The sequence below is a fragment of the Pseudoflavonifractor sp. 60 genome (assembly GCF_009911645.1).
Lineage (GTDB): Bacteria > Bacillota > Clostridia > Oscillospirales > Oscillospiraceae > Lawsonibacter.
In genome coordinates, this window is record NZ_QWKI01000001.1 from 1 (window position 1) to 55,554 (window position 55,554).

General features: G+C 56.6%; 63 protein-coding genes and 1 other annotated feature (1 of these 64 only partly in view). Of the genes, 36 read left to right on the forward strand and 27 right to left on the reverse strand.

Going from position 1 to position 55,554, the window contains the following annotated elements; all coding sequences use genetic code 11:
* Window positions 1–443: 443 nt before the first annotated feature.
* Complete coding sequence (locus D1646_RS00005; RefSeq protein ID WP_160634591.1) at window positions 444–1,535, forward strand: sodium ion-translocating decarboxylase subunit beta; 1,092 nt, start codon at window positions 444–446, stop codon at window positions 1,533–1,535.
* Between the two features lie 13 nt (window positions 1,536–1,548).
* Entirely contained in the window at window positions 1,549–1,674 is a 126-nt protein-coding gene (locus D1646_RS00010; RefSeq protein WP_160634438.1) for a sodium pump decarboxylase gamma subunit, read from the forward strand.
* 30 nt (window positions 1,675–1,704) lie between these two features.
* Here the strand turns inward: D1646_RS00010 and D1646_RS00015 are convergent, their stop codons facing one another.
* A complete protein-coding gene (locus D1646_RS00015) occupies window positions 1,705–1,971 on the reverse strand; it encodes a DUF6514 family protein (protein ID WP_160634440.1) in 267 nt (88 codons plus the stop codon).
* A gap of 147 nt (window positions 1,972–2,118) precedes the next feature.
* Here D1646_RS00015 and D1646_RS00020 point away from each other — a divergent pair, with 147 nt between their 5' ends.
* On the forward strand, window positions 2,119–2,292 hold the full coding sequence (locus tag D1646_RS00020; RefSeq protein WP_160634442.1) for a hypothetical protein: 174 nt from the start codon (window positions 2,119–2,121) through the stop codon (window positions 2,290–2,292).
* Between the two features lie 241 nt (window positions 2,293–2,533).
* On the opposite strand, the gene D1646_RS00025 is transcribed toward D1646_RS00020, so the two are convergent.
* Window positions 2,534–3,715 carry a nucleoside recognition domain-containing protein gene (locus D1646_RS00025; protein ID WP_160634444.1) on the reverse strand — a complete coding sequence of 394 codons (1,182 nt, stop codon included), beginning with the start codon at window positions 3,713–3,715 and terminating at the stop codon, window positions 2,534–2,536.
* 157 nt (window positions 3,716–3,872) lie between these two features.
* Between D1646_RS00025 and D1646_RS00030 the strand changes: the two genes are divergently transcribed.
* The 6 genes from D1646_RS00030 to D1646_RS00055 are packed head-to-tail and all read left to right on the forward strand — an operon-like array spanning window position 3,873 to window position 9,745.
* Window positions 3,873–4,907, forward strand: coding sequence for a DUF2804 domain-containing protein (locus D1646_RS00030; protein ID WP_160634445.1), 1,035 nt, complete (start codon window positions 3,873–3,875; stop codon window positions 4,905–4,907).
* The gene (locus tag D1646_RS00035) at window positions 4,901–5,485 is read left to right on the forward strand and encodes a YgjP-like metallopeptidase domain-containing protein (protein WP_160634447.1); all 585 of its coding nucleotides are present in this window, start codon (window positions 4,901–4,903) and stop codon (window positions 5,483–5,485) included. Before D1646_RS00030 ends, D1646_RS00035 begins: the two co-directional genes overlap by 7 nt.
* Window positions 5,486–5,502: 17 nt before the next feature.
* Window positions 5,503–6,147: a DUF6198 family protein gene (locus tag D1646_RS00040; RefSeq protein ID WP_160634449.1), complete on the forward strand. Its 645-nt coding sequence runs from the start codon at window positions 5,503–5,505 to the stop codon at window positions 6,145–6,147.
* 20 nt (window positions 6,148–6,167) lie between these two features.
* Window positions 6,168–7,679, forward strand: a complete 1,512-nt coding sequence (locus D1646_RS23855) for an endonuclease NucS domain-containing protein (RefSeq protein ID WP_160634451.1) — start codon at window positions 6,168–6,170, stop codon at window positions 7,677–7,679.
* A gap of 17 nt (window positions 7,680–7,696) precedes the next feature.
* Entirely contained in the window at window positions 7,697–8,962 is a 1,266-nt protein-coding gene (locus D1646_RS00050; protein WP_160634453.1) for a replication-associated recombination protein A, read from the forward strand.
* 9 nt (window positions 8,963–8,971) lie between these two features.
* Complete coding sequence (locus D1646_RS00055; RefSeq protein WP_160634454.1) at window positions 8,972–9,745, forward strand: TSUP family transporter; 774 nt, start codon at window positions 8,972–8,974, stop codon at window positions 9,743–9,745.
* A 26-nt stretch (window positions 9,746–9,771) separates the two neighbouring features.
* Here D1646_RS00055 and D1646_RS00060 read toward each other — a convergent pair whose 3' ends face one another.
* Window positions 9,772–10,863 carry a DUF3810 domain-containing protein gene (locus D1646_RS00060; RefSeq protein ID WP_160634455.1) on the reverse strand — a complete coding sequence of 364 codons (1,092 nt, stop codon included), beginning with the start codon at window positions 10,861–10,863 and terminating at the stop codon, window positions 9,772–9,774.
* 23 nt (window positions 10,864–10,886) lie between these two features.
* Window positions 10,887–12,062 carry a nucleotidyltransferase family protein gene (locus tag D1646_RS00065; RefSeq protein ID WP_160634456.1) on the reverse strand — a complete coding sequence of 392 codons (1,176 nt, stop codon included), beginning with the start codon at window positions 12,060–12,062 and terminating at the stop codon, window positions 10,887–10,889.
* Window positions 12,063–12,252: 190 nt separating this feature from the next.
* On the opposite strand from D1646_RS00065, the gene D1646_RS00070 reads away from it, so the two are divergent.
* The 7 genes from D1646_RS00070 to D1646_RS00100 all read left to right on the forward strand — a co-directional run bounded on the left by D1646_RS00070 (window position 12,253) and on the right by D1646_RS00100 (window position 17,712).
* Window positions 12,253–13,446 (forward strand): acetate kinase, encoded by a 1,194-nt coding sequence (locus D1646_RS00070; protein WP_160634457.1) that lies wholly within the window; start codon window positions 12,253–12,255, stop codon window positions 13,444–13,446.
* Window positions 13,447–13,514: 68 nt separating this feature from the next.
* Window positions 13,515–14,426: a hypothetical protein gene (locus D1646_RS00075; protein WP_160634458.1), complete on the forward strand. Its 912-nt coding sequence runs from the start codon at window positions 13,515–13,517 to the stop codon at window positions 14,424–14,426.
* Window positions 14,427–14,495: 69 nt separating this feature from the next.
* Entirely contained in the window at window positions 14,496–14,843 is a 348-nt protein-coding gene (locus tag D1646_RS00080) for a TIGR04076 family protein (RefSeq protein WP_160634459.1), read from the forward strand.
* Between the two features lie 22 nt (window positions 14,844–14,865).
* On the forward strand, window positions 14,866–15,261 hold the full coding sequence (locus tag D1646_RS00085; RefSeq protein WP_160634460.1) for a TIGR04076 family protein: 396 nt from the start codon (window positions 14,866–14,868) through the stop codon (window positions 15,259–15,261).
* Window positions 15,262–15,276: 15 nt separating this feature from the next.
* A complete protein-coding gene (locus tag D1646_RS00090) occupies window positions 15,277–15,477 on the forward strand; it encodes a DUF951 domain-containing protein (RefSeq protein WP_160634461.1) in 201 nt (66 codons plus the stop codon).
* A gap of 31 nt (window positions 15,478–15,508) precedes the next feature.
* The gene (locus tag D1646_RS00095; protein WP_160634462.1) at window positions 15,509–16,396 is read left to right on the forward strand and encodes a radical SAM protein; all 888 of its coding nucleotides are present in this window, start codon (window positions 15,509–15,511) and stop codon (window positions 16,394–16,396) included.
* A gap of 260 nt (window positions 16,397–16,656) precedes the next feature.
* A complete protein-coding gene (locus D1646_RS00100; protein WP_160634463.1) occupies window positions 16,657–17,712 on the forward strand; it encodes a cell wall hydrolase in 1,056 nt (351 codons plus the stop codon).
* A 55-nt stretch (window positions 17,713–17,767) separates the two neighbouring features.
* Here D1646_RS00100 and D1646_RS00105 read toward each other — a convergent pair whose 3' ends face one another.
* The 3 genes from D1646_RS00105 to D1646_RS00115 form a co-directional block, all read right to left on the reverse strand.
* Window positions 17,768–18,331 carry a hypothetical protein gene (locus D1646_RS00105; protein WP_160634464.1) on the reverse strand — a complete coding sequence of 188 codons (564 nt, stop codon included), beginning with the start codon at window positions 18,329–18,331 and terminating at the stop codon, window positions 17,768–17,770.
* Window positions 18,332–18,604: 273 nt separating this feature from the next.
* Window positions 18,605–19,036, reverse strand: coding sequence for a hypothetical protein (locus D1646_RS00110; RefSeq protein ID WP_160634465.1), 432 nt, complete (start codon window positions 19,034–19,036; stop codon window positions 18,605–18,607).
* A gap of 12 nt (window positions 19,037–19,048) precedes the next feature.
* Entirely contained in the window at window positions 19,049–19,570 is a 522-nt protein-coding gene (locus D1646_RS00115) for a helix-turn-helix transcriptional regulator (protein WP_160634466.1), read from the reverse strand.
* 229 nt (window positions 19,571–19,799) lie between these two features.
* Between D1646_RS00115 and nusB the strand changes: the two genes are divergently transcribed.
* The 11 genes from nusB (at window position 19,800) to D1646_RS00170 (ending at window position 29,886) form a co-directional block, all read left to right on the forward strand.
* The gene (nusB, locus tag D1646_RS00120) at window positions 19,800–20,300 is read left to right on the forward strand and encodes a transcription antitermination factor NusB (RefSeq protein ID WP_160634467.1); all 501 of its coding nucleotides are present in this window, start codon (window positions 19,800–19,802) and stop codon (window positions 20,298–20,300) included.
* Entirely contained in the window at window positions 20,300–21,229 is a 930-nt protein-coding gene (locus tag D1646_RS00125; RefSeq protein WP_160634468.1) for a DNA-binding protein, read from the forward strand. The genes nusB and D1646_RS00125 overlap by 1 nt, the downstream gene beginning before the upstream one ends.
* Window positions 21,226–22,485, forward strand: coding sequence for an exodeoxyribonuclease VII large subunit (gene xseA / locus D1646_RS00130; protein ID WP_160634469.1), 1,260 nt, complete (start codon window positions 21,226–21,228; stop codon window positions 22,483–22,485). The genes D1646_RS00125 and xseA overlap by 4 nt, the downstream gene beginning before the upstream one ends.
* Window positions 22,486–22,501: 16 nt before the next feature.
* Complete coding sequence (locus D1646_RS00135; RefSeq protein WP_160634470.1) at window positions 22,502–22,738, forward strand: exodeoxyribonuclease VII small subunit; 237 nt, start codon at window positions 22,502–22,504, stop codon at window positions 22,736–22,738.
* Window positions 22,731–23,618 carry a polyprenyl synthetase family protein gene (locus tag D1646_RS00140; RefSeq protein ID WP_243153958.1) on the forward strand — a complete coding sequence of 296 codons (888 nt, stop codon included), beginning with the start codon at window positions 22,731–22,733 and terminating at the stop codon, window positions 23,616–23,618. The genes D1646_RS00135 and D1646_RS00140 overlap by 8 nt, the downstream gene beginning before the upstream one ends.
* A gap of 26 nt (window positions 23,619–23,644) precedes the next feature.
* Window positions 23,645–25,513, forward strand: a complete 1,869-nt coding sequence (dxs, locus tag D1646_RS00145; RefSeq protein ID WP_160634471.1) for a 1-deoxy-D-xylulose-5-phosphate synthase — start codon at window positions 23,645–23,647, stop codon at window positions 25,511–25,513.
* On the forward strand, window positions 25,494–26,288 hold the full coding sequence (locus tag D1646_RS00150; RefSeq protein ID WP_160634472.1) for a TlyA family RNA methyltransferase: 795 nt from the start codon (window positions 25,494–25,496) through the stop codon (window positions 26,286–26,288). The genes dxs and D1646_RS00150 overlap by 20 nt, the downstream gene beginning before the upstream one ends.
* Before the next feature lie 14 nt (window positions 26,289–26,302).
* Window positions 26,303–27,175 (forward strand): NAD(+)/NADH kinase, encoded by an 873-nt coding sequence (locus D1646_RS00155; RefSeq protein WP_160634473.1) that lies wholly within the window; start codon window positions 26,303–26,305, stop codon window positions 27,173–27,175.
* A complete protein-coding gene (locus D1646_RS00160) occupies window positions 27,172–27,624 on the forward strand; it encodes an arginine repressor (RefSeq protein ID WP_160634474.1) in 453 nt (150 codons plus the stop codon). The genes D1646_RS00155 and D1646_RS00160 overlap by 4 nt, the downstream gene beginning before the upstream one ends.
* A gap of 64 nt (window positions 27,625–27,688) precedes the next feature.
* A complete protein-coding gene (gene recN / locus D1646_RS00165; RefSeq protein WP_160634475.1) occupies window positions 27,689–29,377 on the forward strand; it encodes a DNA repair protein RecN in 1,689 nt (562 codons plus the stop codon).
* Between the two features lie 14 nt (window positions 29,378–29,391).
* Window positions 29,392–29,886, forward strand: coding sequence for a pyridoxamine 5'-phosphate oxidase family protein (locus D1646_RS00170; protein WP_160634476.1), 495 nt, complete (start codon window positions 29,392–29,394; stop codon window positions 29,884–29,886).
* A 46-nt stretch (window positions 29,887–29,932) separates the two neighbouring features.
* Here D1646_RS00170 and D1646_RS00175 read toward each other — a convergent pair whose 3' ends face one another.
* Window positions 29,933–31,357, reverse strand: coding sequence for a sodium-dependent transporter (locus D1646_RS00175; protein WP_201754492.1), 1,425 nt, complete (start codon window positions 31,355–31,357; stop codon window positions 29,933–29,935).
* Window positions 31,358–31,574: 217 nt separating this feature from the next.
* Here D1646_RS00175 and D1646_RS00180 point away from each other — a divergent pair, with 217 nt between their 5' ends.
* From D1646_RS00180 to D1646_RS00220, 9 genes are all read left to right on the forward strand, one after another.
* On the forward strand, window positions 31,575–32,747 hold the full coding sequence (locus D1646_RS00180) for a malic enzyme-like NAD(P)-binding protein (protein ID WP_160634477.1): 1,173 nt from the start codon (window positions 31,575–31,577) through the stop codon (window positions 32,745–32,747).
* Between the two features lie 9 nt (window positions 32,748–32,756).
* A complete protein-coding gene (locus D1646_RS00185) occupies window positions 32,757–33,272 on the forward strand; it encodes a dihydrofolate reductase family protein (RefSeq protein WP_160634478.1) in 516 nt (171 codons plus the stop codon).
* Window positions 33,273–33,364: 92 nt separating this feature from the next.
* Window positions 33,365–33,883: a GNAT family N-acetyltransferase gene (locus D1646_RS00190; RefSeq protein WP_160634479.1), complete on the forward strand. Its 519-nt coding sequence runs from the start codon at window positions 33,365–33,367 to the stop codon at window positions 33,881–33,883.
* Between the two features lie 145 nt (window positions 33,884–34,028).
* Window positions 34,029–34,277, forward strand: a binding site (T-box leader).
* Between the two features lie 42 nt (window positions 34,278–34,319).
* A complete protein-coding gene (locus tag D1646_RS00195) occupies window positions 34,320–35,180 on the forward strand; it encodes an EamA family transporter (RefSeq protein WP_160634480.1) in 861 nt (286 codons plus the stop codon).
* On the forward strand, window positions 35,177–35,620 hold the full coding sequence (locus D1646_RS00200; RefSeq protein ID WP_160634481.1) for a DUF4240 domain-containing protein: 444 nt from the start codon (window positions 35,177–35,179) through the stop codon (window positions 35,618–35,620). Before D1646_RS00195 ends, D1646_RS00200 begins: the two co-directional genes overlap by 4 nt.
* 19 nt (window positions 35,621–35,639) lie before the next feature.
* Complete coding sequence (tyrS, locus tag D1646_RS00205) at window positions 35,640–36,863, forward strand: tyrosine--tRNA ligase (RefSeq protein ID WP_160634482.1); 1,224 nt, start codon at window positions 35,640–35,642, stop codon at window positions 36,861–36,863.
* Window positions 36,864–36,923: 60 nt separating this feature from the next.
* Window positions 36,924–37,424, forward strand: a complete 501-nt coding sequence (locus tag D1646_RS00210) for an adenylate kinase (RefSeq protein WP_160634483.1) — start codon at window positions 36,924–36,926, stop codon at window positions 37,422–37,424.
* 167 nt (window positions 37,425–37,591) lie between these two features.
* Complete coding sequence (locus D1646_RS00215) at window positions 37,592–38,602, forward strand: tyrosine recombinase XerC (protein ID WP_201754493.1); 1,011 nt, start codon at window positions 37,592–37,594, stop codon at window positions 38,600–38,602.
* A gap of 40 nt (window positions 38,603–38,642) precedes the next feature.
* Window positions 38,643–39,008: an SdpI family protein gene (locus D1646_RS00220; RefSeq protein ID WP_160634484.1), complete on the forward strand. Its 366-nt coding sequence runs from the start codon at window positions 38,643–38,645 to the stop codon at window positions 39,006–39,008.
* On the opposite strand, the gene D1646_RS00225 is transcribed toward D1646_RS00220, so the two are convergent.
* From D1646_RS00225 to queA, 19 genes are all read right to left on the reverse strand, one after another.
* Entirely contained in the window at window positions 38,971–39,717 is a 747-nt protein-coding gene (locus D1646_RS00225; RefSeq protein ID WP_160634485.1) for an SUKH-3 domain-containing protein, read from the reverse strand. The two genes, D1646_RS00220 and D1646_RS00225, sit on opposite strands and share 38 nt — an antisense overlap.
* Window positions 39,718–39,744: 27 nt before the next feature.
* Window positions 39,745–40,875: a DUF362 domain-containing protein gene (locus D1646_RS00230; RefSeq protein ID WP_160634486.1), complete on the reverse strand. Its 1,131-nt coding sequence runs from the start codon at window positions 40,873–40,875 to the stop codon at window positions 39,745–39,747.
* Between the two features lie 71 nt (window positions 40,876–40,946).
* Window positions 40,947–41,888, reverse strand: a complete 942-nt coding sequence (locus D1646_RS23860) for a DMT family transporter (RefSeq protein WP_347565097.1) — start codon at window positions 41,886–41,888, stop codon at window positions 40,947–40,949.
* A gap of 24 nt (window positions 41,889–41,912) precedes the next feature.
* Window positions 41,913–43,886 carry an NAD-dependent DNA ligase LigA gene (gene ligA, locus D1646_RS00240; protein ID WP_160634487.1) on the reverse strand — a complete coding sequence of 658 codons (1,974 nt, stop codon included), beginning with the start codon at window positions 43,884–43,886 and terminating at the stop codon, window positions 41,913–41,915.
* Window positions 43,879–44,541, reverse strand: a complete 663-nt coding sequence (locus D1646_RS00245) for a VanZ family protein (RefSeq protein ID WP_160634488.1) — start codon at window positions 44,539–44,541, stop codon at window positions 43,879–43,881. Before D1646_RS00245 ends, ligA begins: the two co-directional genes overlap by 8 nt.
* Window positions 44,542–44,557: 16 nt before the next feature.
* On the reverse strand, window positions 44,558–45,247 hold the full coding sequence (gene yunB / locus D1646_RS00250) for a sporulation protein YunB (RefSeq protein WP_160634489.1): 690 nt from the start codon (window positions 45,245–45,247) through the stop codon (window positions 44,558–44,560).
* Window positions 45,248–45,291: 44 nt separating this feature from the next.
* Complete coding sequence (locus D1646_RS00255) at window positions 45,292–46,539, reverse strand: methionine gamma-lyase family protein (RefSeq protein ID WP_160634490.1); 1,248 nt, start codon at window positions 46,537–46,539, stop codon at window positions 45,292–45,294.
* 23 nt (window positions 46,540–46,562) lie between these two features.
* Window positions 46,563–47,951: a UDP-N-acetylmuramoyl-L-alanine--D-glutamate ligase gene (gene murD, locus D1646_RS00260; protein WP_160634491.1), complete on the reverse strand. Its 1,389-nt coding sequence runs from the start codon at window positions 47,949–47,951 to the stop codon at window positions 46,563–46,565.
* A gap of 129 nt (window positions 47,952–48,080) precedes the next feature.
* Window positions 48,081–48,479: a hypothetical protein gene (locus D1646_RS00265; protein ID WP_160634492.1), complete on the reverse strand. Its 399-nt coding sequence runs from the start codon at window positions 48,477–48,479 to the stop codon at window positions 48,081–48,083.
* A gap of 20 nt (window positions 48,480–48,499) precedes the next feature.
* Window positions 48,500–49,381 (reverse strand): site-specific tyrosine recombinase XerD, encoded by an 882-nt coding sequence (gene xerD / locus D1646_RS00270; protein WP_160634493.1) that lies wholly within the window; start codon window positions 49,379–49,381, stop codon window positions 48,500–48,502.
* A gap of 24 nt (window positions 49,382–49,405) precedes the next feature.
* On the reverse strand, window positions 49,406–49,960 hold the full coding sequence (locus D1646_RS00275; RefSeq protein ID WP_160634494.1) for a hypothetical protein: 555 nt from the start codon (window positions 49,958–49,960) through the stop codon (window positions 49,406–49,408).
* Between the two features lie 336 nt (window positions 49,961–50,296).
* Window positions 50,297–51,718 (reverse strand): thioether cross-link-forming SCIFF peptide maturase, encoded by a 1,422-nt coding sequence (scfB, locus tag D1646_RS00280; protein WP_160634495.1) that lies wholly within the window; start codon window positions 51,716–51,718, stop codon window positions 50,297–50,299.
* A gap of 22 nt (window positions 51,719–51,740) precedes the next feature.
* Complete coding sequence (locus D1646_RS00285) at window positions 51,741–52,256, reverse strand: hypothetical protein (protein ID WP_160634496.1); 516 nt, start codon at window positions 52,254–52,256, stop codon at window positions 51,741–51,743.
* A 67-nt stretch (window positions 52,257–52,323) separates the two neighbouring features.
* Window positions 52,324–52,464, reverse strand: coding sequence for a six-cysteine ranthipeptide SCIFF (gene scfA / locus D1646_RS00290; RefSeq protein ID WP_087393998.1), 141 nt, complete (start codon window positions 52,462–52,464; stop codon window positions 52,324–52,326).
* 82 nt (window positions 52,465–52,546) lie between these two features.
* A complete protein-coding gene (locus tag D1646_RS00295) occupies window positions 52,547–52,969 on the reverse strand; it encodes a TIGR04086 family membrane protein (protein ID WP_160634497.1) in 423 nt (140 codons plus the stop codon).
* A gap of 65 nt (window positions 52,970–53,034) precedes the next feature.
* Entirely contained in the window at window positions 53,035–53,313 is a 279-nt protein-coding gene (yajC, locus tag D1646_RS00300) for a preprotein translocase subunit YajC (RefSeq protein ID WP_160634498.1), read from the reverse strand.
* Between the two features lie 84 nt (window positions 53,314–53,397).
* On the reverse strand, window positions 53,398–54,567 hold the full coding sequence (tgt, locus tag D1646_RS00305; protein ID WP_160634499.1) for a tRNA guanosine(34) transglycosylase Tgt: 1,170 nt from the start codon (window positions 54,565–54,567) through the stop codon (window positions 53,398–53,400).
* A 25-nt stretch (window positions 54,568–54,592) separates the two neighbouring features.
* Window positions 54,593–54,850: a TfoX/Sxy family protein gene (locus D1646_RS00310; RefSeq protein ID WP_160634500.1), complete on the reverse strand. Its 258-nt coding sequence runs from the start codon at window positions 54,848–54,850 to the stop codon at window positions 54,593–54,595.
* Between the two features lie 13 nt (window positions 54,851–54,863).
* On the reverse strand, window positions 54,864–55,554 hold the 3' portion of the coding sequence (gene queA, locus D1646_RS00315; protein ID WP_160634501.1) for a tRNA preQ1(34) S-adenosylmethionine ribosyltransferase-isomerase QueA. Its footprint extends 341 nt past the window's final position; the window shows 691 of its 1,032 coding nt (coding positions 342–1,032); the start codon falls outside the window, past its right edge; it ends in the stop codon at window positions 54,864–54,866.

The following is a 55,554-nucleotide window of genomic DNA, read 5'->3' on the forward strand; positions in this document are numbered from 1 at the left end:
TTTACACGAAGTTTCCCTTGTTGTCCTCCCTTTTTTCTTGTGTTGCACTTCATATGATAATCTTTCGAGCCCCTTTGCCAAAGGGGCCTGGCCCTGCTTCGCAGGGCCGTAAAGCGGCAGGCTAGGGTCGTCCCTTCCTACAAAAGATACTTTACGAATTAAAGTTTATGCGGAAGACACCTTGACAAAGGAAATCTCTTATGGTAATATGCTCCATACAAAGGGGAGTAGTCGGCACGTCCAATGGGCGTGCGGCACCAGTCAACAAGCATGGGCGGCAATAAGGCCGCTCTGGCTGTGCCTGAAATGACCAGACCTGCGTTCCAACGATTTGGAGCGCAGGTCTTTTTATATAGATAGCTAAAAACAAGAAGGAGTGGATCAACGTGGATTTTTCTTTTCTGTGGCAGGGCCTTGTATCTATCACCTGGCAGCAGCTTGTCATGTATGCCATTGGGGGCCTGTTAATCTGGCTGGCTATTGAAAAGGAGCTGGAACCAGCCCTGCTCATGCCTATGGGCTTTGGAGCAATCCTGGTCAACCTGCCTCTGTCCGGTGTAGTCAATCAGTTCAGTCAGGGGATGGGGGAGACCCGTGGAATTATTCAATGGCTCTTTGAAGTGGGAATTGAGGCCAGTGAGGCAATGCCGATCCTGCTCTTTATCGGCATTGGAGCTATGATTGATTTCGGACCGCTGTTGGCAAATCCCAGGCTGTTTCTGTGCGGTGCGGCGGCTCAGGCAGGCATTTTTCTCACCATTATCATAGCGGCGTTCATGGGCTTTGATATCAGGGATGCGGCCTCCATCGGCATCATCGGTGCGGCTGACGGACCGACCGCTATATTGGTGTCTCAGGTGCTTCATTCCAAATATGTGGGGGCCATCGCTGTGGCGGCCTACTCCTATATGGCGTTGGTACCAATCATACAGCCTCTGGCCATTAAAATGGTAACAAGCAAAGAGGAGCGGGCTATACCTATGACCTACACCGCGCAGGGCGTCAGCAGAAGAACGCGGATTATGTTTCCAATATGGGTCAGCGTCATTTCCGGTCTGGTTGCGCCTGCCTCGGTGGCACTGGTAGGTTTTCTCATGTTCGGCAATCTGATTCGGGAGTGCGGTGTGCTGGCCGCCCTGTCCCGCACTGCCCAATGTGAACTGGCTAATTTAATCACGCTGCTGCTGGGCATTACCATCTCCTTTTCTATGAAAGCGGACCAGTTCATTCAGCCGGAAACCCTGATGATTATGGGGCTGGGTCTGGTGGCCTTTGTGCTGGATTCTGTGGTGGGGGTTCTGTTTGTCAAGGTACTGAACCTGTTTGCCCCTGGCAGCAGGATCAACCCCATGATTGGGGCGGCGGGAATCTCCGCGTTCCCTATGTCTGCCCGGGTCATTGAGAAGCTGGGCCTGGAGGCAGACCCCCAGAATCATCTGCTGATGTACGCCATCGCCGCCAATGTGTCTGGCCAGATTGCCTCCGTGGTGGCCGGAGGTGTGGTACTGCAATACTTTGCCAACATGGCTTCATAAAGGAGGGAAGAGTATGAATCAGAATGTAATTTATGCTTTGGAGATGCTGGGGCAGGGGATGTTGGGAATTTTCGTCGTACTGGGCTTGATTGCACTGGGAGTTTTCCTGCTTCAAAAGCTGGATGGCAAGAAGAAATGAGAGAACACAATGCTGTATAGCTGTTTCACCTTACAGCCAATCCGCAATGATATCCTCCAATCCAGCAGGGCCTACGGTGTTGTCCACCAGCAGCGTCAGGAGCTCATCGATACGGGAGGCGCTGGTAGTAATTGCGGGGATTTTACGGTCTTCGCCGCCCTCCTCCGCAATATGGACCCCATAGTTTTCGCAGAAAAGGCGAGAGGCTTCTTCCTGATCAATTGTGAGATAGTAGTGAAAGCGACGGGCGCATCCTCCCTGATCCCAGCATTGACGTGTTGCAATCTTCATTTCCATGATATTGTGTCTCCTTCCAAAAAAACGATTCATTAGACACATTATATAGCGCTTTCCGCGTTTGGGAAAGGAAAACATATCGCAGAAAAACCAAGACTGCGACCTCCTTCGTCACCGAACACAGCGAGAGGTGTTGGATGCCGTCGCATGAAGAGGATTTATCAGGAAACTTTCTTTTCACTCAAAGGAACACCTGTAAAGGAAAAATACTTTAAAATATATTTTAAGGGAAAATACTTCCTTTGGAGTGTCAGCAAAGAAAAGTCCCTTGTAAGGCCATTCGGCTTTACAGGGGACTTTGAGATAAGTATTAGAGTTTAAAATCCTCGTCCCGCAAGCTGGAGGCGGACAGTTTGACAGGGCGAGGCGGGACCCGTTTTAGTGGGTCATACTTGAAGGAGCTGCAGTGGGAGCCGGCGGACATGACCCCCCTTTTGGAGCAGACAACCTGTCCCGCCTCCAGCTCCCGGCTTCTGGCACAGTAGGCACAGCGGGGTTCTATGGACGTTTGAAACAGCTTTATAATGGCTCACCTCTCTCCGCAAAATTGATTCTGCCTCCATTATACTACACTACGCTGCTTTTTTCCACTGTTTTTTTGTACCACATAGACGGTGAGGGCCAGGAAGAACAGCCACATTCCCCAGGCTGCGGCGGCGGAGAGGGTAAGGGCCTGCTGAAAATCCAGCTGGGCGATTGCCTGGGTCTGCTCCGCCAGATAGAAGCTGGCGGGACTGCTCAGGGGACAGACGCGCAGCAGCAGGGAGGTCAGAGCGGCGGAGAGGACCCCGTGGAGCAGTTTTCCTGTTACGTAGGTGCGCACAGACAGACCGCTGTCCCCCAGAAAGGCCAGTACTTGACAGTGTACAGAAACACCTGCCCAGCCCAGCATAAAGGCGGCCATAGACAGCCGTCCGGGCAGGGAGCCGTCCGTCAGGGAGGACACGCCGGAGGACACCTCCACCAGGCCAGTGAGCAATCGCTCTGCCCAGGTCTGGTCCATTCCCAGCGGGGCCAGCAGAAGGGAGAGCAGGTGACCCAAGGTGTCCAGAATTCCAGAATGGGCTAAAATACGCAAAAATACGGAAAAGAACAGGATAAATGCACAGATATTTAGGGTTGATTGGAGGGACCCGGTCACTGAGCTGGTAAACGCTTTGGAAAAGCTGACTGCCTGAAACTGAGGAGTGCCTGCCCTGCTGCGCTGGGGACGATCCTGAGCCTTATAAAAGCGAAACAGGACCCCAACGCATAGGGAGGCCAGCAGGTGGGTGAGGTAGAGGAGCAGCCCCGCCGCCCCACTGCCGAAAATACCCGCTCCCACCACACCCAGGATGAATGCGGGGCCGCAGTTGTTGCAGAAGGCCAGCATCCGCTCCGCTTCAGTACGGGTACACTGACCGTTCTCATAGATCTGGATGGCAGTCCGAGCCCCCACAGGGTACCCCCCCACAAAGCCCAGAGCCAGAGCGGCGGCGCAGTTCCCATTGACACAGAACAGGGGAGCCATGACCGGTTCCAGCAGTCTGCCCAGATAGCGGGACATTCCCAGCTCCACCACCAGAGACGAAAGCACGAAGAAAGGGAACAGGGAGGGCAAAATCACATTGCCGCACAGCTTGATCCCGTCCCGCATAGCTCCCATGGACTGCTCCGGCCACAGGACCAGCGCCAGCGCAGCCCACATCAGTCCGGCGCCCAGCAAAATATCCCGATACTGTGCCTTTCCTATAATTCGTCCCATCCTGGTCGCCCCTTTTCTGGAAAAATACACGTCTAAAGGTATGCGGGAAAAAGATATTTCTTGCCTGTCCCAGAAAAGAATTGCGGAATGGGAGGATTTACAGTATAATGGAGTGAAATTGGCGGGATGCATAAAACCCGCAAAAGGGGAACGATTCATGGAACAGCACGAAATCACGGCGGCGGGGCCGCTGTTGGATGAACAGGGAAATCTGCGGGAGGCGGGCTACGCCAAGCAGCTGCTGCCAGTGTACGACAGGAAGCGGATCAAGGCGAACCCTCTGCGTATCAAGGAATGGGACTACTATTTGGTGATGAATGGCCAGTTTGGGCTGGCCCTGACCATTGCGGACAACAGCTACATGGGACTGGATTCCTTTTCTCTGCTGAATTTCTGGGAACAGACGCAGATCACCAGGAGTATTGTCCGGTTGATGCCCATGGGGAGCACCGGGATGCCCTCCTCCTCAGCGGTGGGGGACTGCGCCTCCGGGCGAAAGGGACACTCTCTGCTGTTCCGGAAGGAGGAGGACCGGCGGCTCCTGTACGCCCACATGGAGCACTTCCGGGGGCGGGATCCGCTGGACGCCTACATTGAGCTGACCCAGGAGCCGGAGGAGTCCATGGTCATCTGTACCCCCTTTGACAAACCAGGTCACTTCTACCTCAACCAAAAGATCAACTGTCTGCGGGCCTCCGGCAAGGTGACAGTGGGGGAGGACGAGTATATGCTGGACCCCGCCGACTCCTTCGGGGTTTTGGATTGGGGCCGGGGCGTCTGGACCTACCACAATACCTGGTGTTGGGCCTCCGCCTCCGGACTGGTGGACGGGATCCCCTTCGGCTTCAATCTGGGCTACGGTTTTGGGGACACCTCTGCCGCCACAGAAAATATGCTCTTCTACAACGGAAAGGCCCACAAGCTGTCCAAGGTGCGCTTTAAAATTCCAGGCCGGCGCCGGAACCGGCGCTATATGGAGCAGTGGGAGTTTACCAGCGACGATGGCCGGTTTGAAATGCGTTTTGACCCCATTTTGGACCGCTCCGCCTGCTCCAGCGCGGCGGGGGTCATTAAGTCCGACCAGCACCAGATTTTTGGGAAATTTACTGGTCTGGCCCTGCTGGACGACGGCAAGGAAATCTTTGTCAAGGATTTTTTGGGGTTTGCGGAGGAAGTGGAGAACAAATGGTAACACCGGCGCTTCCGCAGCTGCGTTTAGTGGACACCCCTCAGGGACCGCTCACCTATACCCTGACCCGAAAATCCGTGAAGAATCTCAACCTGCGCATTGGCGCCAGCGGGGAGATCTGCGTCTCCATCCCCCTGCGCTGTTCTGTCAAGCAGGCGGACGATTTTGTCCGGGAAAAGGGCGGCTGGATTTTAGAGGCGCTCAACCGCCAGACACAGCGCCGAGTGGAGCCCCTGCCGCCGGTGTCCCGTGCGGAGTGCGCCAGGCTTCTGAGCGAGGCCCTGAAGCGGGTCTATCCCCTTGTGGAGCCGCTGGGGGTCGCCTTTCCACCCTTGAGGCTGCGTGCACTGAAAAGTCAGTGGGGCAACTGCCACTGGGCTCAGGGCTATATCACCCTGAATACCGCACTAGCCCGGTGTCCGGAGGAGCTGCGGGACTATGTGGCCCTCCACGAGCTGGTCCACTTTCTACACCACGACCATGGACCGGGATTTTATGCCCGGATGGATACCCTGATGCCTGACTGGAGGCAGCGGCGCAGGGCACTGAAGGGCTATAGCGGAGCCCTGGAACATCATTGAGAAGGACGCGAGGCAATTTGAAAAATCCATATCGCTGGCTGATCTATGGCCTGGGCATGGTAGTGCTGGCCCTGGGGATCGCCTTGAACACCAAAGCGGGGCTGGGGGTGTCGCCCATTATCTCGGTGGCCTACTCTGTATCCCGGATTTATTCTCTGAATTTTGGAGACATGACCTTTTTGCTCTACGTGCTGTTTGTCATCGTCCAGCTTTTTCTGCGGAGCAGAGAGGAGCGGGCGGCGACCCTGCTTCAGATTGTTGTCAGCCTGATTTTCAGCCGTATGCTGAACCTATTTGATGCCTTGATCCCATATAGCTCTGGACAACACAGTTTGGCTGTCAATCTCATGTTGCTGGCCGTGGCGATTTTCTTGACTGGGCTGGGCATCGCTATGACAGTGAACATGCGGCTGGTCCCCAACCCCGGAGACGGCATTGTCCAGGCCATTGCGGAAAAAATCGGTCGGGACCAGGGCTTCACCAAAAATATCTTTGATATAGGCTGTGTTTGTACCACCGTGGCGGTGGGACTGATTTGTTCCGGTCAGGTGGTGGGGATTGGCATCGGTACCATCGCCGCCATGATTGGAGTGGGCCGGGCCATCGCGCTGGTGAATCATATTGGGAGAGATAAAATGCTGTCCGCTGCCGGAATGGCTTAGCTGGAAAGGGGAGGGCTGCTGTGGAGAACCGGGATCTTCAGCAAGAATTTAGCCAATTGTTTGGCACAGGGCAGACATGGCGGGAAATGTCTGACAAATTGGATACTCTGCTTCAGGGGCATTCGGATCCGGAGGAGTACAGGGAGCTTTTCTGTTACCGGCTGCTGCACGATCTTTCAACGGGATATTGTACTTACGGTGACCTGAAAGAGGTCAGAAAGAGGGAGCTGGTCTCCTTGTTAATCGAAAACATCTCAAAATTGCCCGAAGAGAAGTACTATTATCATGGGGTGTCGGCGTTTTTCTGCGGAGAATATGAACGGTGCATCGCCCAATTGAAGCTGAACTATTCTGACAGTGTATTAAAAGAGAGGGACAGCAAATATCAGGAGACAGATATTTTTGATGAATTGATTGAGCCATTTAAAAATGCCTTTCCGGGTTTCTGGTCCCAGGTACAAAAGCTGATTTATCCTCTGTGCAGGCAGGATGGCACGGAATATTTATGTCAACTGATGGCTGATTATTATGCCTGCAGGACAGACGAGGAGGCGGTGGACATTTTGACGGCATATATTCAAACATATCCCCATTCTACTCTGGCCAGAGAATACTTAGCCTGTACTTACTACGACCTCAAAATGTGGAACAACACAATTGCATACCTTCAGACGGTTGGGCGGCCAATACTCTTTATGTTTACCAGATATCAAATCTATTTTATGATGGCCTGGTCATATGGAAAGATACGCAATTTCAAACGAGAGGAATCATGTTACCGGGCATGTCTGAGATTTTATCCGCAGGCAGAAAATGCTCTGAACAATCTGGGCTATTGTCTCTACAAGCAGAGGCGGTATCAACAGGCTAAGGAGGTCTTTGAACAGTGCCTGAAAGAGGGGCGTGATTTGCCATACGCCGCAAACAACTATGTCCAGGTCCTGATTGCGCTGGGCCAGTACACGCAGGCGCGGAAATTCGCGGCCACAACAGGTGTTAAGCTGTCTAAGGGGCTCAGGGAGCGAATCAACAAGCTGCCTGAGAAGAATATGGAACAGCCCCAGGTATATGTGAGGGAACCGGACGAGGATGTCGGCGATACAGCAGCAGAGAAGACTATCGACATGGGCGGAAAGCGGGAGCAGTTTAGCAGCGAAAAGCTCCTGGAAGACGAACTGACGCTCAGAATCGAGTCCGGCCAGCCTGTGTTCGGGATGAAGCTGACAATATACAAGCGGCCTGGCGAGTATGGGCGGCAGTATATCATTCCAATTGGCCGTTTGGACCTCCTCTGTGAGGATAAGGCCGGAAATCTCTATATTATTGAGTTGAAAAAAGATAGCGGCTATGACGATGTATACCGGCAGATTACCGATTATTTAGATTGGTTTGAGCAATCACCGCAGTTTAGGAATCGGAGCATTTATGGAATCATCTGTCTGAACAACCCAACACAAAAACTGATCTCTCAGGTACATAGCGATTCAAGGCTTCGGCTGTTTGAATATGGGATATCCTATCAGGAAATTTAAAATTAGGAAGTGTTTTTATGGCATACCGTCCCTTGGCGGACGAGATACGGCCCACCAGTCTGGACGAGGTGGTGGGGCAGACCCACATTTTGGGCAATAACGGCCTGCTCCGCCGCATTGTAGAGGGGGGCAGCGTGCCCAACCTGATTTTCTACGGTCCATCAGGTACAGGCAAGACCACGGTGGCCAACATCATCGCCCAGCGAACCAACCGGCCTCTCCACCGCCTCAACGCCACCACCGCCTCCATCTCCGATATCAAGGACATTATGGCGGATATCGGCACGCTGCTGGCCCCGGAGGGGGTACTGCTCTACCTGGACGAGATCCAGTACTTCAACAAGAAACAGCAGCAATCTCTGCTGGAATTTATGGAGGACGGGCGGATCACCCTCATTGCCTCCACCACGGAGAATCCCTTCTTCGCGGTGTTTGGGGCGGTGCTGTCCCGGGCCAGCGTCTTTGAGTTCAAACAGATTACCGCTCAGGACGTGCTCCCCGCCATTGACCGGGGGATCTCCATTATGAGCCAGCGGCTGGAGGCGGAGGTGGTCTGTGAGGAGGGGGTCCGGGAGCATATCGCCTCTGCCTGCGGGGGAGACGTACGCAAGGCGATGAACGCCATCGAGCTGCTGCTCAACGCCGCCAACAGGGAGCAAGGGAAACTCCTTGTCACTCTTGACGACGCCCAAACCGCCGCCCAGAAGTCGGCTATGCGGTACGACCGGGAGGGAGACGCCCACTATGACATCGCGTCCGCCCTGATGAAGTCTCTGCGGGGCTCCGACCCAGATGCCGCCCTCCACTACCTGGCCCGCCTGCTGGAGGCCGGAGACCTGATTACCGCCATCCGCCGGATTCTCTGCTCCGCCAGCGAGGACATTGGACTGGCCTATCCCATGGCGGTGCCCATTGTGAAGGCCTGTGTGGACAACGCCCTTCAGCTGGGTCTCCCTGAGGCCAAACTGCCCCTGGCGGAGGCGGTGATTCTGCTGGCCACCGCCCCCAAGTCCAATACCGCCTGCATGGCCATCGACACCGCTCTGGCCGACGTCCGGGCAGGACGAACCGGGAGTATTCCCCGTGAGCTGCAAAACGTCCACGCCGACTCCGCCGGTCAGGAGCGGGACCAGGGATACCAGTACCCCCACAGCTTTCCCCGGCACTGGGTACAGCAGCAATATCTGCCTAATGAGCTGGTGGGCACACAGTACTACCAGTACGGCGACAACAAGACCGAGCAGGCCGCCAGGCGGTACTGGGAGGAAATTAAGGGAAAGTAGGAAAGAGAAATGGAGTTTTCAGAGCTGGCACATATTTGGATAATCGTCTGTCCGCTGGTGTTTCTGGGCGGATTGATTGACGCAGTAGCTGGAGGGGGCGGTCTGATCACCCTGCCCGCCTATCTGCTGGCGGGGCTGCCTGCCCACATCGCCTCAGGAACCAACAAATGCGGCAATGCCTTTGGTACTGTTCTGTCCACCGGCCGTTTTTTGAAGCGGGGGGATGTCCATATCTCCAGTGCTGTGGCCGGAGCGGTTGGGGCTCTGATTGGAGCCTGGGCAGGGGCGCGCCTCAACCTGATTATGCCTGAGCAGATGCTCTACTACATCATGCTGGCGGTGGTGCCCGTTATGGCGGTGTTTCTGCTGCTGAAGCGGGACTTCGGCCAGGAGGACCGCTCCGGGGAGCTGAGCCGGGGACAGCTGCTGGCAATGGCGCTGGGGATCGGCTTGGTCATCGGCGGCTATGACGGCTTCTTCGGACCGGGGGCGGGGACCTTCCTTATGCTGGCCTTTACCGGGCTGTGCCGGTTTGATCTGCTCACCGCCTCCGGGAATACCAAGGTCGCCAACTCTGCCAGTAATCTGGCGTCACTGGTCACCTTTGCCCTGGCGGGAAAAGTGATGTGGAGCGTGGGCATCCCCGCCGCTCTGTGCGGGATTGTTGGAAACTATGTGGGTTCCAGTCTGGCCTTGAAGGGTGGAGCCAAGGTAATTCGGCCCATGTTCTTTGTGGTGCTGGCCCTGCTGCTGGCAAGGCTGATCTATGGTTTGCTCTCATAAAAAAGACGCCCCACGGGCGGCTTTTTCTATCCATAGTAGCTGACCAGCAGGTCCACGCAGGCGCCATAGGAGCGGATGCCCAGCTCCTGGTCGTTGCTCTTGAGAAATGTATCGTATACATCGCCAGCGGCATCCTCCACGGGGGAATCCAGTGCGGCCCAGTAGGCGTTGTTGCCGTTCCAGTCGGTGGAGAGCTCCGGAGTAAAGGTCCGTTCTGCAATGTCGTACCAGAGCTCGGGGGAGACTGGATACAGAGCGTTGCACAGCTGGATCAGGCCCATCAGGTACCCGGAGTACTGAAACACCACATCGTCACAGGATGTACAGGCGGCAATACCCACAAAGTTGGCTTCCAGTTCCGAGGCAACCATCCGCTGGTGGGCCATTTCGTGGGCAACAGTGGCGGGAATTAGACAGGCGGGAGCGTCTACGTTTATGTTTGCCTCCCCGGTGAAGGGGAAATAGATGCCGGTAAAGCCAAGAATGCTTTGCAATCTGGAGAACAGCAAGGGCTTTGCCTTTACGGGCTTTATATTCAGTGAGGGAAATTCTTCGGCAATATTTAAGTAGATTTCCGGCCCTCTGGGGAAGAAATCAGCGGGCGTTTCTTCGAAGTTTCCAGCCTCGTCCCGGGGGACCTGGGGGGCCAGGGCGGCGGCCTGCCGGGCAAAGTACTCGGTGACGGCGGCCAGCTCCTCTAACGAGCAGGGGGCGCTCTCCAGTCCCTCCCGCTGGGCGAAGGAGGGGACATAGTAGGCGGCGTTCCACATCCAGCACAGTCCTGCCCATAGCCAGAGCCAGGCGGCCCCCAGTGCCCAGAGGCGGCGCAGAAAGGGGAGAGCCGCCCTCTTCCGCCAGAGCAGAACGACGGCCCGCGCCAGAAAAATCACATTTCCCACTAAAAACAGGGCAGTAAGGGCCTCTGCTGCGGAACATGGGACGAGAGACCACAGCCGCCCCAAAAACCGTTCCACCGGGGCCATGATACGGAATACCCAGACGGTCATCAGGGGTTGATTTTCCTTCACCGCTTCGAACAGGATTATCAGCGCCGCAGGCAGGGTGATTGCCCCCAGCCAGAGCCAGGTTGGATTCATTGGATGATTTCTTGTTTTCATAGACTCTCCTTTGTGTGCGGGGCTCAGTTTTTGTGCTTCCTGATGACAACGGGATTTCTGGTCCATTCCAGTCCACCGGGGCGCGGTGTGGGAAAGCAGAGACCGAACAAGTCGGTAAAACGCTCCTCCAGGGCAAAAAGGGCCTGGGCCTGTGGCGAGAGGCGGCGGTTGTGGGCGGGTTTGACGAAAAAGGGGAGGGACGCCCTGGTATTCATCTCTCTTAGCAGTTCCTGCCCCCGCTCGTTGAAGCCCAGGACCCGGATGTAGGGCGGCGCAGCGGGGACATCCTCCTTATGGATCCCCAGCAGGGCGCACAGGGCCAGCCGCCGTACCCGGGCGTGGGCATAGGTCCGGGTTTTGGTCAAGGAATACAGCTCCTCCAGCTTAGCCGTCTGCCGGGCGGCGCACAGGAGCCGGGCAGCCAGGCCGTCACCACCGCCAGGGAGAGCCTCCGCCTCCTCCAGCGTCATGGTGCGTAGCCGGGCAATGAGGGCCCGCTCACACCACGCCATATCTGCCGCTTCTCCCTTCCAGGGCAAGGACTGAAAGGGGAAAGCCCTTGACACCTCTCCCGCCCGGAGCCACCGCCGCAGCAGGGAGGCGGAGGCGTGGGTTCCCGCCGTTTCCCCATCGTGGACTGCTCCCTGTCGGGCTATGGTGACCGCCTCCATCCCATTTGGCAGGAAGCGCAGGTACTCAACTCCTAAATTGTTGTTGGGAGTATCCAACAGGGCAGCCCGGCCTGGCCCCAGAAGCCGCTCCACCGCACTTCGGCGGCACTGGGCAAAGGATTTTTTGGGTCCCAGCTCCTGGCGGAGGACCAGGGAGAACACCGGACTGTTGAGACATCGGGCCAGTTCCAGCAGGGGGGTGATTTCTCCTGTTTCACTGCCAAAGGAGAGGACATCCACCACGCCTGCCGCCTCCAGAATGGCCATTGTCCCTCGGGCAAATCCCTCCGCAGAGGCGACAGCCCACACGGTGGGGAGCTCCAATACCAGGTCCACGCCCCCCCTCAGCGCCATCTCAGTCCGAGTCCACTTGTCGGTAATCGCGCACTCTCCCCGCTGGACCCAGTTGCCGCTCATCACTGCCACAATGGCGGTCTCCTCCTGAAACAGCCAGCGGCTGGCCTGAATGTGATATGCGTGTCCAGAGTGGAAGGGATTGTATTCTGCGACGATTCCGATGGTCTTCATAGGCGGTCCTCCTGGTCAATTGACTGATTCTATGAAATGCGGCAAAAAAATATATGGAAGAAATGTGAAAAAGTGGTTGTCGTATTGGAAAAAAAGCGTTAAAATAGAAGTATCAGCCGGGCTGTCTCTATTGTAGTACATTCCCCGTCTGGAGGCAACCCAAATTTGATTTGAGAAGGAGACGATTCCCATGAATATTTTGGTAATCAATGCCGGCAGTTCCTCCCTGAAGTATCAGCTGCTGAACCCTGAAACCCAGCAGGTGCTGGCCAAGGGCCTGTGTGAGCGTATCGGCATTGACGGTAAGTTTACCTACAAGCCCGAGGGCAAGCAGGCAGTCAAAGAGGCCGACGTGGCTATGCCAACCCACAACGAGGCCATCAAGGCGGTGCTGGACGCTCTAGTGGACCCCCAAAACGGCGTCATCGGCTCCATGAAGGAGATCGACGCGGTGGGTCACCGGGTTGTCCACGGCGGCGAGAAGTTTGCCAAGTCTGTCCTGATTACCGACGAGGTCATGGCTGCCATTGAGGAGTGCAACCCCCTGGCCCCCCTCCACAATCCCGCCAACATCATCGGCATCAAGGCCTGTCAGGCTCTCATGCCCGGGACCCCCATGGTGGCCGTGTTCGACACCGCTTTCCATCAGACCATGCCCCCTGTGGCCTACACCTACGCTCTGCCCTATGAGTACTACGAGAAGGACAAGGTCCGCCGCTATGGCTTCCACGGCACCTCCCACAAGTATGTCACTCAGCGGGCTGCCGCTATGCTGGGCAAGCCCATTGAGGAGCTGAAGCTGGTCTCCTGCCACCTGGGCAACGGCTCCTCCGTCACCGCTGTGGACGGCGGCAAGAGCGTGGACACCTCCATGGGCTTTACCCCTCTGGCCGGCCTGCCTATGGGGACCCGCACCGGCGACATTGATGCGGGCATCCTTGAGTATCTGATGGGCAAATACAACATGGATATCAAGGAAATGCTGAACATTATGAATAAGAAGTCGGGTGTGCTGGGCGTGTCCGGTGTATCCTCTGATTTCCGTGACCTGGAGGCCGCCGGGAAGGAGGGCAACACCCGCGCCGCCCTGGCTGTTGAAGTTTTCGAGTACGGCGTGAAGAAGCTGATTGGCTCTTACGCTGCCGCCATGGGCGGTGTGGACGCCGTCATCTTCACCGCCGGTGTGGGCGAGAACGGCGGGAACAACCGCGCCAGCATTGTCTCCGGTCTGGAGTTCATGGGCATCAAGATTGACCCCGAGAAGAACAAGGTCCGGGGCGAGGAGATCGACATCTCCGCCGAGGGCGCCACCGTCCGCACGCTGGTCATCCCCACCAACGAGGAGTTGATGATCGCCATTGACACCGCCGCGCTGGCTAAGTAAATCTGAAGTTTGATTGAGAGCGCCGGACGCCATCGGGGGTCCGGCGCTTTTTAATAAGAGGTACCGGTATGGAGCTTTGCAAGCAATGGACCGTGCGGATGAAAAACAACATCAGCGGCGGGGGAGTTATGGCGCCGGTTTCAGACCCCTTTGACCCATCGGCCTTTTACGTCTCCGACGGCTGGGGGTCCTGCTACGCCTCGATGCGTCTGCGCAAGCTGTCCCTTGAGACAGGGGAGGAGCTGGCCAGCGTTCCGACCAGGGACAGCACAAGATGTATCCAGGTGGAGGAGGACCGGCTGTTTGCGGTTTTGAACAAGCGAATCCTGGAGCTGAACCGGAGCGATTTAAGCCTGAGGAGGGCCTACAGGAAGGGAGTGCCTCAGTATTCGGATTACGTCGGATTTAACGGCCGGGATAAGCTGCTGCTGATGAACTGGATGGGCGGCTTCTTGAGCGTATTTGATCTCAATACGGAGACGGCTCGAAAGAAGAAGGTGGACACCTGCTGCGGGATCTGGAAGGAGGACGAAAACTCTTTTCTGCTCCTGAATGGGGACGCCATCCTGCGCTATGACCTGGCGGGGAACAAGCTGAAAAAACTGGCGGATACCGAGCCCTGCGTACAGTGCGCGCTGGGGCCGTCCGGTCAGATGTACCTGCTGTGCAAGGGCCCGATTGAGGGTAGCACTATATCCTCTAAAATCGTAGTACTCCCTGCCGCCCTTGGCGGAACGCCTCAGGAGTTCGTACCAGGGGAGCTGATTCAGCATTTCGCCCTGTCTCAAGACGAGACCAAGCTGTTTTTGAGCCGGGATAACTGCATATGGCTCTATTCCATCCCGGAGAGAAGAGTCGTATTCCGGCATAAGTTTGAGGGAGAATTTGCGTTTGAGGACGGCCTTCATATATTCCATGAGAGGATTCTTACCTACCGCTGGAGTGAACAAGAGCTGACCTGCTGGCGAATGGAGGAGTGATGTGGTTGACAAGGGCATGAATCCTATTTTATAATAGGGTTCAATCTGCCGGGAAAGGGGAAAAACGGTATGAAAAAGTGGTATGATGAGGAGTACGAGTTTGAGGTGGAGGTCATCGGCTTCCTCCGCGGCGACCACACCGAGCGGTACTGCCGCAACGGCGAGGAGGTTGGAGACAAGTACACCTGCACCTACGGCTGTCCGGTCAACGCCCAGGGCTGCGGCATCTGCTCCAAGACCATGATGATGCTCTTCCCTTTGATGGAGGCGGTCCGCAGCGGCGGCGACCTGACCAAGGTGGGCGGAGATGACAAGTACAGCAAGGTGGTGGTCTGCCCGGACGGCTGCGTCATGTTCCGTCTCACGGCGAGACCCCTGGGGAACGAGAACTTTTTCACCGGGAAATTCTTCGACTGACGTGGATTCTGGAGGCGGTGGCATGAAGTGTCAGGTAAAAGTAACTGTGATTGATAAAAAGCTGTATCCGGAATTGCAGAGAGCGTATTGTGCTGACCCGGACGCCGGCATGTGTCCCTGTTACAACATTGGCGATGAATTTATATTTGAGCGGGATGAACACCAGGACCATTTCTGGCATGGCGGCTTGAATACCCTGGTCAGGACGGACGCCGACCCCGACACCGTTGCGGGCGGCCCCAATATGCCGCACTGTTCGGAGGCGTGGGACGCGATTGCCCGCTACATCTATACCGGATTGCAGGGCGGTTCTATTATGAGAGGCTGGATGAAGGAAGAACATACCATGATTGCCTGCTGCTCAGACGGCACCAGGCCGGTCATATTCAAAATTGAGCGAATTGATGTGGACGAATAGCTGGAGGGAATTGATATGGACATCCATGTCAACGATATACTAAGGATGAAGAAGCCCCACCCCTGCGGCAGCGGGGAGTGGCTGGTGCTGCGGGTTGGGATGGACTTTAAAATGCGCTGCCAGGGCTGCGGCCACGAGGTCATGCTGCCAAGGAGCAAGGCGGAGAAGAACATTCGGAAGGTGTTCCGGGACGGCCAGCCTGTAGAAGCACCATAATAAGAGACGTCACAGGAGAGGAGTATGTGATATGCGATATGACAGCGATTTGCTGTACCGGCCGCCAGGGGAGTGGAAGAGCTACCTGCTCCAGTGTACCATTGGCTGCTCCAACAACAAGTGTACCTTCTGCGGAATGTACAAGGAGAAGAAATTCCGCATCCGTCCGGTGGCGGAGATTTTAGAGGACATCGACATGGCCCGGGTGTACTACGGCCCGGACCTGGAGCGGGTGTTCCTCATGGACGGCGACGCCATCATTATGAAGACGGAGGAACTGCTTCAGATTCTGGATAAGCTCTATAAGACCTTCCACCGCCTGGAGAAGGTGACCCTCTACGCCGGGCCCAAGAGCACCCTGTCCAAGACACCGGAGGAGCTGAGGACCCTGCGCGAGGCGGGACTGTCCCGGGCCTATCTGGGAGTTGAGAGCGGCAGCGACCAGGTCCTCCAGTTCATTCACAAGGGCTGTACCGCCGATGAAATGCTGCTGGCAGGCCGCCGCCTGGTGGAGGCGGGCATCGACCTTTGGGTCACCATCATCCTGGGTATGACCGGGGCCAACGGGGAGGGGGGCGACTGGGAGGAACACATCCTTTCCACCGCAAAAATGATGAACGCCATGAAGCCCCGGCACCTATCCGCCATGACCTTCGCTCCCGCCAAGGGAACCCCGCTGGGAGAGGATGTGCTGGCGGGCCGATTTGAGGTGTGCTCCGCCGACCACGTGCTGGAGGAGTGCCGTATGCTGATTGAACACCTGGATGTGGACCCGCTCCACTTCACCAGCAACCACGCCTCTAACTACCTGCCTCTGAAGGGGGGACTGCCTGAGGACAGAGAAAAGTTCCTGGATATGATCGATCAGGCCCTGGCGGGGAAAATCCGCCTGCGGAAGACGCTGAATCGCGGCATCTGACGGTAACAAAACCGGCGCTCACCTATGTGGAAGGTGGGCGCTCTTTTACTGTCAGAAATGGACCTGGATTGGAAAAAGAGGAGGAAATCGGGCTTATTCCTGTTTAATTCTGACAACTTACACAAGAACAGGGGGCTATTTATAGTCAATTTTGCCCTTGTTTTGTATTCTGAAATTGGTTACAATGTGGTTACAAAAGTAACAGTGATTGCTTTTGGTTGTCATAATTATGACAAATCCGTATCCGAAGGAGGCAGATAATGAAGCGCAAGCTGTTTTCCATTGTACTGAGCGCCTTTGCTCTGCTCCTCCTGATGGGCGCCGCCGCAGATCCTCAGCCGGCTGCCGCCCTCCTGGCAGAGGAGGAGAGTGCAGTTTCCAATGAGACAGCACTTGAGACTGAAGCGCAAACGACACAGACCCCAACTGAATCCCCCGACATCCCCGCCGGGGAGGAGACGCCCGCTGAAGAGGATGCGTCTGCCAATACCGAGGACCCCGCCGGAGAGGGGATGCCCGCTGACACAGAGGCTTCTGCCGAGGACAGCGCACCCGCCGTGGATGAGGTCCCCACAGGGGATACCAAGCTGCTGATTGATGGGCAGCCGGCTCCCCTGGAGCTGGGTAAATACTATCAAAAGGGCACTACCTATGTTTCTGTGGCCCTGATGGCTCAGCTTCTGGATCCCGCCGCCCAGATCGCCTGGGACGGCGAGACGATGACAGTAACTACACAGCAGCTTACTCTGACCGCTCAGGCGGGCAAGCTCTATGTGGTGGCCAATGGCCGGTATCTTTACGTGCCGGAGGAGGTGCAGCTGCCTGAGAATGGCCAGCTTTCCGCCCCCCTGTCCGCACTGACCCGAGCTTTCGGCGCCGGGCTGGTGTACGATGTCAACACCGGCGCTGTCTCAGTGACACGCGGTGTGGAGGCCATTGCCTCCGGCGACAGCTTCTATGATGCAGAGGACCTGTACTGGCTCTCCCGCATCATCTACCGCGAGAGCGGCAACCAGTCGCTAGAGGGACAGATGGCTGTGGGCAACGTGGTGCTCAACCGGGTTGCCAGCTCCATTTTCCCCGATACGGTGGAGAGCGTGCTGGCTCAGAAGAACCAGTTCAGCTGCTACAAGTCCGGGGCGTTGGCCAAAACCGACCCCTCCCAGACCAGCGTCATCGCTGCCAAACTGGTGATGGACGGGGGAGAAGTGGAGGAGACAAAGGGCGCGCTGTTCTTTGACTCTGGCTCCAACAGCTGGGCCGCCCGCAATAAAAAACTCATTGCGACTCTCGGCGGCCACAAATTCTACGGCTAAAAAATCAGGGACTTCCCAATTGGGAGGTCCCTGATTTTTTAGCCAAACGACGATTTCATATGGTGCGGTCAAAGCTGCATCCCACTCCAATGCGCATAAAATATGACTTGGGATAGAGCTGAAGATTTTTTAAAAACTGATTGACAGGGTCATGTTCTTTTTGCGTACCAAAGTTCAGAAGAGCTCCCACGTTCATCAGGTCACTTTTGTCTTTCTGGAAAATAACATCTTTGCTGACCACTCGACGAATGCCGTTCTCGTCTGTATAGGCAGCCCAAGTTCGGCCTGTATAAAAAATCTTCTGGGTCAAATTTATCCCGCCATCATTGTTCCGCTGCACCGCAATTGATAAGATTTTTTGCCGAAACTCATCATAAATCGCTTCTGTACAAGCCTGCTCCTGATAGGGTGCAAGTAAAGGAATCGGATAACCCGCCCAGGCGGTAGATTCGAACAGGCCATGCGCCAAGTTTTGAAATGCCGATGCCAGCTCATCTTCGCTCATCGTTACATCCATGAACTTCCCAATGGCGGAATATGCTTGATCGCTGATGGTTTTCCAGATATCCCGGGTCTTAGGATTATACTGCAAACTGCCAGCAGTGAATTTGGGCTTCATTTTCGATATTTGCTTTTTCAACGTTAAGGGTTTGACTCCCGTCCATTTGTCAGTACACTTATCTTCCTCGGACGAGGGACTTACCTGAAGTTCGACCTCTTTGAAATCCCAACTCCCCTAAGCATTTGTGTATCGATGTCCGCCCTCAATTTTTGTGATTGTGGATGAATAGTCGATGGGTTCAATCATGGATCATTCTCCTTCAAATTCCGATATCCATATCGCAATTTCGACGTCTCTATCAAACTATATATCAGAATTGATTTGGAAAACTTAACCACGTGCCGTCAAAATCGACTGAGTCAGGCGATGGAGCAGGACTTCCTGCCGGGCTGTCCGCTCCCGCTCCTCCCGGAACAGCCGGAGCCGCTCCTCCTGAAGTTTCCGCTCCTTCTCCTGTTCCGCATGCCGCCGCTCCGTCCTGGAGTTTCCCACAGCGGGCAGTCCGGAGAGACAGGAGGAGGGGAGACGGATATCAGAGGCATCCTCGGACTCCAGGGAGGCTTGCCAGGGGTGCTTCGGGTCTATGAGGACCCGTCCATACTCGTCCGGGACCCAGTAGGTGATATCATGGCGTTCCGGCGCGGCGGCCAGCTTCTCCAACATCTCCGTGTAGTTATATTGGCCCAAGGCCATTTTTCCGGTAGAAGAATCATAGTAGTAACAAGGGCGATAGACGGGCTCTGTCGGGATGGAAATACTCATAAAAACCACCTTTCAAGGTAATGATTGTACTGCACTGGACTGCTCCTCCAGCCACTTCGCCTCCTCCTCTATGTCGGTCAAGGTCTTCTCCAGCCAGCCGACTGAGAGGACATCTTCTGTGCCCAGATCACCTACGGTGACCCGGCTGTTTTGGTCAATGACAGGAAAGGCCCGCTGCTCTGGTTGCTGCTGGAGGTTGATCCCAATGAGGATGCCAACCACCAAAATCAGGACCGCCAGCAGCAGAGCGACCAGAGTGGTATGGGACCTCGCCGGGGCCGGTGCCAGGGGGTTCTCCGCAGCCGCTGGAGTTTCCTCCAGTGCTTCCACTTTTGTGTCTTCAAACCTGACCAGGTCGTCCAGCGGCACGCCGTACACCTCGCTCAGGCTCACTAAATTGTCCACCGTGGGGACTGCCGATCCCACCTCCCATCTTGATACGGCCTGGCGGGAGACGTTCAGCATCTCGGCCAGCTCCAGCTGTGTCAGTCCCTTTTCCTTCCGCAGTTGGGACAGCTTTTTCCTCAGTTCCATTCCTGTTCACCTCGTCCAGCTTAGGAAATTTTCCCACAAATGTAAACCGCATCCCCGTTGCATTGGGGCAACCAGCAGTTGCGCAGCCCCTTTTTCTGTATATCGGCCACACCTCTGCGCAAATTGACCATCTCTGAAAAGAATTTCAAATTAGGGCTTTTCTTTTTGTATATTCATGTATATAATAGGAATGGTTTATAAAAGGGAAGATTGCTGGGAGGATGTACCTATGACAAGAAACAGTGCGAGGGAAATCGCCGTACATATTATTTTTGCCCTGGGTTTTGACAACCGCAGCGCTCAGGAGGTGCTGGAGGCGGAATTGAACAAGGAGCGCTTTCAGGAGCTGGCGGAGGAGCTGCCCCTTTATGAGCAGTTCCCCAATGAAAAGCAGGAGAAATACATCCGGACACTGGTCCAGGGGGTGTTTGCCCATGGTCCCGAGCTGGACGACTGTATCAGCCGCTACTCGGTGGGCTGGGCCTTTGCCCGCATTCCCCGGATGGCGGCGGCCATTATGCGTACTGCCATGTATGAGGTACTCTATATGCCCGATGTGCCAAATGCTGCCGCCATTAATGCAGCGGTGGAGATGGCTAAGAAATATGAGCCGGTGGAGATGGTCTCCTTTGTCAACGGCATTCTGGGCACCTTTGTCCGCACCGAGGTGGAGGATAGCCCGCCGAAGCCGGAGAAGGATACGGTCCAACTGGAGGAGGAGACAGACTGATGGCTGTCCTTGGCTTGGATACCAGCAACTACACCACTTCTGCCGCTCTGTTTGATGGGGTGTCGGGGACCAATAGTGGCCGTCTGCTGGATGTACGCCCGGGAGAACTGGGCCTGCGCCAAAGCGACGCGCTGTTTCAGCATGTGAAGCGGCTGCCGGAGCTGTTGGAACAGCTGTTGGGCGTGCGGCAGGAGATTCAGGCGGTGGGGGCGTCAGCCCGGCCCAGAGCGGTGGAGGGCTCCTATATGCCCTGTTTTCTGGCGGGGGAGTCCCAGGCCCGAGGGATCGCCGCCGCGCTGGGCGTACCCTTCTACGCCCACTCCCACCAGCAGGGGCACCTGGCCGCCGCCGCCTGGTCCGCTGGGCGGCTGGAGCTGCTGGACGCCCCCTTTCTGGCCTGGCATCTGTCGGGCGGCACTACGGAACTGCTTCTTGTAAAGCCAGAAGGGTTTACAGTGTCAGCGGAGATCATCGGCGGCACCAGCGACCTGTCCGCTGGTCAGCTCATCGACCGCACCGGGGTCCTGCTGGGACTCCAGTTTCCGGCGGGAAAGGCCCTGGACGCGCTGTATCTCCAGGCAGATACCTGCTATGAGCCGCGTGTAAAGCTGAAAGGCCTTACATTTTCTCTGTCCGGTATGGAGAACCAGGTGAAGGCCCTGGCGGCGGAGGGAGAAAAACCGGCCAACATCGCCCGCTTCGCCCTGGACGCTGTCTTCAACGTGGTAGTCCGCGCCACGCAGGAGGCACAGCGGCGGTATCCCGGTCTGCCGGTGCTCTGCTCCGGCGGCGTGGCCTCCAACTCCAAGCTGCGGCCCTGGCTGGCCTCCTACGGGGCCGTCTTTGCCCAGCCCCAGTATTCCACCGATAATGCCATGGGAACCGCCGTGCTCACCTGGCGGGCCGCCCGGGCGGAGGGGATAATATGAGAGAAACTTCCATTCTGACCCCCAGTCAGGTGGGGCAGTATTTGAAAAATATGATGGACCGGGACCGCCTGTTGTCCAACCTGATGGTGCGGGGGGAGCTGTCCAACTACAAGATGTACCCCTCCGGCCACCACTACTTCACTCTAAAAGACGGGGATGGGGCCCTGCGGTGCGTCATGTTTCGGGGGGATGCCCAGTCCTTGCGCTTCCGGCCCCAGAATGGGATGCAGGTCATTGCCGCAGGTCGGATTTCGGTGTTCCCTAGAGACGGACAGTATCAGCTGTACTGTGTACGCCTCACGCCGGAGGGGGTTGGAGATCTGGCCCTGGCCTTCCAGCAGCTGAAAGAGAAGCTGGCCCGGGAGGAGCTGTTTGACCTGGACCACAAGAAGGAGATTCCTAAATTTCCCAAACGGATTGCTCTTATCACCTCCACAGCGGGGGACGCAGTCCATGATATGATCGAGATTTTGGGGATGCGCTGGCCCCTGGCGGAAATCAAGGTCGTTCCCACTCGGGTCCAGGGGGCGGAGGCTCCGGAGGAAATTGCTGCCGCCATCCGTTGGGCCGACGCCAACCACGTGGCCGATCTGCTGATTACCGGGCGGGGCGGCGGTACTGCGGAGGATCTGTGGGCGTTTAATGAGGAGGTGGTGGCCCGGGCCATCTACAACGCGCAGACCCCCATCATCTCCGCCGTGGGCCATGAGCCCGATGTGACCATTGCCGACTTTGTGGCAGACCTGCGGGCGGCCACACCCTCTCACGCCGCCGAGAGTGCGGTGCCGGACCGGAAAGAAATCTCGATGACCCTTATGGGAGAGGGAAAGCGGCTGACAAGTGCAATGAATAGCCGGCTAGTCCAACAGCGCCGGCGTCTGGATCGGTTGGTAGCCAGCAGACCTATGACAGACCCCTCCTTTTATTTTCGTGAGAAGCGTCTGCTGCTGGACTACCAGAGTAGCCGTCTGGTCCATGGACTTCGAAGTTGTGCCAGCAGTCAGCGGGTTCGCTTGACCACACTGTCCTCCGCTCTGCCTGGCGCCGCCCAGCACGTGTTGGCCAAGCGCCGGAAACAGCTGGAGACCTTGGCCGCCGCCCTGGACGCGCTGAGCCCCCTGAAGGTGCTGAGCCGCGGCTATGCCATCGCCCGGCAGGGAGACGGAACGGTGGTTGCGTCCGTGCGGGACGTACACGCTGGTGACAAATTGAGCTTGACCTTGACAGACGGCAGTGTGGACTGCCAGGTATTATAGAAAGGGAGTAGGTCTTATGGCCGCAAAAAAGAAACTGGATTTTGAGGGCTCCATGGCCCGGCTGGAGGAGATCGTCTCCCTTCTGGAGAAGGGGGACGCACCTATGGAGCAGGCGATGGCCCTCTTCGAGGAGGGGGCCAGGCTGCTGCGGGAGTGTACCGCTCAGCTGGACGAGGCGGAGCAGAAGGTGTCGCTGCTGACCGCGGGAAGATCGGGAGAAGTTGTGGAGGAGCCCTTCTTGGGCAATGGCTGACATGGAAAATAGCTTTACAGAGAGAATGGCCCTGGATCAGGAGATGATTCAGTTGTATCTGTCCCAAGTTTTCGCCGGTGAGCCCCGCTATGCTTCGTTGCAGGAGGCGATGGAGTACTCCCTGCTGACGGGTGGAAAGCGCATTCGGCCCATCCTGACCCTAGAGACCTGCCGGATGTGCGGCGGAGCCCCCGAGGCAGCTCTGCCCTTTGCCTGCGCGGTGGAGATGGTCCACACCTATTCCCTGATCCACGACGACCTGCCCGCCATGGACAACGACAGTCTGCGCCGGGGACGGCCTACCAACCATGTAGTCTACGGAGAGGCCACCGCCATCCTGGCCGGTGACGCCCTGCTCACCGCCGCTTTTGACCATCTGACCAGAGCAGAACTGCCGGCTGGTCAGGTGGTGGCCGCAGTTGCCTGTCTGTCCCGGGCCGCCGGGTCTGCCGGCATGGTGGGCGGACAGGCATTGGATATGGCCGGTGAGGGCCGTGCGCTGGATTTGGAGGAACTAGAGCTGCTGCAAAGCCTGAAGACCGGTGCGCTCATCTCCGCTGCCGCCGAGCTGGGCTGTATTGCCGCCGGCGGGACCTGGGAACAGCGGGAGCAAGTACGCACCTATGCCCTGGCTCTAGGCCGAGCCTTTCAGGTGCGGGATGATATGCTAGACGTAATCAGCTCCCAGGAGGAACTGGGCAAGCCTCTGGGGTCCGACCAGGCCAACGAAAAGAGTACCTTTGCCTCCGCCTTGGGGCTGGACTCCTGCGCTGCTCTGGTGGAGAAACTGACCCGTCAGGGAGTAGAGGCACTTCAGTGCTTTGAACACCCAGATTTCCACATCTGGCTGGCGGAAAACCTGGCTTTGAGGATGAAATGATCCCAATATAGTGGAGGAACCCAACATTGACAACATCTGCCACCAAAAAAGAATATGAGCCCATCCTCTCCCGCCTAACCGACCAGGAGGGAGAGGCTTTGTGCGTCCAGCTGCGTCAGGAGCTGGTGGAGGATGTATCCTGGACTGGGGGACATCTGGCCTCCAATCTGGGGGCGGTGGAGCTTACAGTAGCCATTCACCGGGTTTTTGATACCGCAGTGGACCGGCTGGTATTTGATGTAGGCCACCAGTGTTACCCCCATAAGATGCTCACCGGCCGCAGGGAGGCCATGTCTACACTGCGGCAGTATGGCGGCGTCGCCGGCTTCCCCAAACCGTCAGAGAGCGTACATGACGCGTTTATCGCCGGCCACGCCTCCAATTCGGTGGCGGTAGCGCTGGGGATGGCCCGGGCCCGAACCGTGCTGGAGGAGGACTACAAGGTGATTGCCCTCATCGGCGATGGGGCCCTTACTGGCGGTCTGGCCTACGAGGGATTGTCCAACGCTGGGGGCAGTGACCAGCAGATTTTGGTCATCCTCAATGACAATGGTATGTCTATAACCCCCAACGTGGGCGGCGTGGCAGACCACCTAGCTAAACAGCGGCTCAAGCCCCAATATCTCACCTTTAAAAAGCACTACCGCCGGATCATGAACGCCACCACGCCTGGGAGGGCGATTTACAAAGTGACCCACCGGCTGAAACAGGCGCTGAAACAGGCACTGCTGCCGTGCAGTATGTTTGAGGATATGGGCTTCCGCTATTTGGGGCCAGTGGATGGCCACAACCTGCCCCTGTTGACTAACATTTTGCGGTACGCCAAAGACATAGATGAGCCGGTACTGCTCCACATCAAGACTGTAAAGGGGAAAGGCTTTCTGCCCGCAGAGGAAAATCCGGATGCCTTTCACGGGGTCGCACCCTTTGATGCCATTACTGGTAAACCCAAACAGGGGTCTGCCGAGAATTTTTCAGTTGTTTTCGGTCGGACATTGGTGCGGCTGGCGGAACAGGACCGGCGGATCTGCGCCATTACCGCCGCTATGACCGGCGGCACCGGTCTGGAGCGCTTTGCACAAAAATTCCCAGACCGATTCTTTGATGTAGGCATTGCCGAGGGCTGTGCCGCCTCTATGGCTGCTGGAATGGCCAAACAGCGGGCGATTCCTGTCTTTGCGGTTTACTCCACATTTTTGCAGCGGGCCTACGATATGCTTCTCCACGACGCGGCCATTGACAATCTCCACGTGGTACTGGGGGTGGACCGGACCGGTTTGGTAGGGGACGATGGCGAGACCCACCACGGCCTTTTCGATGTGGCATATTTGGACAGCATTCCTAACATGACGGTGCTGGCCCCCTCTAGCTTCGCGGAGTTGGAGGTCATGTTAAGCCGGGCTCTTTTTCAGATTGAAGGCCCGGTGGCGGTGCGCTATCCCCGGGGCGGTGAGGGGCAATACGTGGGGACCGGAGGAGAGGACCCTGCGGTCATTCTGCGTTGGGGCAGCGACATTACCATGGTGAGCTACGGCACTGAAATCAACGAGGTGCTGAGTGCCGCAGAGGTGCTGGAGACTCAGGGAGTCCAGGCGGAGATTGTAAAGCTAAATCAACTTACACCCCTTGTGCCGGACCTGGTAGAGTTGTCTGTTCGCAAGACGGGGGTACTGCTGGTGGCAGAGGAGCAGTGTGCCCGAGGCTGTGTGGGACAACGAATCACCTCTGGGTTGCAGCTGGCCGGGCTGCCCACGAAAACAGTGCTGGTCAACTGTGGTGAGGGCTTTGTGCCCCACGGAGCTGCCAGCTTGCTAAAAAAGGACTATTCTTTGGACGAAGCCGGTTTGGTTCGTAAGGCGTTGGAGGTGTTGGGACGTGGCAAAACGGCGTCTTGACGTTGCAGTTACAGAGCTGGGACTGTCGGAGAGCCGGCAGAAGGCCCAGGCCCTCATCATGGCGGGTGAGGTGTATGTCAATGGGCAGAAGCAGCTAAAGGCTGGGACTCCGGTTGCTGAAGACGATGTGATCGAAGTGCGGGAGAAGCGGTCTCTTCGTTATGTAAGCAGAGGCGGTTTAAAGCTGGAGAAAGCTATGGAGCTGTGGCCCATTGTCCTGGATGGAAAAATTTGTGCAGACATTGGTGCATCCAAGGGTGGTTTCACCGACTGTATGCTTCAAAACGGGGCAAAGCTGGTCTACGCTGTGGATGTGGGTTACAATCAACTGGATTGGCGGCTGCGTACCCACTCTCAGGTGGTTTGCATGGAGCGGCTCAATGCACGCTATCTCACCGCAGAACACATCCCAGAGCTCCTGGATTTTTTCTCCGTGGATGTCTCCTTCATCTCACTGAACCTCATCCTGCCGGCCCTGCGCCCCCTGATGGCTGAGAGGGGGCAGGCCGTCTGTCTGGTAAAGCCCCAATTTGAGGCTGGGAAGGAAAAGGTGGGAAAAAAGGGTGTGGTACGGGACCCAGCGGTTCATTTAGAAGTATTGGAGCACTTCCTGACCTACGCCGCCTCTGCCGGATTTACTGTAAAGGATATTACCTTTTCACCCATAAGGGGCCCGGAGGGCAACATTGAATATCTGGGTTATTTACAGGTGGGGACAGGTCCCGACTATGAGGGGGACCTGAGGGCGCTGGTGGAACAGTCCCACAGGGTTTAAAAGGAGGAAGTGCCATGAAAATCGTACTCAGCTCCAATCCCTACCGAGACAAAGGACTGCGTGTTGCTCTGGAGGCCCGCCGGATTCTGGAGCACGCCGGTGCAAAGACTGTCATGTGTCTGCCCTTTCAGCCCAGGAAGGGGGACCGGCTGGATCTGCCCCGGCAGGTGGCTCTGTCTACTCTGGAGAAGGAACTGCCCAGTACCGATTTGCTCATCTGCTTTGGCGGGGATGGTACCATTCTCCACGCCGCACGGGACGCAACCCTCCACTCAGTTCCCATTCTGGGCGTCAACACCGGAAGCGTAGGCTTTATGGCGGAGCTGGAACGCTGTGAACTGCCTCTGCTGGCCCCTCTTGCCCATGGGATGTACACCATTGAGGAGCGGATGATGCTGGACGTTAAGGTGCTCCGGGGAGATAAGCTGGTCAGCCAGGACCTGGCGCTCAACGACGCGGTCATCTCCAAGGGCTCCATGGCCCGAGTGGCAGAGATGGAAGTGCTGGCAGATCGTGTAAAGGTAACTTCCATTACAGGAGACGGCATTATTGTTGCCACGCCGACCGGTTCCACCGCCTACTCTATGTCGGCAGGAGGGCCCATTGTAGAGCCTACCTCCAAAGGTATTATTATAACCCCGGTGTGTGCCCACCAGCTGGCGGCCAGAGCTATGGTACTGGCGCCAGAGCGTGTGGTCACTGTCCAGCTTCCCAGAGGGAATAGAAAGTATTTATACTTGTCAGTGGATGGAGGAAAAGCTGTCCGGCTGACTGGCGGGGACCGGGTTGAAATACAGCAGTCCGAACGGTGTACGCAGCTGCTCCGTCTGGCAGACCGCAGTTTTTATCAGGTCATTAATCAAAAGCTGGGAGGGTTGGCGCCATGAAGAATGTACGGCAGAATGAGATTTTGAAAATCGTACAGACCCAGGATGTGGAGACCCAGGAGCAGCTGCTGGAGGAGCTGAAAGCCCGAGGATTTTCCACCACTCAAGCCACTATTTCCCGGGACATCAAGGAGCTTCGTCTGGTAAAAGAGCTCACGGGAGTAGGAGGGTACCGGTATGCCCAGTCAGACCGTAAGTCCTCATCCACCACCGACGCCCGCCTGCGCAATATTTTCAAGGAGGGAGTCATTTCGGTGGACGTAGCCCAAAACATTGTAGTGGTGCGTACCATGCCCGGCTTGGCTTCCGCTGCCTGTTCCGCCCTGGACGCAATGGCCATTGCAGGTATGGTGGGCAGTCTGGCCGGGGACGACACCGGAATTTTGATTATGCGGGACAATACGTCCGCCCAGCAGTTCTGCGGCGAGGTCCACAAGCTGCTGCGGTAGGATAAACGGTTAGGGTTCTTTTCTTTTGATAAAGACGAACGGGATAGAAAGAGAGGAAAAGACCATGCTTTCACTGCTTCACATCGAGAATATCGCCATTATTGAGTCGGCGGACATTAGCTTTGACGCGGGCTTTAATGTACTCACCGGCGAGACGGGCGCGGGCAAATCCATTGTCATTGACTCCATCAGCGCAGTGCTGGGGGAGCGGACCAGCCGCGAGCTGATCCGCACCGGAGCCAAATCGGCGCTGGTCAACGCAGTATTCACTGGGTCTTTCCCCAAAAAGTGGCTGGAGGACAACGGCTTTCCGTCAGACGGAGAGGAGCTGATGCTCCAGCGTGAGATTCAGGGGGATGGCCGGAACGCCTGTCGGGTCAATGGCCGGCCGCTGACGGTTGCCCAGCTGCGTGAGCTGGGGCGGCAGCTTTTGAACATCCACGGCCAGCACGACGGCCAGCAACTGCTGGACCCGGAGTGCCATCTGGGCTATTTGGACAGCTTCGGAAAAACCGGGCCCCTGGTGGAACACTATCAGGAGGCCTACCGCTCACTGGCTCAGCTGCGCAGGCAGATCAGCCAGCTGGAGATGGACGAGGTGGAGCGCTCCCGGCGGGTTGACACGCTGGAATATCAAATCAAGGAATTAGAGCGGGCGGAGCTGAAACTCGGTGAGGACGAGGAACTGGACGCCCGGAAGGCGCTCCTCCGGGGGGCTGGAAAGCTGATGGAGGCCGTTCAGGAGGCCCAATTTGCCCTGTCCGGCGGAGAGGACAGCCGGGGTGCCTGTGATTTAATCAGCGAGGCAGAGGGGGCAGTGCGCTCTGTGGCCAAGCTGGGTCCCCAGCTGGAGGAGCTGTCGGAAAAGCTCAGTGCCCTGCGCTGTGCCGCCGACGATGCGGCGGAGGTTCTGCGAGACTTTGCCGACGACTTCGACTTCTCACCGGAAGAGCTGGACCGGCTGGAGAACCGGCTGGATATTATCTACCGGCTGAAAAAGAAATATGGCCCCACTGTGGCCGATATGCTGGACTATCTGGAGCGGTGCAGGGCGGAGCTTGAACAGATCCAAGATGCGGACGACACCATTCAGCGGCTGGAGAAGGATCTGGAGCAGGCGAAGAAGGCGGCGGCCAAGCAGGGGGCGGCGCTGACTAAGGCGCGGAAAAAGGCGGCGGAGGATCTCCAAAAACGGGTTCAGGAGGAGCTGCGCCAGCTGGATATGCCCAAGGTGCAGTTCGTCACCGATTTTGCCCCCAGCCCCGGTCAGGACGGCATGGACGACACCGGTATGGACCAGGTGCAGTTCCTCATGTCCGCCAACCTGGGCGAGGCACTGAAGCCCATCCAAAAGGTGGCCTCCGGCGGTGAGCTTGCCCGAATTATGCTGGCACTGAAAAACGTGCTGGCGGAGGACGACGGAATCGGCAGCCTGGTCTTTGATGAGGTGGATACCGGCGTGTCGGGACGGGCGGCCCAGAAGGTGGCCGAAAAGATGGCCGACGTGGCCCGGCGCAAGCAGGTGCTGTGCGTGACCCATCTGCCCCAGATCGCCGCCATGGCGGATACCCACTTCTCGGTGGAGAAGGGGGAGAAGAAGGGGCGCACCTTCACCAACGTGGTCCGTCTGGAACAGGAGGGCAGGGTAGAGGAGCTGGCCCGGCTCATTGGCGGCGTAGCTGTCACCGACGTACTCAAGCAGAGCGCCGCTCAGTTGCTGGAGCAGGCGGAAGCCTATCACAAGAAAATTTGATGGAGGCCCCAGAAATGTTTCGAGAAATGAGAAGAAATAAACAGCTGCTGTCCTCTGAGGAGACGGCAGCTGTGCTGGAACGGGGGACCTCCGGGGTGCTGGCACTGGCGGGCGACCAGGGCTACCCCTATGCCGTCCCCATCAGCTATGTGTATGACGGAGAAAAGATCTTTTTCCACTGCGCCAAAAGCGGTCACAAGCTGGACGCCATCCGCCGGGAGGAAAAGGCCTCCTTCTGCGTCATTGACCAGGACCGAATCATTCCAGAGGAGTTCACCACCTACTTTCGCAGCGTCATAGCTTTTGGCCGGATGCGCATTCTGGAGGAAGAAGCAGAGAAGCGCTCAGCCATTGAAAAGCTAGCCCTGAAATACGTCCCGGACAGCACACAGGAGGCAAGGGGGCAGGAGATCCAACGGGAGTGGAAACCACTGTGTGTCCTGGAGATGACCATTGACCATATAACCGGCAAGGAGGCCATTGAGCTGGCGCGAGAGCGGAAGACATAAAAAATTGACCGGTATCCCAGAGGACGCCGGTCAATTTTGCTGTAATTTACGGGATACGCATAAACTCGCTCACCTGACCATAGAGGATGAAGGCCATTGCGAAGGGGGCGATAAAGCGGATGCAGATATTGAAAAAGGTATACAGACCGTCGCTCATCTTGTGTTCTCCCAGCTCCACCTCATTCCGGATGGTCTTGGGACCGATGACCCAGCCAATCAGAAGGGACATGACCAGCGCACCCAGCGGCATTGCTACGCCCTCAGAGATGAAGTCCATGAAATCCAGCCAGGAGCCGCCCAGGTTCCGTCCGGTCTCGTGGAGCGGAATCCACAGACCATTGGAGCCCAGACCGTCGGCAGCTACTACGGCGGCCTCAATGAAAAGCACCAGACAGACCACGGCAACCACCGTATTCCGCTTCGGCGCCTTGCCCTTGGCGGTGCGCAAATCGATCACGAAGGTGACCAGCACCTCGGTCAGGGCAATGGCAGAGGTAATGGCCGCCAGCACCACAAACAGGAAGAACAGGATGCCAAAGATGGGCCCAAAGGGACCCATTGCGTTGAACACGTCCTGAAGGGTTATAAACAGCAGCTTGGGTCCGGACAGCTGGGCATTCTCACCGCCAAGAGCGAAGGCGGCGGGCAGCACGGCCATACCGGCCATCACAGCTACCAGGGTATCAGACACAATGATAACCAGGGAGTTTTTGACCAAACTTTCCTTTTTGCTCAGATAAGAGCCGTAGGTAACGGTAATACCCATGGCCAGAGAGAGAGAGAAGAACATCTGGCCGCCGGCGGCGGAGAGAACGCCGATAAAGTTGGTCTTAATGGGTTCAAAATTGGGGGCAAACATGAACTTCAGCCCCTCCATAGCTCCGGGAAGAGTGAGGGAGCGGATAATAACGATGACCAGCATGATAAACAGGGCGGGCATACCAACCCTGTTGAATTTCTCAATGCCGTCCTTAATGCCGCCCCGGATGATGAGGAAGCACAGGGCGATGAACAGGAAGGTGGTGCCAATGGCCAGGGGCTGGTTGGTGAGCATAGTGCCGAAGGATTCCGCACCGGAAATGCTGGACAGACTGAAGATCCCCAGCAGCTCGGCGAAATTCAGGCCCACATACTGGATGCAGTAGGCGCCCAGCACCGTATAAAAGCTGAGAATCAGAAAGGGAGAGAGCAGCGCCAAAAAGCCTACAAAGCCGCCTGCCTTACCGGCGATTTTGTGGTAGCTGTCCAGCACACTGCCGCCGCCCTTGCGTCCGATTGCCAGCTCACACAGCATAATGGTAAAGCCTACCAGGATGGCCAATACCAGGTAGATGATTAGGAAGGGGAATCCGCCATTGGCGCCCATGCGGTAGGGGAAGGACCAGATGTTGCCCAGTCCCACCGCCGCGCCTACTGTGGCCAGCAAAAAGCCTAAATTGCTGCCCCATTGTCCTCTGTGATGTTGTTCCATAATTTCCTCCTAAATACAAATTTACACACACTGAAACGAGTAGTTAAGCGCCATTTTACCAGAAACACCCCTGCCCGTCAACTAAAAAATGAAAGACTTCGCACAAAGAGCGGATACTATGCAAAATACCCATTGCGTTTTTGCCAGCTTTTAGTATAATAAGATAAGAGAATCTTATGTTGATTTTTAAATCATTTGAATCAAGGGGAGAGTATCTATGGATTATGCAAAAGAGAGTCTTCGTCTCCACGGGGAGTGGAAGGGTAAAATAGAAGTGGTGGCCACGGTGCCCGCTAACGATAAGGAATCCCTGTCTCTGGCCTATACCCCCGGTGTGGCCCAGCCCTGTCTGGCTATCCAGGAGGATATCACCAAGAGCTACGAGTTCACCCGGCGTCACAATCTGGTGGCCGTCATCACCGACGGTTCCGCAGTGCTGGGACTGGGGGATATCGGCCCCGAGGCGGGAATGCCCGTGATGGAGGGGAAGTGTGTGCTGTTCAAGAGCTTTGGCGGGGTTGACGCCTTCCCTCTGTGCGTCAAGACCCACGACGTAGACGAGTTTGTGCAGACTGTGTACAATATCTCCGGCTCTTTCGGCGGAATTAATCTGGAGGACATTGCCGCCCCCCGGTGCTTTGAGCTTGAGCGGAAGCTGAAGGAGAAGTGTGATATCCCCATTTTCCACGACGACCAGCACGGCACCGCCATTATCACCCTGGCCGGCCTGACCAACGCCCTGAAGGTGGTGGGCAAGAAGAAGGAGGAGGTCAAGGTGGTCACCTCGGGAGCGGGCGCCGCCGCAGTTTCTATTGTCAGGCTGCTGCTGACCGCCGGATTTAAAAATGTCACCATGTGCGACCGAAAGGGAGCCATCTACGCCGGACGGGAGGGCCTGAACTGGATCAAGGAGGAGATGGCCCAGGTCACCAATCTGGAGAAGCGGGCCGGGTCTCTGGCCAACGCCCTGGTGGGGGCCGATGTATTTATCGGTGTGTCCGCGCCTGGCACTGTCACCTCTGAGATGGTGAAGACCATGAACAAGGACGCCATTGTGTTCGCCTGTGCCAACCCCACTCCTGAGATTTTCCCCGACGACGCCAAGGCGGGGGGAGCCAGGGTTGTTTCCACCGGTCGCAGCGACTTCCCCAACCAGATCAACAATGTGCTTGCCTTCCCCGGTATATTTCGAGGGGCGCTGGATGTTCGGGCCAGCGATATCAACGAGGAGATGAAGCTGGCTGCCGCCCAGGCCCTGGCCGAGTTGATTGCTGACGAAGAACTGCGGGAGGATTACATCATTCCCCAAGCCTTCGACCCCCGCGTGGGTCCCGCTGTGGCGAAAGCGGTGGCAGAGGCCGCCCGAAAATCCGGTGTGGCGCGCATCTGAGGAGGCGGCATGAGCGTATTTTTCTACGGCTGTATCACCTTGGACGGCTATCTGGCCGACAAAAACCATGGCTTGGACTGGCTCCATCAGACTGGCAGTGCGGAAGAGACCGGGTATGAAGCGTTCTACCAGAAGATGGACGTGACCATCATGGGCAGGCGGACCTTTGAAGAGATTGCCCAGATGGAGGATGCTGCCAGCGTCTATCCTACCACAGAGAACTTCGTCTTTACTCACGCTGCCAGCCTGCCTCAGAAGGGCTTTGTCCCTGTGCAGGGCGATGTAATGGAGTTTGTGAAAGGGCTGGGGAGGGGGAAGAATATCTGGATTGTCGGCGGAAACACGGTTCTGGCCCCGCTGCTGGACGCAGATCTGGTGGACCACATGATTATTCAGGTCGCCCCGGTGCTGCTGGGGAAGGGAATCCTGCTGTTTACGCAGCAGGAGGCGGTCAAACGCTTTCACCTGGATGAAGTAAAGCAGTATGGTCAGTTTGCGGAATTGATATATAGGAAGAACGCTTAACTGAAAAGCCTATACAGACCGGGAGCGGGCAGAATGCGGCAGCTATATTGGACTGAGGCGCTTTAGAAACCCAGAATATTGGAAGTAGGAACATGATACTTGAAACAGAAAGATTATATCTGAGAGAGCTGGAACAGGCAGATTTTCATTCTTTGTGTAAAATCTTGCAGGATGGAGATACGATGTATGCCTATGAGGGCAGCTTCAGCGACAGTGAAGTACAAGAATGGCTCGATAGACAGATCTCCCGTTACCAAAAGTGGAATTTCGGCTTGTGGGCAGTGATATTGAAAGAAACTGAGCACATGATAGGGCAGTGTGGGCTAACGATGCAGCCGTGGAAAGAAACAGAAGTGCTTGAGATAGGGTATCTTTTCGAGCGGTCGTATTGGCACAAAGGATATGCGACAGAAGCTGCAAAGGCGTGTAAAAAATATGCTTTTGAAGGGTTGAAAGCAGAAGAAGTCTGCTCAATCATCAGGGATACAAATATCGCATCTCAAAATGTAGCGATAAGAAACGGTATGACAATGACGGATATTTGGACAAAGCATTACCGGGGTGTAGATATGCCGCATTATCGTTACGTCATACATCGTACACAATCATAAGTTATCCGAGACTGGTCTGCCGACCCGCCATTGTCTGGGAAAAATACTGCAAAAATAAGCAGCGTATCCTGAAAAAGCTCTTTATGCTGGAAGGATTTAGATAGAATTTCAGTTGACAAGCGGCATAAAGTATGGTAAAGTGTGTAACACTGCGAAGAAAAGGTCAAGTAATGCGGCGATTACCTGCCCAGAGAGCCCCCGGGCCGGTGAAACGGGGGAGAGGAGCACCGCGTGAATACCCCTTGGAGCAGCCGCCCGAACCGTCTCAGTCTGGGGCACAGTAGGGGACAGGCCGGGCCGCGCCCGTTACCGCGCCGGAGCTGAACGCTTCATGAGGTCTGCCTCGGAAGAGGCAGGCGAATCAGAGGTGGTACCGCGTAAATACGCCCTCTGTCCGGTTTTCGGGCAGAGGGCTTTTTGTAAGGGAGTGATTGTTTTGTCAGCGCGTCAACGGGGAACGCTGTGTGTGTTCCTGGCCGCTGTACTGTACAGCATTGGGGGCCTCTGTATCAAGCTGATTCCCTGGGGTGGCATGGCCATCAATGGAGCCCGCACCGCCATCGCCCTGGTGGTGATTGGCGCGTATTTAAAAACAACCCACCACAAGCCCCGGATGAATCTGTGGATACTGGTGGGGGCGCTGTCCGTCTGCGGCACCAACATTTTATTCTCCATTGCCAATAAGCTGACCACCGCCGCAAACACCATTGTGCTCCAGTTTACTGCCCCCATCTTTGTGATTCTGTTCTCCGTCCTCCTGTTTGGGAAAAAGCCCCAAAAGCTGGATCTGCTGGCCTGCGGACTGGTGCTGGGGGGCGTGCTGCTGTTTTTTGTGGACAGCCTGTCGGCAGGGGGAATGCTGGGCAATATCCTGGCCCTGCTGTCCGGCGTCTCCTACGCAGGGGTATTTTTGATGAACGATATGCCGGACTGCGACCCCATCTCCTCGGTCTTCTGGGGAGACGTGATCAGCGCCGTGGTGGGCCTGCCTTTTTTGGGCTACGAGACCAGCTTTTCTGTAACCACACTAATCTCGCTGCTGGTACTGGGCGTGTTTCAGGTGGGCCTGGCCTACATTCTAATGGTAGAGGGTCTGAAAACCACGCCCCCTGTCACCGCCAGCCTGGTATCCGGCATTGAACCGGTGCTCAATCCCATCCTGGTAGCGGTGTTCTACCACGAGATGATTGGCCCTGTCGCTCTGGTGGGTGCTATGGTGGTGGTTGGCAGTGTGGTGCTGTATAATGTGATTCTGGCCCGGCAAACAAATCCCTTTGAGGCAGGAGAAATCCGATGAAGCGCTTTGAATTTTTCTGGCAAACCATGGAGTTGTGCGACTGGTCTCACAAGGGCGACGATAACAAGGTGCTGAGACCGGTCATGCGATATCTGGCCCAACAGGAGGACAGCATAATTTTTCTGTTCCACGATTTGATGTCTGAGCTGTTATATGAACTGGACAGCAAAAAGCTGGCGGACCAGTGCGAAAAGGCGGAGCCCAGTATGAGCGATGATTCCTTTTTATACTCCCGCTGTGTGGCTCTGATCAACGGGCCGGATTACTATGAAAAGGCAAGGCAGGGGAGGGCAAAGGAGATGTGGAACATAGAATTTGAATCGCTCCTCTATGTTCCGTCAAGAGCTTGGGCCTTGAAGCACAGAAAATCGGAGGAGGACTATCCTCACACCTCGCCCCTCAGCTATGAAACTGGCAGCAATTTGGAACAATGGAAGTAAATAAAAAGGAGATATTACCATGACCTGTTATGAAGAACTGAAAGCCCGCGGGCTTATCGCCCAGGTGACCAACGAAGAAGAAATTTCCAAAATGGTGAACGAAGGGAAGGCGGTGTTTTATATCGGTTTTGACCCCACCGCCGACTCCCTCCATGTGGGCCACTTTATGGCGCTATGTCTGATGAAGCGGCTGCAGATGGCGGGCAACCGGCCCATCGCCTTGATTGGCGGCGGCACTGGCATGATTGGCGACCCCTCCGGTCGCACCGATATGCGCTCCATGATGACCCCGGAGACCATTCAGCACAACTGCGACTGCTTTAAAAAGCAGATGGAGCGGTTTATCGAGTTCGGCGAGGGCAAGGCGATGATGATCAACAACGCCGACTGGCTGCTGAAGCTGAACTATGTGGAGGTCCTGCGGGAGGTAGGCGCCTGCTTCTCGGTGAACAATATGCTCCGGGCAGAGTGCTACAAGCAGCGCATGGAGAAGGGGCTCAGCTTCCTGGAGTTCAATTATATGATTATGCAGTCCTACGACTTCTACTACCTCTTCCAGCACTACGGCTGCAATATGCAGTTCGGCGGCGACGACCAGTGGTCCAATATGCTGGGCGGCACCGAGCTCATCCGCCGCAAGCTGGGCAAGGACGCCCACGCCATGACCATCACTCTGCTGCTCAACTCCGAGGGGAAGAAAATGGGCAAGACTGCCAAGGGGGCTGTCTGGCTGGACCCCAACAAGACGTCCCCCTATGAGTTCTACCAGTACTGGCGCAACGTAGGAGACGGCGACGTGCTCAAGTGCCTGCGGATGCTCACCTTCCTGCCGCTGGACCAGATTGATGAGATGGATTGCTGGGAGGGTAGTCAGCTGAACACCGCCAAGGAGATTTTGGCCTTCGAGCTGACTAAGCTGGTCCACGGCGAGGAGGAGGCCGTCAAGGCTCAGGAGGCAGCCAAGGCCCTGTTTGTGGGGGGCGGCGATATGTCCAACGTGCCTGCCACTCAGCTCACTGACGATGACCTCACCGACGGCACCATCGGCGTACTGGACCTGATGGTGAAGTGCAAGTTGGCCCCCTCCAAGAAGGAGGCCCGCCGCCTGGTGGAACAGGGCGGGGTGGAGGTCAACGGCGAGAAGGTGGCCGCCGCCACGGTGAGCTACTCCGCCGCCGACCTGTCCGGCGAAGGGCTGATGGTAAAGAAGGGCAAAAAGGTGTATCACCGGGCCCATATGTAAGGAAAACCGGCCAGGGAGAGGTGACAATTGCCTCTCCCTGTCTAGTCTGGAGGGGCAAAGTTGGAGAGAGTCATTGTGATCGGCAGTCCCGGGGCGGGGAAGAGCACCTTTGCCCGGAAGCTACGGGAGAAGACCGGTCTCCCGCTGTACCATTTGGATCTCTTCTGGCATAAACCGGACCGTACAACTGTAACAAGAGAAGAATTTGACGCCCAACTGAAGGAGCTCCTCAAAGAGGACCGGTGGATCATGGACGGAAACTTCCAGCGGACCCTTGCCATGCGTTTGGAGGCCTGCGATACCGTTTTTCTGCTGGACCTTCCATTGGAGGTCTGCCTGTCCGGCGCAGAGAGCCGCATTGGCCAAAAGAGAGCGGATATGCCCTGGGTCGAAGACGAATTTGCTCCGGAATTTCGACAGTGGATTGTGGATTTTCCCCAAAATAAACTGCCGCAGATTTACCAGCTGCTGGAACATTGTCCAGCCGGAAAAACCGTCATTATTTTCAAATCCCGAGAGGAAATCAACAGCTACCTGAACTCAGAAAATCGATTGTTCTGAGGCGGCATACCAGAGTTACGGCCCAACCGCAGGGGGCGTTGATTTTGGAACAGACTTTTGAACCCATGAATGAAGAAAGGGGGGACGGATCAGACCTCAGAGGGGCCACATTTCCAGGTAAACAAAATAAAAATTTTGTTGACTGGAGTGGAGGCTGAAACGCCATTTTGAGGTGTGATCTTGATTCTGTGGACTACCGTACTGACGCGCCGCCTATTCTGCGGGATTTCCTGGTCTACCACGAGACTATCCAGGGACACTCCCGGCGAACGGTGGATGAATATTATTTGGATTTGCGGAATTTTTTCCGTTTTCTCAAGCACGATAAGAATTTGGTCTCCAGAGATATTCCGGTGGACGAGATCTCCATTGACGACGCGGACCTGGCCCTGGTTCGCAGCGTCTCTCTGACCGATATCTATTCCTATATGAACTATCTGTCTCGGGACCGCGGCCTGAATAATACATCCCGTGCCCGCAAAGTGGCCACCATTCGTTCCTTCTACAAATACCTTACCAACAAGGCGAAGCTGCTGGAGGTCAACCCGGTCCAGGACCTGGACTCACCCCGGTTGAAAAAGACTCTCCCTAAATACCTCAACCTGGATGAGAGCCTGGACCTGTTAAATAATGTGGACGGAAAAAATTCCATTCGTGACTACTGTATCCTCACGCTGTTTCTCAACTGCGGCCTGCGTATTTCCGAGCTGGTGGGGCTGAATAAAACGGATGTTCGAGGCGACCAGCTGAGAGTTTTGGGCAAGGGCAACAAGGAGCGCATTTTATACCTCAACGAGGCCTGTCAAAATGCGCTGGAAGACTGGATGATGGAACGGGATACCCTGGCCCTGGTGGACCAAAATGCTCTGTTTGTGACCCTGCAAAACCGGCGGCGTATCTCCACAGCGGCGGTCCACAAGCTGGTGAAGAAACACCTGGCCGCCGCCGGGCTGGACAGCACCCAGTACTCCTCCCACAAGCTGCGCCACACCGCCGCTACCCTGATGCTGCAAAATGGCGTGGATGTGCGCACCCTTCAGGAGGTACTGGGCCATGACCACCTGAACACTACACAAATTTACACTCATGTGGACAACGACTCAATGCGCGCCGCCGCCAAGGCCAATCCGCTGGGAAGGGCAAAACAGCGGAAACAAAAAGCAGAAAAAGACACCTAATGTATGGCCAATCATGCTTTATTAGGAAGGCGGTAATGAAATGAATACACTTTATTTCTTAGTTGTGATGCTGGCCCCGGCGGCGATGCTGGCGGTGGGAATCCTGTGGAGAGTCTCCCCTCCCCCCTACCGGTCCAAAGGTCTGGCCTACAGCACAGAATTGACCCAGAGCAATCCGGACGCCTGGGATATGGCCCATCGAAACTGCGCCAAGCTGTGGACCCGCATCGGGATCGTCAGCGGCGTGGTCAGTGTGATCTTGATCGTGCTATTCCAGGAAGTTCTGGAAAACCTTTGGATGTGGTTTGTGGTGGGACAGATGGTGCTGTTCTGCGTTTCAGTATTTATGGTAGATTTATTATTGAAAACTATCTATTCAGACGAAAATCAAAACAAAAATAAGTAAATCTATAAAAAAGCAACCCCTTCAGCCAGGTGCTGGAGGGGTTGCTTTTTCTGTTATGCCATGGAGAGCATCCACTGTGTAAAGGAATCCTGAGACTGGATGGGGTCTGGTATGCCGCCGTTTTTGGCAAAGCGCTTCTGAGCGTAAGAGTATAGGTGCCCTGATCCATCTTTGCTTCGATTTTGTCGCTCAAGTTGTAATCCTCATAGTTTTTGTCCGGGTCCCAATCCAAAAAGGGTTGATATTCCTCTTTTAAGCCGAAAAACTGTGCAAAAAAATCGAACAAGTTTGGGGCAATTTCCTCAAACTGGCCTTCTGTCTCCCCATAGACCTTCCCGTTTTCACTCCAGTAGATGAATTCAGAGCTCCAATAACGGTCTCCGTGTTCCACCACACCAATTTCTATCAACAATTCATCCCGCTGGAGCTGGATTACTTCTACCACGGGAAGCTCCCAGAGTTCACACCCGCTTATTTCGCGACTGGGTGTTCGCCATCCGATTAAGATCAGCTCTTTTTTCACATCAGATCTGGGCCGAAAAAAACCGCCCTTCATCTGTATGCCACCGAATTGCTCCACAAAGATACGGGCGGCGGGAAAGAGATAGACACCAAAAAGGCCAAGCTGCTCCAGGGCTTCGATGCCCTCCTGACGCTTAGAGCCATCCCAGCCGCATCGGGCAAGCGCCTGCTTTACCTGCTCTTCCAAAGCGGTCTCCATTGGAAACCACACCCCTCACATCTGAATCAGCTCATATTTCCGGGAGCCCAGTCCGATTTTCTCGGCGTGAGCCAAGCAGCTGCGCCACTCCGACTCCGGGGTTGAGTTGGTGAAGTGGTCGTGGTGGTCATGGAAGCTGGGGTCGGCCAGGTGCTGAGCCAGCTGACTGCCCGGCATGGGTTCAGCGGCCATACAGGCGTCCACACAGGCCTGGTCCAGAGCCAGCGGGTCGGTGGAGACGAACATCCCCAGATTGGGCAGGATAGGCACGTCGTTCTCGGCGTGGCAGTCGCAGTTGGGGGACACATCCACAATCAGTGAGATGTGGAACTGGGGCCGCCCGTCCACCACCGCCTTGGTGTACTCCGCCATGCGGCAGTTGAGGGCCGCCTGGGCATTATCGTTCTGGAAATAGATGGCGTCAAAGTTGCAGGCCCCCAGACAGCGGCCGCAGCCCACGCAGTGCTGTTCATCCACCGTCATTTTCTTGGAAGCCTCGTCAAAGACCAGACCGCTGTTGGCGCACTCCTTTTGACAGCGGGTACAGCCCCGGCAGGCACTGACTCTGATCTTGGGCTTGCCGCTGGCGTGCTGCTCCTTCTTCCCTGCCCGAGACCCGCAGCCCATACCGATGTTTTTAATTGCCCCGCCGAAGCCGGTCATCTCGTGGCCCTTGAAGTGGGTCAGGCTGATGAACACGTCTGCGTCCATGATGGCCCGGCCAATCTTGGCCTCTTTGACATATTCGCCCCCTGCCACAGGCACGTCCACATCGTCGGTCCCCTTCAGACCGTCGCCGATGAGGATGGGACAGCCCACCGTCAGCGGGGTAAAACCGTTCTGCCAGGCGCACTCCAGGTGCTCCAGGGCGTTTTTCCGAAAGCCGGGGTACATGGTGTTGCAGTCGGTGAGGAAGGGCTTGCCCCCCAGTTCCTTGACCACGTCCACCACCGCCCGGGCGTAGTTGGGCCGGAGATAGCTGATGTTGCCCAGCTCGCCGAAGTGCATCTTGATGGCCACAAATTTGCCCTCCAGATCCAGGTCCGCAATGCCTGCCTTGCGGATCAGCTTCTTCAGCTTAGTGGGCAGACTGTCACCATAGGCCTGGGTATGAAAATCAGTGAAATAAACCTTTGATACCTGCATAAACATTTTCCCCCTATGTAAAATTATTAAAACTATACCATATAAACTATACTTTAAGTCAAGAGGAATCCTCAAATATTTACTCTTTTGGCCTCCAATATCCCAGGAATGATGGAACACAGAGAACCGGCGACAATCAGCACAACCCCCGCCAGCATATTGGGGACAATCTTCTCCCCGTGGAGCCACCAGGCCAGCACCGGGGACAGAGCCGGTTTGAAAAAGTAGACCAGAGAAACCACGCTGGCCGGCTGACGCTCCATCGCCATAAAGTAGCAGCAGAAACCGATACCAGCCACACCCACCGACACAAAGAGGACATAGGGAAGATTTTGCAGGGTATAGCCCGCCATGATGGGGATGTTGGCAAAGTTCTCCAGGCCCGCCTGCTGGAACATCCGAGCCACCGCCGGAATGTGAGAAATCAGGATAAAGGCCAGCACAATCAAGCTGCCGAAGAGGAAACTGAAGCAGCTGACCACCGCCCCGCCAAATTCGGCACATTTTCGCTTACCCATAACTCCGTACAGAGAAAACAGCAGTGTAGACAGCAGCGCCAGCAGCACACCGGTCATATTCAGCCGGGTATTCCAGGGGCTGATGATGACCACAGTGCCGGCCACTTCCAGCAGGAGGGCTGCAATATTCCGGGGTTTAATCGGCTCTCTCAGGAGGAAAAAGGCCAAAAATGTAACGAACACCGGATTGCAGCTGAACAGCACTGCCGTCACACCGGAGTCGGTGTAGCTCACCGCCATTTGGAGGATGGGCATACTCAGAGCTATGCCAATAAAGCCCAGCAGTGCAAAATATGCTACGCTTTTGGCGTCCAGCTGCTTTCCTCGCTTCTTCAGTGTGTTCATTGCCACTGGCAGCAGGAACAGGAAACCCACAGCAAAGCGGCACAGGGTCAGCTGGACAGAATTGATCTGGCCGGCGATAAATTTCAGCACCACCTCATAGGAGGTGAACATCACCACCGTCACAGCAATATAAAGATAGCCCTTTTTCACGGAAAGCCTCTCCCCTTTTCTCTACTATTTCAGCAGTTCTAGGAATTCATCCTCGGTCAAAACAGGGATTCCGAGCTCCTGAGCCTTACGCAGCTTGGAGCCAGCAGCTTCCCCCGCTACCACATAGGTGGTCTTTTTGGATACAGAGCCGGAGGACTTGCCGCCCCGGGCCTCGATCATGCCGCTGGCCTCGTCCCGGGTGAATTTCTCCAGCGCCCCCGTGAGGACAAAGGTCATCCCGGCAAAGCGCTGGTCACTCCCCTGCTCTGCCGCTGTCATGTTGACCCCCGCCTCCTTCAGTCGTTCAATTAGGTGCCGGCTCTGGGGGCTGGCCATCCAATCCAAAATGCTCTGAGCAGTGATCTCTCCAATGTCGTCCACTGCGGTGAGCTCCTCCAGGGTCGCGTTCTGTAAAGCCTCCAGGGTTTTGAATCGGGCGGCCAGGATCTTGCCCGCCTTCTGTCCCACCTGGCGGATTCCAAAGGCGTAAATCAGCCGGGATAGATCCTGCTCCTTGGACTTCTCCAGGGCGGCCAGCAGCTTTTGGGCGGACCGTTTGCCCATTCGATCCAGCTTGGATACCTCCTCCTCGTTCAGGAAGTACAGGTCCCCCGGCGTCTTAACCAGTCCGGCCCCCACCAGATTCTCCACCACCGCAATGCCAAGACCGTCAATGTCCATGGCGTCCCGGCTGGCGAAGTGGGCCAGATTACGCAGCAGCTGGGCGGGACATTCCGCACCAGTACAGCGGATGTGGGCCCCCTCCTCATCCCGTTCCACCGGGGCTCCGCACACAGGGCACAGCTCAGGAAGGTAGTAGGGCTGCGTATCCTCTGGGCGCTCGTCTAAAACAACAGACAGCACCTCTGGAATGATCTCTCCCGCCTTGCGCACCAGAACGGTATCACCAATGCGGATATCCTTCTCGGAGATAAAATCCTGGTTGTGGAGGGTCGCGTTGGTGACGGTGGTGCCCGCCAGACGGACAGGGGTCAGCACCGCCTTTGGGGTCAATACGCCGGTGCGGCCCACCTGAACCACAATGTCCAACACCTGGGCGGGCTTCACCTCCGGGGGATACTTATAGGCGGCGGCCCAGCGGGGGAATTTTGCTGTAGAGCCCAGTGCCACACGCTGTGACAAGTCATTTACCTTTACAACTGCGCCGTCAATATCAAAGGGGAACGCCTCTCTGCTTTCTCCAATGTCAGAAATGCGCTCTGTGGCCTGGGAGACCCGAGCACAGCTGTAATGCGGAATTACTTTAAATCCCTTGTCCCGCAAATAATTCAGCGTGTCCAGATGGGTATGAAACTCCACTCCCTCCGCCAGCTGGACGTTGAACACCGCAATGTCCAGTTTTCGGGAGGCCGCAATCTTGGGATCCAGCTGCCGCAGGGAGCCAGCGGCGGCGTTGCGGGGATTGGCAAACAGTGCCTCTCCCCTGCGCTCGCGTTCCTCGTTTAACAGATGAAATACCTTCTTGGGCATATAGACTTCCCCCCGGACGATGAGCCGGGGCGGGGCGTCTGGAATTTTCAGCGGAATAGACCGGACGGTGCGCAGGTTTTCGGTGACGTCCTCCCCCACCTGACCGTCTCCCCGGGTCGCGCCCCGGATAAAGAGGCCGTCCACATACTCCAGCGCCACCGACAGCCCGTCCACCTTGGGCTCCACCACATACTCAGCCTCCGGAACCACGCCCCGTACCCGCTGATCGAAGGCCTCCAGCTCCTCAAAGTCGAACACATCCTGGAGGGACTCCAGCGGTACCGGGTGGGTCACCTGGGAGAAGGATTCTAACGCCTGTCCCCCCACCCGCTGGGTAGGTGAATCGGGGGTTATCGTCTCCGGATTGGCCGCCTCCAGCTCCTCCAGGCGGCGCAGCTTGTGGTCGTAGTCGTAATCGGACATAGTGGGCTTGTCCAGCACATAGTACTCATAGCCGGCTTGGGTCAGTTCCTGGCGCAGTGCCAGGATTTCGGCAAAATCATCCATGAAAATATCCTCCTTTAGGCTGACATTGGAATTTTTCGGTGAAGCTGGGAAAGGCTGCCCGCAGCAGACAGAAGATCCAGAAGCCCGCCAGCGCTCCGGTGGTATTCAAAATCACATCGTCAATATCGGTGCTGCGGCCAATGAAAAACTGAACAAACTCAATCGTTACAGAGGAACAGAATCCAGCCAATAGGGACTTCCACCAGCGGGGGTTTCGCCAGAGCAGCGCGGTGAAGAAGCCCACTGGAGAGAAAATCCCAATGTTGGCCAGCACTAAAAACATGACCCAGGGGCCATGAACAGCGCGGAAGATCTCCTGAAAGGGTTCCAGCTGTAGGTTCTGGAGCTGCATCTGAAAATCCACCGGGGGAAACACCGGCTGTGTCCCCTTCCAGACGCCCATCCAGTGGCCCCTGGTCCAAAAATAGGCGGGGAATACCGTCAGCGCGGCCAGTCCGGCGGAGAACATGACAAACAGAAGCAGGCCCCCCTCCCGCAGCGGGCCGCTGTTCAAGCCCAGCCTGGCCAGCCGCCGAAAACGCCTGGGACGCAGCAGAAGAAATACCACGAGCGCGATACACATACAGGGCAACATTTGAAGCAGGTAGTCCCAGATATTTTCCAAATACCACCACAGTGTTTTTGTCAGACTCATTGGTAAAGTTCCTTTTCTACGATTTTACGCCGTCCCATTGCAGATAGGTGTCCGGCACCTGACCGACAATAACAGTCTCGGCCACACACAGGCGGGTGTGGAGCTCTGTCTCCGTCCTCCCCCCGGGGAGCAGCAGAGTCATAGGGACGGAGGTCTCCAGCCAGATACGATGAAGGGTCTGGTTTACGCCAGCAGAGGCGAACTGGCTGTCAAACTCAGCGTGTACTGTTCCTACCGTAATCGCCTGGATTTTTAGAGACGGCCCTTTCGCCCACAGGGGTTCCAGGTCAAACAGATTGCCCAGAGGCACCTGAATCAGGGAGGCGTCCGCCCGTTCCAGCGTCTCCAAAATAGAGGCGGTCAACTCCGACCGGAGCAGGTTCATCTGTGCCATATTGGTAGTCAGGGCGGTAATGGCGCCGCTCTCGTCCCGCTGGATCGTAATAAAGTCCCCATAGCTCACCTGCCGGGCGGCAACAGCCTCCTCCACCACCGCAGTCATGGTGTTCTGGGCCTGGGCAGCGGCAAGCTCCGACACCACGGGGCGCAGTTTGGCCTCCAGCAGGGCAATCACCGACGCGGCCACCGCCAGGGCCACCGCCAGCGTGAGCAGCAGGGTTGATCCCTCAAACCGCACACCTGCTGGACGGCGTTGAGGGACGGGTTTCCGGATGCGCCGTATCAGCTCCCGCCGCCATGGTCTCATATCCTCACCCCCCATGGGTCAGGATATTCCAAAGGCGGCTTGGACTATGCCTCCAATAACTCCTGCACCGCCAGCAGCACGCCCAGCTTGCCCGACTCGAAGGTCAGGCCGCCCTGGAGGTAGACGGTGTAGGGCTCCCGCATAGGGGCGTCGGCGGACAGCTCGATGGAGGCCCCCTGGACAAAGGCCCCGGCGGCCATAATCACCTGGCAGTCGTAGCCCGGCATATCCCAGGGCTCTGGAGTGACATAGGAGTCCACCGGCGCACCGAACTGGATGCCCTTGCAGAACTTCCGCAGGGCCTCCGGCTGCCTCATGTGGATCATCTGAATGATATCGTGGCGGACCGTCGAGGAGTGGGGCTCGGTCTCGTAGCCCAGCAGCTCCATGACTCTGGCGGCAAAGACGGCGGTTTTCACCGCCTGGGCCACCGTATGGGGCGCCAGGAACAGGCCCTGGTAGAGCAGCCGGTTCTGGCCCAGGGTACAGCCGCACTCCCCTCCGATGCCCGGCACGGTGAGCCGCATAGCCGCCCCCTCCACCAGGTCTCGCCGTCCGGCAATATAGCCGCCCGTGGGAGCCAGACCGCCCCCGGGGTTCTTAATGAGAGAGCCCACCACCAGGTCAGCCCCCACGTGGGTTGGCTCCAGCTCCTCTACAAACTCGCCATAGCAGTTATCCACCAGAATGGCAGCATTGGGATTGGACGCCTTGATTCTGCGGCACATCTCGCCAATCTCCTCCACTGACAGAGACGACCGGGTAGAATAGCCCTTGGAGCGCTGAATGAGTACCGCCTTAACCCTGGGGTCGGCGGCAGCCCTTGCCATCCCGTCCAGGTCGGGTTTGTTGTCCAGCAGCTCCACCTGCCGGTACTCCACCCCGTAGTCCTTCAGGGAACCGGGCCCCTTGTCCACCGCCCCTACAACCCCCCGCAGGGTATCGTAGGGTGCGCCTATGGCGGACACCAGCACGTCTCCGCGCTTCAGTGCCCCGAAGAGAGCGCAGGCAATGGCATGGGTCCCGTTGACGAACTGGATGCGCACCAGGGCGGCCTCCGTTCCGAAAAGCTCGGCGTAGATTTTATCCAGTTCATCCCGGCCTAAGTCGTCGTATCCATAGCCGGTGGTGCCGGCAAAATAACCGTCGGCTACCCGGTGTTTCTGAAAGGCAGCCAGTACACGGGCGGTGTTTGTTTCCGCAATGGCATCAATGCGGGAAAATTCCTCTGTCAGCTGTCCCTGGGCCTGAACGCCCAGAGTTCTGACGCGGTCGTTGATCTGCAAAGTCATATCTCTTGTCAATCCCATCTGTTTTATTCTAAATGATTTACCAGCTGCTTGAACACCTTGCCCCGTTCCATAAAGTTCTTGAACCGGTCGAAGGCGGCACAGGCCGGGGACAGCACCACCACATCCCCTTCCTGGGCAATGTCTCGAGCGGCGGCCACGGCAGCGGTCAGGTCTTCCGTCTCCAGCAGTCTCAGGCCGCTTTCTGCACAGCTCTCCGCATTCTCCACCGCCTTTTTGATGGCAGGGGCGGTGTCGCCGGTGAGAATGAGTGCCTTCACCTTTTTGACAATTTCAATGCCCAGCTGGGTGAAGGGCACCCCCTTGTCGTAGCCGCCGGCGATGAGGATCAGCTTCTGGTCAAAGGAGTCAAGACAGGCCATGGTGCGGGTGGGGCTGGTACCGATGGAGTCGTTGTAGTACTTCACCCCGTTCAGCTCCCGCACCAACTCAATGCGGTGCTCCACTCCGGTGAACCGCTGGGCCACCGCACGCACACACTTGTCGGGGACGATCCCGTCCACCGCCGCAATGGCCGCCATGTAATTTTCAATATTGTGCAGTCCGGGAATATGGATGTTGTCCAGCGGCAGGACCTCCCTGCTGCCCATGTCGTTGGTCAGCCAGATGGCCCCGTCCCGCAGGTATACCCCCTCCTCCAGCCGCTGCTTCCGGCTGAACAGCATCGTCCGCCCCACAGCGGTCTTGGCCAGGGAGCGGGTGATATCGTTGTCGAAGTTAAAAATGGCCCGGTCCTGGGGGCCCTGGTGGCAGAAGATATTCAGCTTGGCTCCGGTGTACTCCTCCATGGTGTGGTGGTAGTCCAGGTGATTGGGAGACAGATTTGTGAATACCGCCACATTGGGACTGCGGTCCATGGTCATCAGCTGGAAGGAGGACAGCTCCACCACCGCCACGTCGTCAGACGTCATACCGTCTACGTCGGGCAGCAGGGGACGTCCAATGTTGCCCCCCAGATAGACATTCCGCCCAGCCTCTTTTAAAAACTCGCTGATAAGGGTCGTGGTGGTGGTTTTGCCATCGCTGCCGGTAACACCGATGATCTTGCAGGGGCACAACTGGAAAAACAACTCCATCTCAGAGGTAAGGATACTCCCCTGCTCCAGCGCCTTTTGCAGCTCCGGCGTGTTGGGGCTGAGGCCAGGGGTTCGGAAAATCATATCAAACCGGTGGATCTTGGCCAGGTAGTCGGGCCCCAGCCGCAGCTTGGCCCCCAGGCTCTCCAACTCAGCGGCCTGTTCCGCAACCCGTTCCCTGGGGGATTTGTCGCAGACAGTGACCCTCAGTTCAGCCCGCAGCAAAGTGCGGATCAGTGGGGTATTACTAACCCCCATCCCGATAACTGCAATGGACTTGCCCCGCAGGGTCTCCAAATATTCAGACATGGTGGACATAGAAACGTCCTCCTTCCATTATTTTCTTCTGAATATTATATTACCATATTCTCCCGGATAATTCAATCATTCCGCCCATGAAAAAGCCCCGCACGGCAAGTTCCGCGCGAGGCTTGTCATTTTACCGGTTCAAGCCAGCATCAGCTCTTGAATTTGGCGGTTGTGCTGATGGACCACCATCTCCAGCGCGGAAATTCGGACCTCCAATGCCTCGTACTTTTCCAGTGGGGTGACCCGGTCCAAAGCAGCCTGCTGGCCCTCCATCAGCAGATTCAGTGTCCGCTGCAGCTCGGTATCCATATAAATTCTGACGCCATCCACCTTGTTCTCCAGCCGCATATTGTTGGCCTGGATGTTCTGAAGCCCTTCCACCTGCAGGTGCAGTCCCTGGATGTCCTCCTTCAAATTCTGGATATCTGCCTTCAAAATCTGGACGTTCTCCTTCAGCGTGGAGATATCCTGGCGCATGGGTTCCATTGTGGATTCTATAACCCGGCCAATGGCCTGAATCAGTTCCTGGTCTGTCATCGTGCCTCTCCTTATCTGAATCACGCCCTGGGGTGGGCCTTTTTGTATACGTCCTTGATTTTTTTGTTAATTAGCTTGGAATATATCTGAGTGGAGGAGATATCTGCATGGCCCAGCATCTCCTGAATAGATCTGAGGTCGGCGCCATTCTCCAGCAGATGGGCAGCAAAGGAGTGGCGCAGTGTGTGGGGAGTGACATCCTTTTGAATGCCCGCCTTCTCTTGATAATACTTAATCAGCTTCCAAAAGCCCTGCCGGCTCATCCGTTCACCGTTCATGTTAACGAACAGTGCCGTCTCATCCACCGATTCCACCAGCTGGGGTCTGACACGATTGACATACTCCCCCAGCGCACGGATGGCTGCCGGGTAGAGGGGGATGGTGCGCTCCCGGCCCTTGCTGAAGCACCGAAGCACCCCTCCCGGCAGGTTCAGGTCGTCTACATCCAGCTCGATGAGCTCGCTGACCCGGATGCCGGTCGCGTAGAGCAACTCCAGCATAGCCCGGTCCCGGTAGCCCTTCAAATCAGTACACTCGGGCTGCTCCAGAAACAGCTCCACCTCTTTCCCGGTGAGTACCTGGGGCAGCTTGCGCTCTACCTTGGCGGCAGAGACTCCCTTGGCCGGATTCTGATCCACATAGCCCTTGGACATCAGACAGGCGTAGAAGGACTTGATGGAGGCCACAGAGCGGGTTACCGTGGCAGGCGACTTTCCCCGTTTCGTCAGGGAGTTTGCATAGTCCTCCACATCCCGGTTGGCCACCTGGGTAAGGGGCAGCCCCTTGCCCTCCATCGCTACAGCAAACTGATGGACGTCCCGGAGGTAGGAGCTGACCGTGTTGGCCGAGGCACGCTTTTCAGTTTTCAGAAAATCCTCGTAGACCGACAGTAGTTCAGACACTTCCAAGACTCCCCCCAATTAATCTTACAGCACCACCTGAGCCACGCCCCGCAGCAGAACTGGTACCACCCAGTACTCCAGCAGTCCTGCCGACAGCCCCAGCCCAGCACAGGCCACAGCCCGATACCAGATGGCCGGATTCAGCGGGGGAGCGCTCTCCCCCAAGGACCGGCGCAGCAGCCGCTGAGCAGAGAGCAGGCCAGGGGTCCCCAGTAAAAACAGCGCAGGCGACCAAAGCAGGGCGGGCAGTCCAAAGAGGATGAATGCGGGGAGGAGGCCTCTCCAGCCAAAAATCCGGCAGAAGCAGGCGGCGGGAAAGCAGAGGGAGAAACCCCGCACCCAGAAAACCAGAGGCATCCCCACCGTCCCCAGCGCGGTCAGCGTCAGCACCAGAACAGCCAGCACATACTTCATCTGCCCCCAGATGACCGGCCACAATCTGCGCGGCAGCTCACCCTCCTGGGTCAGGGTCAGATAATCCGCCAAATACTCGCTCAGCTCCTGCGCTCCCTCTCCGTTGGACGCGGCGGCAAGTACACAGCCAACAGAGCCGCCCAGTAAGAAGGCAATACTCAGCACAATCAGCGCGCCACCTTGTCCCGGCGGCAAGTCCCATTTTTTCATTCCCACAGGCGTCACCTCAGGACTAGCCTATGTGGGGGAGTGCTGAAATAGACGCAGACGGCACCGTCTCTTTATCTGATGAATCTACTATAGCGCTAACTGCCATTTTTCGCAAGAGGTTTTTGCGAATTTCTCCATTTTTGTCAATTCTTTCAATACTTTATGTTAACTATGTTATGTCAACCGTGCAAACCAACAAAGAAACGGAGCCGAGCGACCGGCTCCGTTTCAAGGGGTATTCTGTTTGAGGTTGGGGGAAACACGCCGCTTTTGGACAGAAATATTGGAAAATCAGGCCTCGCAGAGATTACAATCTGTATTATTACATTTTGTATTCGCTGGTTCGCCCATCCCTGCCGCCAGGGCGTTCAGGGCAATGGCACACTCCAGGCGTTTGCGCTGCATTGCGCAGGCCACCTCGTTTGACCTTGTTATGTCGCCGTTGACAAGCAGATTGGATGCAGAGCAGCCCCCGCTACAGTAGAACCTGGCCCAGCACTCCTGACAGGCCGGACGGGTGTAGATATTCTGTTGGGCAAACCGCCCAGAAATATCCATATCGAAGGAGCCGTCGTGGACGCTGCCCATGCAGTACTCCTCCCTGCCCACAAACTGGTGGCAGGGGTAGATATCCCCATCGGGTGTGATGGCCACGTACTCACAGCCGGCGCCGCACCCCCGTAGCCGCTTGATGACACAGGGCCCTTGGGACAGATCTACGTTGAAATGGAAAAAGTTGATGTCCTTCCGGTCCATCAGTGCCTGGGCCAGCTTTTCGTATTCCTTCTCTACCCTGCTCAGGTCCTCCTCCCGGATGGCAAAAGGGTCGTCCGCAGGACCGCTGCAAGGCTCCACCGACACGTGGCGGAAGCCCAGGTCCCCCATACGGAGTACGTCAGCTGTGAAGTCCAGATTTTCCCGGGTAAAGGTTCCCCGCACATAGTAGTCCCGGGTTCCCCGCCCGGCCACCAGCTTCTGGAACTTGGGGACGATCACCTCGTAGCTCCCCTTTCCGTTCACTGTGGGGCGCATCCGGTCATTGACCTCCTGGCGGCCGTCCAGAGACAGCACTACGTTGGACATCTCCCGGTTGATATAGTCGATGGTCTCGTCATCCAGCAAAACACCGTTGGTGGTGATTGTAAAGCGAAATACCTTGTCATGCTCTTTTTCCAGAGACCGGGCATATTCTACCGTCCGCTTTACCGTGTCCAGGGCCATTAGGGGTTCACCGCCAAAGAAATCGACCTCGATATTGCGCCGCTTCCCCGACTTGGTCACTACCCAGTCAATGGCTTTTTTGGCAGTTTCAAAGTCCATCGTCATGCGGTGTCCAGTGCCAAAATCCCCCGTTGAAGCAAAACAATATCTACATCTCAGGTTACAATCGTGAGAGACATGAAGGCAAAGGGCCTTGACTACTGCAGCCTTGGGCAGATCCATAGCCGCCTTCGTGTCCAGGTAGTCGTCGTTGGTGAAGAGCAGTCCGGCCTCCTGGAGCTCTTGAAGCTCCTGCCAGCTCTCCTCCAAATCGGCGGGGTCGTACTGGGGAAGCTGGGCTGCCAGCTCCTGGGGTACCCTCCCCTCCCCTACCGGGCCTTCCCCCAATTTTTTTAGTAAATCATAGGTCAACTGGTCCAACACGTGAACTGCGCCACTATTGACGTCAGCCGCTAGGTATTGGCCCAGAGCTGTAAAGGTATGTACCTTCATAGTGTAATCCTCTCTTCATTTTTTAGTTGTTGCAGATGTGACACCCAAAGACAGTGAGCAGGGTCTGATGCCTGGGACACAACGGAAAGCCGCACAGAACCGGGTCGGAGACATCCGCGCCGAGGAGCCACTCCTCCAGTGCGTCTGCCTTGATCTCCGAGAAGGCCATCTCCCCTACCAGCTCCGCGAACCGATCCAGACAGGGAAACAGCAGCTTCTCATTGGGATGGTAGTCCAATTTTTCCCAGCCCATCCGCTCCCTGGCCCCCGCAGCCACACAGAGCAAAAACTCTCTGTCACGGGCAAACGAGGCCGGGGCCCAGGGCATGTCCCGCAGGTCGAATCCCACCGTCCCCATCCCGACCCTGCTCTGGTCCCGCTCCGCCAGCCAGACGATCAGCCGCTTTTCTGACACGGTCTTAGCCAACGCCGAGCCGCCGAGGACCAGAACATTCAAAAAGACGTCTGTCAGGCCGTTGCTCATCTGGAGGCATGTCCCGCCGGATGTGGACGGATTCAGACCGATCATATTCCCCATGTCATCCTCCCCCCAGGCATAGCAAAAAGGCAGGCGCGGGCGCACCTGCCTCTTTTAAGCGGGCTTTTTACTTGTTCTCGCACTTTTGGTTGGCGACGGTGCAGGAAGTCTTGCAGGCGGACTGGCAAGAGGTCTGGCACTCGCCGCAGCCGCCCTTCGCGGCGCTGGCCTTCAAGGTGGCCCCGTTGAGAGTCTGAATATGCTTCATTGGTATCTCCTCCTGTTTCATTGCTTACAGCAGATTCTGCCATAGTGACAGTTATTATAACATAGCGTCCGAGAGATTTCAATCATCTTCTGCGTTTTTTCTTGGGTTTTCTTGCCAGCAATCCCGGGATCGCCCCACCGCACAGGCAGGCGCACAGGAGTCCAGCGCCTCCGTTGGCAATGGAGGCCCCCTGGCAGGCGATCAGTCCAGCAGTGAGCAGCAGCAAAAAAAGCACCGCTCCCGCCCCCAGTCCCACCAGCAGAGACCGGCTGCCAACCCGGTGGACGGCCCAGGTCCCGCCCACCAGAGCACCCAAAACACATACAGCCAGTACGCCCCCATACATACCGCTCACCGGTATAACGCCCATGGACACCAGCACCGCGCAGACCAGCAGGGCCAGGATGGTAGTCACTCCGGCCAGCACGCCGCCCTTGAGTACTTCACAGGTGGTATTGAGCCACTGGCCGCCCAACTCTTCTGGCCGCCGTTCCTTCTTCTTCATAAAAACACCCTCCCCCACGGTTTGGTAAAACCTATGCGGGGAGGGCGAAAGACATACCTGTTTTGTTAGGCGGCGGGCTGCTCAGGGGCCACATTTTTGCTGGAGACGGCCCACTTGGTGAACTCGATGCGGACCCGGTCGGCGCTGGTCTCAATCACAATCGTGCTCTCGTTTACCTTGCAGATGGTGCCAACGATTCCGCCAATGGTGGTGATGACATCCCCCACCTTCAGAGAGTCACGCAGATTCTGTGCCTCTTTTTTCCGCTTGTTTTCCGGGCGGATCATAAAGAAGTACAGCATAGCGAACATCAGCACCATCATAATAATAAAATAAGGGTCCATAAAATTCTCCTCCACAGTTTAAAATCACGCTTGTCAATTATATTTCTCTTTGACACAGTGAACAATATTATAGCGGATAATTTTTCAGTTGACAAGCCCTTTTGGCAAATTTCTCTCATCCTCTTGGGCTGGCCGGCCCAGCAGGTCCGAATAGTTTGCCCGGAAGTCCTCAAAGGTCCTATTTTCCAGACTCTCCCGGATACGAGCCATCAGTTCATTATAGAAGTGAAGATTGTGGAGCACCGCCAGCCGCATGGCCAGCATCTCTCCCGCGGTGACTAAGTGGCGCAGGTAGGCCCGGGAGAAGGACCGGCAGGCGGGGCAATCGCAGGCGGAGTCGATGGGCCGGGGATCCAGCTTAAACTTTTCATTTTTGATGTTAATGGTCCCCTTCCAGGTGTACAGCTTGCCGTGGCGGGCGTTCCGGGCGGGCATGACGCAGTCGAAGAAGTCGATCCCCCGGGCCACCCCCTCAATGATGTTGGAGGGGGTCCCCACCCCCATCAGATACCGGGGCTTTTCCCAGGGCATATGGGGCTCCACCGCGTCGATGATGTCGTACATCACCTGGGTTGGCTCCCCCACCGCCAGCCCGCCGATGGCGTAGCCGTCGCAGTTCAGCTTGGCGATCTCGTCCATGTGCCACACCCGCAGGTCGGCATAGGTCCCCCCCTGGTTAATGCCGAACAACTGCTGTTGAGGATTCACGGTATCCGGCAGGGCGTTCAGCCTGTCATGCTCTGCAATACAGCGCTCCAGCCACCGAGCCGTCCGCTCACAGGAGGCTTTTACATACTCATAGGGAGAAGGGTTTTCTACACACTCGTCAAAGGCCATTGCGATGTCGCTGCCCAGGTTGGACTGGATTTGCATGGACTCCTCCGGGCCCATGAAGATACGCCGGCCGTCGATGTGGGAGGCGAAGGTAACCCCCTCCTCCTTGATCTTCCGCAGGCCGGACAAAGAAAAGACCTGAAAGCCCCCGCTGTCGGTGAGCATGGGGCCATCCCAGTCCATGAATCTGTGGAGGCCGCCCAGTTGACGCACCACTCCGTCCCCGGGACGTAGGTGAAGATGGTAGGTGTTGGACAGCTCCACTTGACAGCCGATTTCCTTCAAATCCTGGGCGGACACCGCGCCCTTTATGGCCCCCTGGGTCCCTACATTCATAAACACCGGTGTCTGGACCACCCCGTGGGCGCAGGTGAATACGCCCCGCCGGGCACGGCCCTCTTGTTTTAAAATTTCAAACACACAAAAACTCCTTTGTTATCCCTTATCATTTTTTCGAAAGACCATCAAAAAATGCCCGCAGCTCCGCCCTGCACTCCGGGGTCAGCTGGGTCTTGCGGACCCCCTGCACCGCCCCCTCCAGAGCGGTGAGCTTGTGGAAACAGGAATCCGGATCCCGGGCCTTCAGCCGCAGAAAGGCCATCTCAGTGCCCAGCCCCTTCAGCTCCTCCGAATCCCGAATTTCCACCTGGTTCAGCAGCCGGGACAGCTCCGGGCCGATGTTGGGCAGCCTGGTCAATTCCATAAAAGTACCTCCATCATTCAAAGTCGGCAATCATCATGGCATCGCCGAAGGAAAAGAACCGGTAGCGCTCCCGCACCGCCGTTTCATAGGCGTCCAGGACGTGTTCCCGTCCTGCCAGGGCGGACACCAGCATAATCAGCGTGGACTGGGGCAGGTGGAAATTGGTAATCAAGGCATCCAGGACCTTGAACTTATAGCCGGGGTAGATGAAGATATTGGTCCAGCCGGATCGCTCCGTTATGGTGCCGTCCTCCGCCGCAAAGCTCTCAATGGTGCGGCAGGAGGTGGTACCTACGCAGACGACCCGTCCCCCGTTTTTCCGGGTCTCGTTGATGGTGCTGGCGGTCTCCCGGGAGATCATGCAGAACTCGGAGTGCATCTCGTGGTCCTGGATATCCTCCGCCTTTACAGGGCGGAAGGTCCCCAGTCCCACATGGAGTGTAACGTAGCATACCTTTACACCCATTTCCCGTACCTGTTCCAGCAGTTCTGGAGTAAAGTGGAGCCCGGCGGTGGGCGCGGCGGCGGAGCCCGTCACCTTGGAGTAGACGGTCTGATACCGCTCCTGGTCCTGGAGCTCCGCCTTGATATAGGGCGGCAGGGGCATTTTGCCCAACTGCTCCAAAATCTCCAGAAAAATGCCCTGGTAGTGGAAGCGCACCGCCCGTTTGCCGTCCTCCAGCTCCGCCTCTATGGAAGCGGTG

What these genes read in the sequence shown, in the direction of transcription:
- xseA (WP_160634469.1), top strand. Translation starts at nt 21,226, where the DNA reads ATGAGAGAAACTTCCATTCTGACCCCCAGTCAGGTGGGGCAGTATTTG.
- D1646_RS00060 (WP_160634455.1), bottom strand. Translation starts at nt 10,863, where the DNA reads ATGAAAACAAGAAATCATCCAATGAATCCAACCTGGCTCTGGCTGGGG.
- D1646_RS00115 (WP_160634466.1), bottom strand. Translation starts at nt 19,570, where the DNA reads ATGGAACTGAGGAAAAAGCTGTCCCAACTGCGGAAGGAAAAGGGACTG.
- D1646_RS00220 (WP_160634484.1), top strand. Translation starts at nt 38,643, where the DNA reads ATGAATACACTTTATTTCTTAGTTGTGATGCTGGCCCCGGCGGCGATG.
- D1646_RS00030 (WP_160634445.1), top strand. Translation starts at nt 3,873, where the DNA reads ATGGAACAGCACGAAATCACGGCGGCGGGGCCGCTGTTGGATGAACAG.
- D1646_RS00055 (WP_160634454.1), top strand. Translation starts at nt 8,972, where the DNA reads ATGGAGTTTTCAGAGCTGGCACATATTTGGATAATCGTCTGTCCGCTG.
- yajC (WP_160634498.1), bottom strand. Translation starts at nt 53,313, where the DNA reads ATGGACCCTTATTTTATTATTATGATGGTGCTGATGTTCGCTATGCTG.
- D1646_RS00015 (WP_160634440.1), bottom strand. Translation starts at nt 1,971, where the DNA reads ATGGAAATGAAGATTGCAACACGTCAATGCTGGGATCAGGGAGGATGC.
- D1646_RS00125 (WP_160634468.1), top strand. Translation starts at nt 20,300, where the DNA reads ATGGCTGTCCTTGGCTTGGATACCAGCAACTACACCACTTCTGCCGCT.
- D1646_RS00020 (WP_160634442.1), top strand. Translation starts at nt 2,119, where the DNA reads ATGAAGAGGATTTATCAGGAAACTTTCTTTTCACTCAAAGGAACACCT.
- D1646_RS00180 (WP_160634477.1), top strand. Translation starts at nt 31,575, where the DNA reads ATGGATTATGCAAAAGAGAGTCTTCGTCTCCACGGGGAGTGGAAGGGT.
- ligA (WP_160634487.1), bottom strand. Translation starts at nt 43,886, where the DNA reads ATGGATGATTTTGCCGAAATCCTGGCACTGCGCCAGGAACTGACCCAA.
- D1646_RS00050 (WP_160634453.1), top strand. Translation starts at nt 7,697, where the DNA reads ATGGCATACCGTCCCTTGGCGGACGAGATACGGCCCACCAGTCTGGAC.
- D1646_RS00295 (WP_160634497.1), bottom strand. Translation starts at nt 52,969, where the DNA reads ATGAAGAAGAAGGAACGGCGGCCAGAAGAGTTGGGCGGCCAGTGGCTC.
- D1646_RS00175 (WP_201754492.1), bottom strand. Translation starts at nt 31,357, where the DNA reads ATGGAACAACATCACAGAGGACAATGGGGCAGCAATTTAGGCTTTTTG.
- D1646_RS00245 (WP_160634488.1), bottom strand. Translation starts at nt 44,541, where the DNA reads ATGAGTCTGACAAAAACACTGTGGTGGTATTTGGAAAATATCTGGGAC.
- D1646_RS00255 (WP_160634490.1), bottom strand. Translation starts at nt 46,539, where the DNA reads ATGACTTTGCAGATCAACGACCGCGTCAGAACTCTGGGCGTTCAGGCC.
- D1646_RS00105 (WP_160634464.1), bottom strand. Translation starts at nt 18,331, where the DNA reads ATGAAGCCCAAATTCACTGCTGGCAGTTTGCAGTATAATCCTAAGACC.
- D1646_RS00005 (WP_160634591.1), top strand. Translation starts at nt 444, where the DNA reads ATGTATGCCATTGGGGGCCTGTTAATCTGGCTGGCTATTGAAAAGGAG.
- nusB (WP_160634467.1), top strand. Translation starts at nt 19,800, where the DNA reads ATGACAAGAAACAGTGCGAGGGAAATCGCCGTACATATTATTTTTGCC.
- D1646_RS00070 (WP_160634457.1), top strand. Translation starts at nt 12,253, where the DNA reads ATGAATATTTTGGTAATCAATGCCGGCAGTTCCTCCCTGAAGTATCAG.
- D1646_RS00230 (WP_160634486.1), bottom strand. Translation starts at nt 40,875, where the DNA reads ATGCAGGTATCAAAGGTTTATTTCACTGATTTTCATACCCAGGCCTAT.
- D1646_RS00135 (WP_160634470.1), top strand. Translation starts at nt 22,502, where the DNA reads ATGGCCGCAAAAAAGAAACTGGATTTTGAGGGCTCCATGGCCCGGCTG.
- D1646_RS00285 (WP_160634496.1), bottom strand. Translation starts at nt 52,256, where the DNA reads ATGGGGAATATGATCGGTCTGAATCCGTCCACATCCGGCGGGACATGC.
- recN (WP_160634475.1), top strand. Translation starts at nt 27,689, where the DNA reads ATGCTTTCACTGCTTCACATCGAGAATATCGCCATTATTGAGTCGGCG.
- D1646_RS00075 (WP_160634458.1), top strand. Translation starts at nt 13,515, where the DNA reads ATGGAGCTTTGCAAGCAATGGACCGTGCGGATGAAAAACAACATCAGC.
- D1646_RS00095 (WP_160634462.1), top strand. Translation starts at nt 15,509, where the DNA reads ATGCGATATGACAGCGATTTGCTGTACCGGCCGCCAGGGGAGTGGAAG.
- yunB (WP_160634489.1), bottom strand. Translation starts at nt 45,247, where the DNA reads ATGAGACCATGGCGGCGGGAGCTGATACGGCGCATCCGGAAACCCGTC.
- scfA (WP_087393998.1), bottom strand. Translation starts at nt 52,464, where the DNA reads ATGAAGCATATTCAGACTCTCAACGGGGCCACCTTGAAGGCCAGCGCC.
- tyrS (WP_160634482.1), top strand. Translation starts at nt 35,640, where the DNA reads ATGACCTGTTATGAAGAACTGAAAGCCCGCGGGCTTATCGCCCAGGTG.
- D1646_RS00010 (WP_160634438.1), top strand. Translation starts at nt 1,549, where the DNA reads ATGAATCAGAATGTAATTTATGCTTTGGAGATGCTGGGGCAGGGGATG.
- D1646_RS00025 (WP_160634444.1), bottom strand. Translation starts at nt 3,715, where the DNA reads ATGGGACGAATTATAGGAAAGGCACAGTATCGGGATATTTTGCTGGGC.
- murD (WP_160634491.1), bottom strand. Translation starts at nt 47,951, where the DNA reads ATGTCCACCATGTCTGAATATTTGGAGACCCTGCGGGGCAAGTCCATT.
- D1646_RS00185 (WP_160634478.1), top strand. Translation starts at nt 32,757, where the DNA reads ATGAGCGTATTTTTCTACGGCTGTATCACCTTGGACGGCTATCTGGCC.
- D1646_RS00110 (WP_160634465.1), bottom strand. Translation starts at nt 19,036, where the DNA reads ATGAGTATTTCCATCCCGACAGAGCCCGTCTATCGCCCTTGTTACTAC.
- D1646_RS00155 (WP_160634473.1), top strand. Translation starts at nt 26,303, where the DNA reads ATGAAAATCGTACTCAGCTCCAATCCCTACCGAGACAAAGGACTGCGT.
- D1646_RS00090 (WP_160634461.1), top strand. Translation starts at nt 15,277, where the DNA reads ATGGACATCCATGTCAACGATATACTAAGGATGAAGAAGCCCCACCCC.
- D1646_RS00140 (WP_243153958.1), top strand. Translation starts at nt 22,731, where the DNA reads ATGGCTGACATGGAAAATAGCTTTACAGAGAGAATGGCCCTGGATCAG.
- scfB (WP_160634495.1), bottom strand. Translation starts at nt 51,718, where the DNA reads ATGAAGGTACATACCTTTACAGCTCTGGGCCAATACCTAGCGGCTGAC.
- D1646_RS00085 (WP_160634460.1), top strand. Translation starts at nt 14,866, where the DNA reads ATGAAGTGTCAGGTAAAAGTAACTGTGATTGATAAAAAGCTGTATCCG.
- D1646_RS00190 (WP_160634479.1), top strand. Translation starts at nt 33,365, where the DNA reads ATGATACTTGAAACAGAAAGATTATATCTGAGAGAGCTGGAACAGGCA.
- D1646_RS00100 (WP_160634463.1), top strand. Translation starts at nt 16,657, where the DNA reads ATGAAGCGCAAGCTGTTTTCCATTGTACTGAGCGCCTTTGCTCTGCTC.
- D1646_RS00170 (WP_160634476.1), top strand. Translation starts at nt 29,392, where the DNA reads ATGTTTCGAGAAATGAGAAGAAATAAACAGCTGCTGTCCTCTGAGGAG.
- D1646_RS00310 (WP_160634500.1), bottom strand. Translation starts at nt 54,850, where the DNA reads ATGGAATTGACCAGGCTGCCCAACATCGGCCCGGAGCTGTCCCGGCTG.
- D1646_RS00200 (WP_160634481.1), top strand. Translation starts at nt 35,177, where the DNA reads ATGAAGCGCTTTGAATTTTTCTGGCAAACCATGGAGTTGTGCGACTGG.
- D1646_RS00080 (WP_160634459.1), top strand. Translation starts at nt 14,496, where the DNA reads ATGAAAAAGTGGTATGATGAGGAGTACGAGTTTGAGGTGGAGGTCATC.
- D1646_RS00065 (WP_160634456.1), bottom strand. Translation starts at nt 12,062, where the DNA reads ATGAAGACCATCGGAATCGTCGCAGAATACAATCCCTTCCACTCTGGA.
- D1646_RS00035 (WP_160634447.1), top strand. Translation starts at nt 4,901, where the DNA reads ATGGTAACACCGGCGCTTCCGCAGCTGCGTTTAGTGGACACCCCTCAG.
- D1646_RS00265 (WP_160634492.1), bottom strand. Translation starts at nt 48,479, where the DNA reads ATGACAGACCAGGAACTGATTCAGGCCATTGGCCGGGTTATAGAATCC.
- D1646_RS00160 (WP_160634474.1), top strand. Translation starts at nt 27,172, where the DNA reads ATGAAGAATGTACGGCAGAATGAGATTTTGAAAATCGTACAGACCCAG.